The following is a 56,959-nucleotide window of genomic DNA, read 5'->3' as shown; positions in this document are numbered from 1 at the left end:
TGAACGCCACGACGTCGTGGAAAAGAATAGCTACACCGAATTCAAGGCCGAAGAACACCACACCGTCTACGAAGACCGCAAAGTCGAAGCCCGCGCCAACGACCACCTGACCGTGGGCGTGAACCAGCACATCAAGATCGGCACCGGGCAATTCATCGACGCCGGCCAGGAAATTCACCTGAGCAGCGGCATGAAGGTGGTGCTGGAAGCCGGGGCCGAACTGACGCTGGTCGGTGGCGGCAGCTTCATCAAGATCGATGGCGGCGGCGTGACCATGAGCGGGCCGGCGATCAACATCAACTCGGGTGGTGGACCGGGGAGCGGAACGGGTGCGGCGCCGTTGATGCCGGGGCCGTTGAAGCAGGCGGATACGGATAAGGCCGGGAAGTTGTTGGTGCCCGCGCAGCGGCAGGCGTTGATGCAGAAGAAACCGATTTGTGCGGTTTGTGAGGCTGCAAAAGTTGCGGCACAAAAGGGTGAACAGTAAATGAATAAACTACCGCCGCTTCCGAATGACTTGCCGTGGAAGACACCCGCCTATTTACTTCTGGACGGCGTGAGTGTGCCCAATCTGGCACAGCAGCTGTACCAATGGGACAACCAGGCATACAGCCTCTACCAATCGACACGCTGGCAAGAACTGTCCGACATCTCGCCTTACCTGATTGCTCTCAAAGGGCCCAGCGATCCGCTTTTGGCCTATTTTCTGGAAAGCTCGGACTTGGAGTGGGGCTATCTGTTGTTCAGTACTACCGATGCTCATGTGCTTTGGGGACATTGGCGTCACTTGCTTACGGTGGAGCATCCGAGCGGCATTGAGGTTATGCCGCGCATCGCCGACCCAGCAGTCATGCATCAGTTGTTCGGGTTGGCGGAGCAAGCCAGTAGTGCACGCTGGTTTGGTCCGGTCGAGTACATCTGCCTGCCAGACGGAGTCGAAACCTTATGGCATCAACACAAACGTCCCGAACCCGCCATTGCTGAACCGCAAACCTATCGCTTGACCGATAAGGAACTCACAGCGTTAGGTGAGGTAGAGTTTCGCAACTTTGTCTCGTCATTGAATGAGCACTTGGAAAAGTACTTTCCTGAATACATGGCGACTTTTCCTGAACAGGATCGTCGCCCCTATGCGCAGAAAATAGCGGATGAAGCCTACGAACAAGGTTTTGCGTCGGAGCAGGAAATCACCCTCTATGCGAACGTTTACGGTTATCTGGCAGGGGAACCGCTGACTGACCACCCTGATATCGTGCGACTGCTGACGCAGTCGACACCTGATGCGCCATTGAAGCGCGTGGAGCGCGCTGCCGAGCTTGCCGAAAGCCGTGCTGAGGATCGACAAGGAAGCCCATCATGACCGCTCAACAACCACCAAAAACCAGCGCCAACACTGCTGCCCTGGCTAAACCTGCCAAGGACACCCGTGTCCCAATGGGTGAATGCCAATTGATGAACAAGAAAGTTCAGTTGCTGCCTCTGCGCTATGGGCTCGTTCAGCACCTCGATCCCGCATCCGAACTCGCCATGCCGTTCAAGACAAAAAGCCAGCCACTGGGCATCCGGCTGTTGCGCGACGGCTACCTCTACATCATCAACGGCACCACCGGTTACCTACACGAGTACCGCATAGAGAAAGGCGAGATCACCAAACTATTGTGGAACAGCCAGGAAGTCTCCGGTGACACGCGCACCAGTTCGATCGGCGAACCTCATCTTGTCTTCACCCGAAAACACACTTTGTATGCCAGCTATTCCGAGCTTCAATGGACAGCCAATAAATGCTCGCAAGTGCTCAAGTCCAAAGAAGAACGGAAGCGTTTGATGCAACCGGTGGAGTTGGCAAGTGCCTGCCCTGAAAAGGGCGGCAAACATTTATTGAGCAAACAACAAGTGGAAAACTGGCTGGCAGAAGTGAAAGAGCAGCCTGAAAAAAGCGCCGATGCCGTCCTTGAAGGAGCAGACCCACAAGAAGGCAAGGCTTATCACTGGGAAGATCAACCGCTGTTCAAACCTATTGCGATTGAATCGCTGACCAGTAAGGTGCAGGGCGCCTACAAGAATGACTATTTGTTTCTGGTGTTGCGTGACGACATCGGCGTCATGCGCGATCTTGCCAGCGCTCAGTTGAAAGTGGCTGACTGGATTGATCGGTGGAGCAAGGACGATAAGCGTCAGGCGCAATACCTCACGGGTTCCTACGTACAGTCTCTTTATGATGTGAACGGTCCACGGCTGGAAGCGCTGGGTAAAACAGATCCTGAAGTTCAGGCACTGAAAGATGACACCGACGAAGAACAGCAATCGAAAATCTACGACTTCCTGAAGGTTCGCCGGGACCACAGAGACCCAGGCATCTACGGTGACGAAGCTCATTGGCGAAAGATGGCGGAGAAAGATCCTTACGCCCGCGCCTACATGGACATGACGGATTCTCTGGGAGATCCGCTTTATCGTAAACACCAGGACACTTTGAACAAACTCAGCCTGCAAAGCTGGTATGCGTTGCATGGCAAGGAATTAGGTCAGCGAGGTATCGACGATCTGGTCAACCGTCAGGAAATGGAAGCCTTTGTTCAGGAACAGCAAAACCTTCTAAAACATTGGCACGATCGTCTGCAAAACATCCGTGAAGATCGACTGAATATGTTCACCAGTGGCCGCTTTCACGGTGCAGCCTGGTATTACGACTTCAATCTCGACGCACAAATCAAGCACCGACTGGAAACCGAGTTTGTCTGCGTGGCAGCCATGTGCGCAGACCCAAAAGCGCTCGAAAAACTTGCCGCCTACATGGAGGCAAATCTGCAGACCCTGGTGCCAGGACTGGATACTCTGTCCCTCGTGGCACAGGTAGACATTGCAAAAAAACTGGCAGACTTGACCAGTTTCTCGATCAACGTGATCTCGGCCAAGGAAAACCTCGCTAACGTCAATGTGCTGACCAACCAGTTCCACAGCTTGATGACCGAGCGCCTGCCCAACTACGCCAAACTGAACACCCAGTTCATGGGCATGCAAAGCATGCTGGACGAGGCCTACAACCCGGCGCGGCAGCTGAAAATTGCCGATCAACTGGACAAGGCTCACGAGAGTTTCGCGCGCGCACAAACCGTTGATCCCAACGAGTACATCCGCAAGATTGGAGCACCCGCGCGCCTGCAGCTATTGCGCGAGTTCTCTCGACAGGGATTGACTCTGCGCGCGGCTACAGGGGCTGAAATTGCAGCCTTCAATCAGGCTCGCGACCAATCGCTGAACTTGCGTAGCCAATTGAAAGAAAGCTACAAACTTCGAAATCGGGAATTGATGCGCCAGTCCATCGGCTCTGCAACTCCGGGTAGTGAAGCACCGCATAACCAACGCATCGCTCAACTGAAAAATGCGCTGATTCCACTGGAAGAGAAACTCACCGATGCCTTGGCGGTCGGGGGTGATAGTGCAGCGAAAATTGGTACGGTGGTTGATGGGCTGGATCCGCAGTTGCGGATGGAGATGAGTAGAACAGTGCGCGATTTCAGGGCCACTGGGACTTTCAGCAAACCGCTATCTGGTGCCTTGAAATCGAAAGGTGATGGTATTGCATTTGCTCTGTTTGTCATTCAGGGACAGAAGTTTATTGATGGGTTGAATGCCTTTCTAAAAAAAGAGAATCGTTCCGCTACGGATGCTCTGGCTTTCACGGAGACGGTCATAGGCGTGACAGCTGCTGGTTTCGCAACCGTCCAAGGATTGTCGGTTACTATTTTTCAGGCACATATCGAACAGATGGAAAGTGCTGCTGGCAAACTAAATACAATGAGCCGCTTGGGACGCTGGAGCGGTATAGCAGGATTTTGGGCATTCGTAGCTGGAGGCCTGGCCGCGTCGCTCGATCTAGGAAAACACTCTTTGCAATGGGGTAAAGCTTTAGCTGAAGGTGACTACAAAGGATTGGCAGCAACGACGTTGCAAATAAGTGGCGACGCAACGTTGGTCGGAACCAATACATGGGCAGCCAAACACACAGGATCCATAGTCAAGAACATTATGAAGAATCCTACGGAGCTTCGTGCATTAGCATGGGCTGAAGCCAGCCCAAGGCTTTTGGCCATCGGTACACGCGCCAACCTGATTGGACTGATCGCCACAGCTCTGCAATTGGTGGGTGAAGGGCTCTTCAACTATTTCAATCTGGATGACTTGCAGAAGTGGATGGAGAGCTGTGCGTGGGGGAGAAAAACCAAGCAGCGGAATGCACAGGACGAATGGAGCGAGCTCGCGAAAGTTGTGCAGAAACCAACTTGCGAATTCATCAGAGATAACAAACTTACTTATCTAAAACTTCTACTACCTGGTGTAAGCACACAGGAAATGGATAGTCGGAAATTACAACTACAGGCATACCAGCAATATCGCGATCAACCTCGAACCAACGCCTATAGCCCTGGGCCATTTCCTTTGCGCTGGAAGGAGTGCACATCCGCCTGGGCTCCTCGTTTTATTGTCGCCAGTAAAGGCAAGGAAGCATTAATACTCCATTTGCCAATCAGTGACTCATTACAAACCACTGACTTTGCGTTGGCATTCAATATTGCTTACCAACTGGAAGCTGAACGCGACGTAATGCACCAAACCTGTTTTGTTCTGCGCAATCTGCACATCCTTAATGCCCATGGCGTACGAATCCCCACAAAAGGCACGTATAAAGTAGATTCTGTTGATACCTTACCGACCGGAACCGGTAAGACACCCTTCAGGTTATTCAAAAAAGAAGATTTGGCGACGGCAGATGCTTAGGAATTTATTTAGACGCAAAAAGAGCAATGAAAGGAAGGAATCAACCCCAGATATCAGAAACCAACGCCCACGCGCTGGAGAAATTCGTGTCAGCGGATTAAATGAGACACTATTTCTTTCGCCACTACCTGTTTACACCGGCCAGTCACAATCATCCCGTCGTAATTTTTCGGAGATGAACGAAACGTATCTGGAGCTAGGTGGTAGCAACTGGGGAATAGTTGAACAAGGAAAAATATTAGCCGCTGGAATTTGGCTGCCCATTTTCTTGGCGTTCATAATGCCAAGCCTTGTCATTATCTATGGAGTAATCGCTTATCCAGAAAACTTCAGCGATCCCTGGCAAGAACTCTTTATGTTTATGAAGGTTACGATTAGCGTTTCTCTCCTTTCCATACTGCCAATCGGCGCCTATGTCTACGGAATGTTTTCCAGCGTTTTCACCGCCGCAAAAACATACCCAGTGCGTTTCAACCGCCAGCGCCGCGAAGTCTGTTACGTCGACAGCAAAACCCATCGCGTGCTGATCGTGCCTTGGGAAAGCGTGGTTGCCTGGGTTGCAAACTCCCAAGGCGTCACCAGTTACGGCGCCACTCGCCAATACACCTTAGGCATGGGGCTGGAAGATGAAGAGCAGGACAAAGTGCAGTTTCTGCTGCTACCACAACCCAGCGATGCTCACTCCTTGGGCATGTGGGCATCCATTCGCAACTTCATGGAAGACGGTCAACTGGTCGATGTGCCGAACCCGATGCTCAAGGCACTCGGCCTGATCCCGACCGGGGATCGGCTCAAGCCCTATGAAGGACTGCACACCTTTGAAATCGAACGCGAAGATGCCCGTGCGATGGGGTCGCTGGACGAAGAAGGTGGCGAGGACCTGACTCCAGAACAACGGAGGGAATATGGATTCGCGGAGAAATCTCGGTGGCCATTGCGCCGCTGGTACATCGGGCGTGTGCTGACCTTCTGGAAAATGCCCTACATTCTCGCCGAATGGGCTCATCGCAAGGGCCGTCCCGTTCTGCCGGAACAGGTTCAAGCCTGGTCGCAGCCACTGCCGCCGGAGCAGTGGGCGAAACCCAGTGCGGCACTGATGAAAGCCAATCAATTGGTCAAAAGTGCCATGGACAAGAAAGGCGCGACCTTTGTCGAGGCTTGCAAGGCCGCAGGTTTGCACTGAAGAAAACCCGGCGAGCGGTGTTAGCCCCTCACCGGGGATTCATCAAGTCTTTCAGTTACACAACCGCCACCCTCACCTGCCTCTCCAACTCAACCTTCAACCCCGGCTCCAGCTTCAACTGCCGCGCCAGTTCATCCAGATAGCTCTTCTCCATGAAGTTCTCCTCATCCACCATCATCACGCTCGCCACGTACATCTCGGCGGCCATCTCCGGCGTGCTCGCCGCGCGGGCGACGTCGGTGGGGTCGAGGGGTTTGTTGAGTTCGGCGTGGAGCCAGTGCTTGAGTTCCTGATCGTTGTCGAGTTTGGTGAATTCGCCTTCGATCAGTTGGCGCTCACGGTCGTCGATGTGGCCGTCGGCCTTGGCGGCGGCGACCAGGGCTTTGAGGATGGCCTGGCTGTGTTGTTCGACTTGCGCCGGTGGCAGGCGATCGAGGGTTTGCGGTTCGCTTTGCGGGGCGGTGCCTTTCTGGGCGTTCCAGTTGCCGTAGGCTTTGTAGGCGATCACGCCCAGTGCGGCGAGGCCACCGTAGATGGCGACTTTACCGCCAACCTTGCGGGCCTTTTTACTGCCCAGCAACAGGCCCATGGCCCCGGCCGCCAGGGCACCGCCGCCTGCGCCTGACAGCAAACCGCCGAGTGCGCCATTACCGGAAGATCCGCCCAGCAAGCCGCCCAACCCACCGGCAGCCGGTTTGTTCTGCGCCCCGCCCGCCTTGTTCTGCAGCAGTTCCTGGCCGGATTTGAGGAGTTGATCGAGCAATCCACGGGTGTTCATGTTCCGTCTCCAAACAGGGGTTATCCGGATCAATAAGGCCCTCAGCCTAGTTCGAAAGTGCCCGTCACCTGGGTGCGAGTGTGCTTCCAGATGTTGCCTGGCCCACCGCAGCCCTTCGCGAAAATAGATATACACTCGAGGCAATCTATAAAAACCGCCCACCGGGTAATCCTTCCATGATGACCTTGCGTCAGATCCGCCATTTCATCGCCGTGGCCGAGACCGGCTCGATTTCTGCCGCCGCGCAAACCGCGTTCATTTCCCAATCGACCCTGACCCTGGCCATCCAGCAACTGGAGGAAGAAATCGGCGTCAGCCTGTTCAATCGCCACGCCAAGGGCATGACCCTTACCCATCAGGGGCACCAGTTCCTACGCCAGGCGCACCTGATTCTGGCGACAGTGGACAACGCCAAACGCAGTCTGCAACAAAGCACCGATCAGGTCGCCGGGCAGTTGATCGTCGGCGTGACCAGTCTGGTGGCCGGTTATTACCTGGCGGATTTGCTCACCCGATTCCAGCGCGCCTATCCCAACGTCGAGATCCGAGTGATGGAAGACGAGCGGCCATACATCGAGCATTTGCTGGTCAGCGGCGAGATCGATGTCGGTGTGCTGATCCTCTCCAACCTCGAAGACCGCCACGCCTTGCAGACCGAAGTGCTGACCCACTCGCCGCACCGTTTGTGGCTGCCGGCCCAGCATCCGTTGCTGGAGCACGACAGCATCAACCTCGCCGATGTCGCGCGGGAGCCGTTGATTCAACTGAACGTCGACGAGATGGATCGCAACGCCCAACGCCTGTGGCGCGGCGCCGGGCTGCAACCGAAGATCACCCTCAGAACCGCGTCCACGGAGGCGGTGCGAAGTCTGGTGGCGGCGGGATTGGGCGTTTCGATTCAACCGGACATGACCTACCGACCATGGTCACTGGAAGGCGACATCATCGAAGCGCGACCGATTGCGGACCTCAATCAGACCCTCGATGTCGGTCTGGCCTGGCGTCGTGGCACCGCCCGCCCCGCGCTGGTCGATCCGTTCCTGACCGTAGCTCGCGAACAGCCTCACGGCGGACGCAAGCCATCTATTTAATCGAATGCCACCTTCAGTATTTAGAATTTGTCGACCCCGGAGCCGCGCACTAGTCTTGCTGCATCTATAAGACGGTCGGCTCCCGGAACAGGGAGCAACATGGCCATACAAGAAAAGAGATCACGGAAAATGGCTGGCGCGCAGACCCACATGCACACCGCGTTGCTGATCGACGGCGAATTGGTCGCCGGCGAGGGTTTTGTCGAACCGATTCTCAACCCGGCCACCGGCGAAGTCCTGACCCAGATCGCCGAAGCCAGCACCGAGCAAGTCGAAGCCGCCATCCTCGCCGCCCACCGCGCCTTTGCCGAGTGGTCGCGCACCACCCCGCAACAACGCTCGAATTTCCTGCTGGAAATCGCCAACGCCGTCGAAAAACACGCCGACCACCTCGCCCGCCTCGAAGCCCTGAACTGCGGCAAGCCGCTGCATCTGGCGCGGCAGGACGATTTGACCGCCACCGTCGATGTGTTTCGCTTCTTCGCCGGCGCCGTGCGCTGCCAGACCGGCCAACTCAGCGGCGAATACGTGCCGGGCTACACCAGCATGGTGCGCCGCGACCCGATTGGCGTGGTCGCGTCGATTGCGCCGTGGAACTACCCGATCATGATGGCCGCGTGGAAGATCGCTCCGGCCCTCGCCGCCGGCAATACGCTGGTGTTCAAGCCGTCCGAACACACGCCGTTGTCGATTCTGGCTCTGGCACCAGCGCTGGCCGAAATCCTGCCACGCGGGGTGATCAATATTGTCTGCGGTGGCGGCGAAGGCGTCGGCAGCCACCTGGTTGGCCATCCGAAAGTGCGCATGGTGTCGCTGACCGGCGATATCGTCACCGGCCAGAAAATCCTCCAGGCCGCCGCCAAAACCCTGAAACGCACGCACCTCGAGCTCGGCGGCAAGGCCCCGGTGATCGTCTGCAACGATGCCGATCTCAAAGCCGTGGTCGAAGGCGTGCGCACTTATGGCTATTACAACGCAGGTCAGGACTGCACGGCGGCTTGTCGGATCTACGCCCAGGCCGGGATTCACGACAAATTGGTCGCCGAACTCGGCGCGGCGGTCAGCAGCCTGCGCTTCGCCGGCAAGCGTGATGCCGACAATGAAATCGGGCCGCTGATCAGCACCCGCCAGCGCGACCGGGTGGCCAGTTTTGTCGAGCGCGCCCTCGGTCAGCCGCACATCGAACGAGTGACCGGCGCAGCGGTGCATTCCGGCGCTGGCTTCTTCTATCAGCCGACGCTGCTGGCCGGTTGCAAGCAGAGCGATGAAATCGTCCAGCGCGAAGTGTTCGGCCCGGTAGTGACCGTGACCCGCTTCGACGAACTGGCGCAAGCGGTGGACTGGGCCAACGACTCGGAATACGGCCTCGCCTCGTCGGTGTGGACTCAGAACCTGGACAAGGCGATGCAGGTCGCCGCACGCCTGCAGTACGGCTGCACTTGGATCAACAGCCATTTCATGCTGGTCAGCGAAATGCCCCACGGCGGGCTGAAACGCTCCGGTTACGGCAAAGACTTATCCAGCGATTCGCTACAGGACTACAGCGTGGTGCGGCACATCATGGCCCGCCACGGCCAGCATCTCTGACTACGCTAATAACAAGCCGCTGACGGCATGCTCCACCGCGTTCACAACTGCCCCGACCATAATTTAAAGAAGAGGGTTCACCATGTTCGTGCACAAGACCGCACTGCTCAGTGCAATCACCACGGCCCTGCTGGCCAGCGCCAGCCTGCAGGCCGCCGAGCCGCTGAAAGCCGTCGGCGCCGGCGAAGGCCAGCTGGATATCGTCGCCTGGCCCGGCTATATCGAACGCGGTGAAAGCGACAAGGCCTACGACTGGGTGACCGGTTTCGAGAAGGAAACCGGCTGCAAGGTCAATGTGAAAACCGCCGCCACCTCCGACGAAATGGTCAGCCTGATGGCCAAGGGCGGTTACGACCTGGTGACCGCGTCGGGCGATGCCTCGCTGCGGTTGATCGTCGGCAAGCGTGTACAGCCGATCAACACCGCGTTGATCCCGAACTGGAAATCCCTCGACCCACGCCTGAAAGACGCGCCGTGGTACGTGGTCAACAAACAGACCTACGGCACCCCGTACCAGTGGGGCCCGAACGTGTTGATGTACAACACCAACGTGTTCAAGACCGCCCCGACCAGCTGGAACGTGGTGTTCGAGGAACAGAACCTGCCGGACGGCAAGCCGAACAAGGGTCGCGTGCAAGCCTACGACGGTCCGATCTACATCGCCGACGCGGCGCTCTATCTGAAATCCACCAAGCCTGAGCTGGGGATCAAGGATCCGTATCAACTCACCGAAGATCAGTACAAGGCTGTGCTGGAACTGTTGCGCGCCCAGCAGAAGCTGATCCACCGCTACTGGCACGACACCACGGTGCAGATGAGCGACTTCAAGAACGAAGGCGTGGTCGCATCCAGCGCCTGGCCGTATCAGGTCAACGGGCTGATCAACGACAAACAGCCGATCGCTTCGACCGTGCCGAAAGAAGGCGCCACCGGTTGGGCCGACACCACCATGCTGCACGCCGAGGCCAAGCACCCGAACTGCGCGTACAAGTGGATGGACTGGTCGCTGCAGCCGAAAGTCCAGGGTGATGTGGCGGCGTGGTTCGGTTCGTTGCCGGCGGTTCCGGCGGCGTGTCAGGGCAGTGAGTTGCTGGGTGCCGAGGGTTGCAAGACCAACGGATTTGATCAGTTCGACAAGATCGCTTTCTGGAAAACACCGCAGGCCGAGGGTGGGAAGTTTGTGCCGTATAGCCGGTGGACGCAGGACTACATTGCGATTATGGGCGGTCGCTGATCTCGGCTTCACCTCGGTCGAGCTCCCTTTCCCCTCTCCCCCTTGGGGGCGGTCCGACGTTTCGGGAGGGCTGGGCGGGCGGCGTGCCGATGAGGGGGTGATTTTTGACTTTGCTTTTGAAATTGGAGCAATGGCTGAAATAGCTGCCCTCACCCCCCGCCCTCTCCCGGAGGGAGAGGGAGCCTAAAGCGGACCGCGTCAGACCTACCCAAAAGTGGTGAGCCAACACGGGCATACACCGCCAAACGATCCAGTTTTTTCAGAAGTCCAGGCAGGGCCGCTGCGACGGCCCTCGTCTTTTCGGAGCACCGCACCATGACGCTTGCAGTCCAGTTCACCAACGTTTCCCGGCAGTTCGGCGAAGTGAAAGCCGTTGACCGGGTTTCCATCGATATCCAGGACGGCGAGTTCTTTTCCATGCTCGGCCCTTCCGGTTCGGGCAAGACCACGTGCCTGCGCCTGATCGCCGGGTTCGAACAACCGAGTGCTGGCTCGATCCGCATTCACGGCGCCGAAGCCGCCGGTCTGCCGCCCTATCAACGCGACGTCAACACGGTATTTCAGGATTACGCGCTGTTCCCGCACATGAACGTGCTGGACAACGTCGCCTACGGCCTGAAGGTGAAAGGCGTAAGCAAAACCGAGCGCCACAAACGCGCCGAAGAAGCGTTGGACATGGTCGCCCTCGGCGGCTACGGCGCCCGCAAACCGGTGCAGTTGTCCGGCGGTCAGCGCCAGCGTGTCGCCCTCGCCCGCGCCTTGGTCAATCGTCCGCGAGTGCTGTTGCTCGACGAGCCGTTGGGCGCCCTAGACCTGAAGCTGCGCGAACAGATGCAGAGCGAACTGAAGAAGCTGCAACGCCAGCTCGGCATCACCTTCATCTTCGTCACTCACGACCAGACTGAAGCGCTGTCGATGTCCGACCGCGTGGCCGTGTTCAACAAGGGTCGCATCGAGCAGGTCGACACGCCGCGCAATCTGTACATGAAACCCACCACCACCTTCGTCGCCGAATTCGTCGGCACTTCGAACGTGATTCGCGGTGATCTGGCGCGCCAGCTCAGCGGCCATCCGCAGCCGTTTTCGATCCGCCCGGAACACGTGCGTTTCGCCGAAGGCCCGCTGGCCAGCCATGAAATCGAAGTCAGCGGTCTGCTCCATGACATCCAGTATCAGGGCAGCGCCACACGCTACGAAATGAAGCTGGAAAACGGCCAGACCCTGAGTATCAGCCAGGCCAACAATCAGTGGATCGACAGCAGCGCGCAGCACCAGACCGGTCAGCGCATCAGTGCACGCTGGGCGCGGGAAGCGATGATTCCGCTGCACGACACCGTTGCGAGCGGGGTGTGACATGACCGCCCTCGCCCTCCCTCAATCGGCGCCGTTGCGCAGGTTTTCCAACCTGCTCTATCGCAAGCCGAACCTGTACCTGTCGATGCTGCTGGTGCCGCCGCTGCTGTGGTTCGGCGCGATCTATCTGGGCTCGCTGCTGGTGCTGTTGTGGCAAGGTTTCTACACCTTCGACGACTTCACCATGGCGGTCACGCCTGACCTGACTCTGGCCAATTTCGCCGCACTGTTTCAGCCGTCGAACTTCGACATCATTCTGCGCACCCTGAGCATGGCGGTCGTGGTGTCGATCGCCAGCGCCATCGTCGCGTTCCCGATTGCCTACTACATGGCGCGCTACACCACCGGCAAGACCAAGGCGTTTTTCTACATCGCGGTGATGATGCCGATGTGGGCCAGCTACATCGTCAAGGCCTACGCCTGGACGCTGCTGCTGGCCAAGGGCGGCGTGGCGCAGTGGTTCGTTCAGCACCTGGGGCTGGAGCCGGTTCTGCAGTTCATTCTGGGGATTCCCGGGGTCGGCGGCAGCACCTTGTCGACCTCGCATCTGGGGCGGTTCATGGTGTTCGTCTACATCTGGCTGCCGTTCATGATCCTGCCGATCCAGGCCTCGCTGGAACGCCTGCCGCCGTCGTTGCTGCAAGCCTCCGCCGACCTCGGGGCCAAGCCGCGCCAGACCTTCATGCAGGTGATTCTGCCGCTGTCGGTGCCGGGGATCGCGGCCGGTTCGATCTTCACGTTCTCGCTGACGTTGGGCGACTTCATCGTGCCGCAGCTGGTGGGCCCGCCGGGCTACTTCGTCGGCAGCATGGTCTACGCGCAGCAAGGCGCGATCGGCAACATGCCAATGGCTGCGGCGTTCACGCTGGTGCCGATTGTGTTGATCGCTATCTACCTGTCCATCGTCAAACGACTGGGGGCCTTCGATGCACTCTGAAAAAGCATCCATAGGGCTGAAAATCGCAGCCTGGGGCGGGTTGGTGTTCCTGCACTTCCCGATCCTGATCATCTTCCTCTACGCCTTCAACACCGAAGACGCGGCGTTCAGCTTTCCACCCAAAGGCTTCACGCTGCACTGGTTCAGCGTGGCGTTTTCCCGGCCGGACGTGCTGGAAGCGATCAAGCTGTCGTTGCAGATCGCGGCCATCGCCACGCTGATTGCGATGGTGCTCGGCACCCTTGCTTCAGCGGCGCTGTACCGCCGGGACTTCTTCGGCAAACAGGGCATTTCGCTGATGCTGATCCTGCCGATTGCACTGCCGGGGATCATCACCGGGATCGCGCTGCTGGCGACCTTCAAGACGCTGGGGATCGAGCCGGGGATGTTCACCATCATCGTCGGCCACGCGACCTTCTGTGTGGTGATCGTCTACAACAACGTCATCGCCCGTTTGCGCCGCACTTCGCACAGTCTGATCGAGGCGTCGATGGATCTCGGCGCCGACGGTTGGCAGACCTTCCGCTACATCATCCTGCCGAACCTCGGCTCGGCGTTGCTCGCCGGCGGCATGCTCGCGTTTGCGCTGTCGTTCGATGAAATCATCGTCACCACCTTCACCGCCGGCCATGAACGCACCTTGCCGTTGTGGTTGCTCAACCAGTTGAGCCGCCCACGGGACGTGCCGGTGACCAACGTCGTGGCGATGCTCGTGATGATGGTGACCATGCTGCCGATCCTCGGCGCCTACTACCTGACCCGGGGTGGCGAGAGCGTGGCCGGCAGCGGCGGCAAATGATTTCCCTGACCTTTCCCACCCTGAATTTGCAGTAGAAAGAGGACAACAACATGCAAACCAAACTCTTGATCAACGGACAACTGGTCAACGGCGAAGGCCCGGCGCAACCGGTGCTCAACCCGGCGCGCGGCGAAGTGCTGGTGGAAATCAACGAAGCCACTGAGGCACAGGTCGATGCCGCCGTGCGCGCCGCCGACAGTGCTTTCGCCGAATGGTCGCAGACCACGCCGAAAGACCGTTCGCTGCTGCTGCTCAAACTCGCCGACGCCATCGAAGCCCACGGCGAAGAACTGGCGAAACTGGAATCGGACAACTGCGGCAAACCTTACAGCGCCGCGTTGAATGACGAGATTCCGGCGATTGCCGACGTGTTCCGTTTCTTCGCCGGCGCCAGCCGTTGCATGAGCGGTTCGGCCGGCGGCGAATACCTGCCCGGCCACACCTCGATGATCCGCCGCGACCCGGTGGGCGTGATCGCGTCCATCGCGCCGTGGAACTACCCGCTGATGATGGTCGCCTGGAAAATCGCCCCGGCGCTTGCCGCCGGTAATACCGTGGTGCTCAAGCCGTCGGAGCAAACCCCGCTGACCGCGTTGCGTCTGGCCGAACTGGCGTCGGATATTTTCCCGGCCGGCGTACTCAATCTGGTGTTCGGGCGTGGGCCGAGCGTGGGCAGCCCGCTGGTGACCCATCCGAAAGTACGCATGGTGTCGCTGACCGGCTCCATCGCCACCGGTTCGAACATCATTTCCGGCACCGCCGAAAGCGTCAAACGCATGCACATGGAACTGGGCGGCAAGGCCCCGGTGATCATCTTCGACGACGCCGACATTGACGCAGCGGTCGAAGGCATTCGTACCTTCGGTTTCTACAACGCCGGCCAGGACTGCACTGCCGCGTGCCGGATCTACGCGCAGCAAGGCATCTACGACAAGTTCGTCGAGAAGCTCGGCGCGGCGGTCAGCAGCATCAAGTACGGCTTGCAGGATGATCCGTCTACCGAACTGGGGCCGCTGATCACCGCCCAGCATCGCGACCGCGTGGCCGGGTTTGTCGAGCGCGCTGTCGCGCAATCGCACATCCGCTTGATCACGGGTGGCAAGGCTGTCGAAGGCAACGGTTTCTTCTTCGAACCAACCGTTCTGGCCGACGCCCAGCAGGACGACGAAATCGTCCGTCGCGAAGTGTTCGGGCCGGTGGTGTCGGTGACCAAATTCACTGATGAAGCCCAGGCGCTGGAATGGGCCAACGATTCGGACTACGGCCTGGCGTCCTCGGTGTGGACAGCAGATGTAGGACGCGCCCATCGCCTGTCCGCACGGTTGCAGTACGGCTGCACCTGGGTGAATACGCACTTCATGCTCGTCAGCGAAATGCCCCACGGCGGTCAGAAACTGTCCGGCTACGGCAAGGACATGTCCATGTACGGACTGGAGGACTACACCACGGTTCGGCATGTGATGTTCAAGCACTAAAAGCATCCCCCCGGCTTCAAGGCAGAAACCGGTCATCCGCATCACCAGGCATTCAAAACAATAACTACCGATCCGGGCGGCGCTCACCAAGCCCCGCCACGGTTTCGGCCATCCGAAATCTGCCGATTTCACGGAGCAAACACACATGAGTGCATCACCCGATCTCTCAGCCGCCGTTGCCGACAGCGATGCCGAACAACTGCGCCAACTGGGCTACACCTCCAACTTCAACCGCAGCATGAGCCTGTGGGAAAACTTCGCGCTGGGCTTCACGTATCTGTCACCGGTCGTAGGGGTTTATACCCTGTTCGGCCTGTGCCTCGCCGCTGGCGGGCCACCGATGTTCTGGGCCTATTTGCTGGTGGGCTGCGGGCAACTGCTGGTGTGCCTGATCTTCGGCGAAGTGGTTTCGCAGTTCCCGATTTCCGGCGGCGTCTACCCTTGGGCACGGCGGTTGGTGGGCAAGAAATGGGCGTGGATGGTCGGCTGGATCTACTCCATCGCCCTGTGCGTGACCATCGCCGCCGTTGCGGTCGGCGCCGGCCCGTACCTCGCGGCCATGCTGGGCTTTGAGCCGAGCAACAACACCAACATCGTCATCGCCCTGGTGCTGACGCTGTTCGCCACACTGGTAAACCTCAGCGGCACCAAAGTGCTGGCGCGGATCGCCATGTTCGGCTTCCTTTGCGAACTGGTGGGCGCGGTGATCGTCGGCGTGTATCTGCTGATTTTCGAGCGTCATCAGCCGATCAGCGTGCTGTTCAACACTTTCGACATTAGCGTCGACGGCTCCTATCTGCCGGCATTCCTCACTGCGTCGCTGGCGGGGATGTTCCTCTACTACGGCTTCGAAGCCTGCGGCGACGTGGCCGAAGAAACCCCGAACCCGAGCAAGAAAATCCCGGTGGCCATGCGCATGACCATCTACATCGGCGGCATCGCAGCGATGTTCGCTTGCCTGGCGCTGATCCTCGCCGTGCCGGACATGCAAGCGGTGACCAACGGCACCGACAAGGACCCGGTCACCACCATCCTCAACAACGCCTTCGGTCCGGTCGGTTCGAAAGTGGTGATGGGCGTGGTGATGATTTCCTTCATCTCTTGCGTCATCAGCCTGCAAGCGGCGGCGAGTCGTCTGCTGTATTCCTACGCTCGCGATGAAATGGTCATCGGCAGCCGACTGCTGAAAAAGATTTCTCCTACGACCCAGGTGCCGGTTGCTGCGCTGTTCGTGTCCGGCGTCCTGCCCGGCCTGATCATCGCCCTCGGCTTCTTCCTGCAAGACGCCGTAGCCACCATCGTCAGCTTCGCCGCCATCGGCATCTACCTCGCGTTCCAGATGATCGTGCTGGCCGCCCTGTACGCCCGCAACAAAGGCTGGAAACCGAGCGGCAAATTCACCCTCGGCGCCTGGGGCTGGCCGGTGAACATCGGCGCGCTGGTCTACGGCGTCGGCGCAATCATCAACATGGCCTGGCCACGCACGCCGGATGCCGCGTGGTACATCAACTATGCGATGGTGCTGAGCACGGTGATCGTGATTGGTCTGGGGCTGGTTTATATGTGGATTGGCAAGCCGTATGACCATGGGAAGGCGCCGGCTGGGGATGCTTGGAAGGTGAGTCGCTAAGAAAAACAGCCCCGGACTTATCACAATTTCGGGGCTGATTTCTTTCAGCGTCAGTTGCTCGTTTCCTACGGACCGAACCCTCAGCATTCAGTCCCCTTTCCTACGAGTGGCGTCGGCAGAGTAGACTTGGCGCCGCTAGCGCCTGACCGATAGGCTTTATCCCGTCGCTGCCCAATCAGCGGCCCGGGGTCGAAGCCGGAAATCTGTCAAAACGGTGCTTGCGTGCCCCCATTGAACTGCGGCTGCTTTGCAACTTCAGTTCTGCGTTATGGCGGGCCTTGTGGCGCGGGCCTTCCGCCTTTTCCGTTTCGACAGGAAGTAACCCGACTTCGAACGCCACTCGGTTCGCCACCCAACTTTTCGAAGAGTTGGTGGCGACTTTCCTACTCGAAACGGAAGTCATCTCATGCCAGCAGCTACTCACAGTCCAAATACTGAATATTTCACTCCCACCGTCTTCACCCGCCACAACCGCTTCCTCCACGCTCTCTTGCTTGATCACCAGGCCTGGTTCTGCGCTCAGGATCTCGGCCGCATGATGGGCCATCCCTTGAACTCACGCGTCACGCTCAAACTCGACCCCGACCAACGCCGCATCGTCCGGCTGCACAAGTACGGCAAAGTTGTCGAAACGCCGATGGTCAGCGAATCCGGCATGTACGCGCTGCTGGTTCACCATTTCATCCCGGAAAACCGCAACCTGCGGCAATGGCTGAGCAATGAGGTGATTCCCATCCTGCGGGAAACCAGCTCAACAGCAGCGGAAAACTGCCCGAGCCTGAGCTCCGTGCATTGGGCTGGCGTCACCGTGCCGCTGCTGCACTGGCAACAACAGGCTTGGGTGAAATGGCGGGACATGCCTGAGTTGATGCTGGCACAGCGTCCCCGGTAAACCTCAAGAATGAAAAAGGGGCGGACTTCACAGTCCGCCCCTTTGGTTTCTCACTTCAAAACCGCGAAACACTCCTCATCGCATCCACCAGATACCGCATCGCAATCCGGTCGCTCTCCGACAACTCCCGGTAACGCTCCACCAGTTTCAGTTCATCCGGACTGAGCCGGCGTCTTCGCCGGACGTTGGCGAGGCAGGGAAAGATGCCCAACATTTCGGTGATGCCTTGTCCTTTTGCCATGGACGTTGTCCTTTTCCAGTACGTCAGAATTTTTCCAAAACCGCATCGCCCTGCTCCTTTAAGCAGCGATTTGAGCCCTGCCGGTCGGATGGGTCGTGACCGGCGATGCCCATAGAATAGAAATTAAATCGGCGCTGAAAAGCGGTTTTTAGAGTAATTAGTCGAAAAAAGCAGATATGCCCTGTAAATCAGAAAAGGCTGTGGGATAAGTAACCGTAACGTCTTGTTTCATTGAGACGCTGTCGCCGTGTAATCAAGGAATTTTGCAAAATCAGCGAACGGATTAAGCTAGCGCGCATCTGTTACTAGTCCGTAGCGTTTGGCCGAAGGCTTGTCCGAACCGTAATTTCTGATCCAGTACGTGCCAGGAACGGCGCGGGATTGTCCACGACAGGTTGTATCTATGCACCGCAGGAATTTGCTCAAAGCGTCCATGGCCATTGCGGCTTATACCGGCCTATCGGCCACGGGCCTGCTGGCCTCCCGCGCCTGGGCCGCCTCTGGCGGTGCCGCCGACGGTGAAGCCCAAGCCTTCGACTTCGAAACGCTGAAGCGCCAGGCCAAGCAACTGGCCGGCAGCGCCTATCAGGACACCAAACAGGTGCTGCCGCCGACCCTGGCAACCATGACCCCGCAGAACTTCAACGCGATCCGTTACGACGGCGAGCATTCGCTGTGGAAGGAGAACAAGGGTCAGCTCGATGTGCAGTTCTTCCACGTCGGCATGGGTTTCCGCCAGCCGGTGCGCATGTACAGCGTCGATCCGAAGACCCGTACGGCCCGCGAGGTGCATTTTCGCCCTCAGCTGTTCAACTATGAGAACACCTCGGTCGACACCCAGCAGCTCAAGGGCGACCTGGGTTTCGCCGGCTTCAAGCTGTTCAAGGCACCGGAACTGGATCGCCATGACGTGGTGTCGTTCCTCGGCGCCAGCTACTTCCGCGCGGTGGATGCCACTGGCCAATATGGCCTCTCCGCCCGTGGCCTGGCCGTCGACACCTACGCCAAGAAACGCGAAGAATTCCCGGACTTCACCAAGTTCTGGTTCGAGACCCCGGATCAGAACGCGACCCGCTTTGTGGTCTACGCCCTGCTCGACTCGCCAAGCGCGACCGGTGCTTATCGTTTCGACATCGACTGCCAGGCCGAACGTGTGGTGATGGAAGTCGACGCCCACATCAATGCCCGCACCGCTATCGAACAACTGGGTATCGCGCCAATGACCAGCATGTTCAGCTGCGGCACCCACGAGCGCCGGATGTGCGACACCATCCACCCGCAAATCCATGACTCGGATCGTCTGGCGATGTGGCGCGGCAACGGCGAGTGGATCTGCCGCCCGCTGAACAACCCGGCGACCCTGCAATTCAATGCCTTCGCCGACACCGATCCGAAAGGTTTCGGTCTGGTGCAGACCGACCACGAATTCGCCAACTATCAGGACACCGTCGACTGGTACAGCAAGCGCCCGAGCCTGTGGGTGGAACCTACAACCGCGTGGGGCGAAGGCTCCATCGATCTGCTGGAAATTCCTACAACCGGCGAGACCCTCGACAACATCGTCGCGTTCTGGACGCCGAAAAAACCAGTGGCTGCCGGCGACTCGCTGAACTACGGCTACAAGCTCTACTGGAGCGCCCTGCCGCCGGTCGGCACGCCGCTGGCGCGGGTGCATGCGACCCGTTCGGGCATGGGTGGATTCGTCGAAGGCTGGGCACCGGGCGAGCATTATCCGCCGGTCTGGGCACGTCGTTTCGCCGTGGACTTTACGGGTGGCGGCCTGGATCGCCTGCCGCAGGGCACCGGGATCGAACCGGTGGTGACTTGCTCCAACGGCAAGGTGCAGGACTTCAGCGTGCTGGTGCTGGATGACATCAAGGGTTACCGGATCCTGTTCGACTGGTACCCGACCAACGACAGCGTGGAGCCGGTGGAGCTGCGCCTGTTCATCCGCACCAACGACCGCACGTTGAGCGAGACCTGGCTGTACCAGTACTTCCCGCCGGCGCCGGACAAGCGCAAGTATCCTTGATGCGTTGAGCCGTCAGGCCATCGGGCAGTACAAGTGAATATCGTGGGGTTCCAGATCAAACAACTCGGGATCCGGTTGTGCCAGCAACCGGCAACCCTGGCGCTGGTAGAACTCCACGGTATTGCGCGATTCGGTCGCCGAGACGTACAACGCCTCGGCGCCGACCTCTCGGCCATGGGCGCAGGCCATCGCAAACAATCGCCCACCCAGTCCCTGCCCACGCCAGGCAAGGCTGATGTGCAGAAACTTCAACTGCCGCATCTTCAGGCCCTGATTGTGAATAACCCGGTTATCCACAACCACCGCCGCCACCAGTACATCTCCATCGAAAAGTCCGTGTAGCCACCCGCCGCTGCGCCAGCATTTTTCCAGTACGCGCGCATTCTCCTCCGCCTCACCTTCGGGCCATCCGCGCATGTCGAAACGCGCCGGATAAAGAATCAGCTCACCGTTTTCCACGCGATAGCACTCTTCGACCAACTCACTGCGGTCGATCAACGCAAGCAGCGGCAAGTCCGATTCAGTCAGCTCTCGTTCGATCAACATTGCGATCCATTCCTTCGCGATTCCAAACGACAGGCAAGAAAAAACCCGCCGGTTCAATGGCGGGTTTTATAGGCTTTGCGACCGGTCGGAATCAATCCCGCAAATCAGACTCGTGAATCGGCTGATCCCGGTGGGTCGCGCGTTGATATTGCGCCGGCCACACCGCTTTGCGTCCGCCCAGATCATCATCGGCGTGCAATGGCCAGTAAGGGTCACGCAGCAGCTCGCGGGCGAGGAAGATGATGTCGGCCTGACAGGTTCGCAGGATGTGCTCGGCCTGGGCCGGTTCGGTAATCATTCCCACTGTGCCGGTGGCGATACCTGACTCCTTGCGCACCCGTTCGGCGAAGCGCGTCTGATAACCCGGTCCCACGGGGATTTCGGCGTTGACCGCCGTGCCGCCCGATGACACATCGATCAGGTCAGCCCCCAAGGCTTTCAGGCGTCTCGCCAGCTCCACGGTTTCATCCGGATTCCAGCCGTCCTCGACCCAATCAGTGGCCGACAAACGAACAAACACCGGCAGTTCTTCCGGCCACACAGCGCGTACCGCCTCGGTCACTTGCAGCACCAGACGAATGCGGTTTTCGAACGAGCCGCCGTACTGGTCACGCCGCTGATTACTCAGCGGTGAAAGAAACTGGTGCAGCAGATAACCGTGCGCCGCATGCACCTCGACCACACTGAAACCGGCGGTCAGCGCGCGTCTGGCTGCTGCCACGAAGTCCTGAATGACTTGGGCGATCTGCCCTTCATCCAGCTGTTTCGGTTGGGTGTGTTGCGGGTCGAAGGCAATTGGCGAAGGCCCGACCGGCGTCCAGCCGCCGTCATCCGGCTTGACGCTGCCGTGCTTGCCGATCCACGGCCGATGGGTGCTGGCCTTGCGCCCGGCGTGGGCCAGTTGAATGCCGGCCACTGCGCCCTGCGCGTTGATGAATCGGGTGATGCGTTGCAGCGGTGCGATCTGTTCGTCGTTCCAAAGGCCCAGATCTTCGGCGGTGATCCGCCCGTCGGCCGTGATCGCCGTGGCTTCGGTAAATACCAGGCCCGCGCCCCCCACGGCCCGGCTGCCGAGGTGCACCAGATGCCAGTCGTTGGCCAGGCCATCGACGCTCGAGTACTGGCACATGGGCGACACGGCGATGCGGTTGGACAGGGTCAGTTGGCGAAGGGTAAAGGGTTCAAGCAGCAGACTCATGGGGCACCTCTCAAATCAGTGGGCAGGCTCCAGGGTTCTGTTTGAAAAGTCGACGAGTGACAGGAAAAAGGTGCAGCACCCGCCCCCGCGGGCAAAAAATTCGACAAGACGTCACAAGGCCAATCAAGCAGTGCTTAGAGCCTAGTCGACATCCGGGGATGAGGGAGGGTTCAGAGTGATTCAGTGTGTGAACGTCCCCCTTCGTCGGAACGCCGCCCGGAGCAAGCTCGCTCCCACAGGTACGGTGTTGTCCTGGTGGGAGCGAGCTTGCTCGCGAAGGGGTCAACGCGGTTCGATGTGGGCAATCATCAGCTGCACGGTTTCATTGCCACGAAACTCGTTGAGATCGAGCTTGTAGGCCAGTTCGACCCATTTGATCGTCGGGTTCGGCCAGATATCGCGATCGATCCCGAAGGCGATGCCATCCAGCTTCACCGAACCACATTCGGTTTTCAGCACAACTTTCAGGTGTCGCTCGCCGACCACCCGCTGCTCGACCAACTGGAACACGCCGTGAAACAGCGGCTCCGGGAAGTGCTGGCCCCACGGTCCGGCGTGACGCAGGGCGCGGGCCAGTTCCAGATGAAACTCCTCGACTGCCAGCGTGCCGTCCGACAGCAAACGCCCGGTCAGATCCTCTTCGCGAAGTTGCCTACGCACCTCGGCGTCAAATGCCTCGGCAAACAACGGAAAATTCTCCTGCGGCAAGGTCAGACCGGCCGCCATTGCGTGGCCGCCGTACTTGGCGATCAGATCCGGATGCTGCGCCGCGACCACGCTCAGCGCATCACGGATATGGAAACCCTGAACCGAGCGCCCAGAGCCCTTGAGCAAGCCGTCACCGGCATCGGCAAAAGCGATGGTCGGGCGGAAATACCGCTCTTTCATCCGCGAAGCCAGAATACCGATCACACCCTGGTGCCATTCCGGATCGAACAGGCACAACCCGAACGGCATCGACTCGACCGGCAAGTCCTTGAGCTGGGCCAGCGCTTCGCGCTGCATGCCCTGCTCGATGGATTTGCGATCCTGGTTCATGCCGTCCAGTTGCGCGGCCATTTCACGGGCCAGCGCAGCGTCGTGGGTCAGCAGGCATTCGATGCCGAGGCTCATGTCATCCAGACGCCCCGCCGCGTTCAAGCGCGGGCCGACGATGAAACCGAGGTCGGTAGACGTAATGCGCGAAGCTTCACGCTTGGCCACTTCAAGGATCGCCTTGATCCCCGGCCGCGCACGTCCGGCGCGAATTCGTTCCAGCCCCTGGTGCACCAGAATCCGGTTGTTGGCATCCAGCGGCACCACGTCGGCAACGCTGCCCAGCGCCACCAGATCCAGCAGCTCGCCGATATTCGGTTGTGGTTTGCTCTCGTACCAGCCGAGGCTGCGCAGGCGGGCGCGCAGGGCCATCAATACATAGAAAATCACCCCGACACCGGCCAGTGCCTTGCTCGGGAATTCGCAGCCAGGCTGGTTCGGGTTGACCAGGGCATCGGCTTGCGGCAGCTCATCGCCGGGCAAGTGGTGGTCGGTGATCAAGACCTTCAGGCCGTGACGTTTCGCGGCCGCCACACCTTCGACGCTGGAAATACCGTTGTCGACGGTGATCAACAGTTGCGGCTCGCGGGTCATCGCGACTTCGACGATTTCCGGGGTCAGGCCGTAGCCGTATTCGAAGCGGTTCGGCACCAGATAATCGACGTGCGCCGCGCCCAGCAGACGCAAACCGAGCACGCCCACGGTGCTGGCCGTCGCGCCGTCGGCGTCGAAGTCGCCAACGATCAGAATCCGTTGGCGCTGCTCCAGCGCCGTCACCAGCAGGTCCACCGCCGCATCGATCCCCTTGAGCTGCTGGAACGGAATCAACCGCGCCAGGCTCTTGTCCAGCTCCGCCTCGGACTGCACGCCCCGCGCCGCGTACAGGCGGGTCAGCAGGGGTGGCAGTTCACCAAGAAACGGCAGAGTGGCGGGCAACGGGCGAGGATCGATACGCATAGGGTGACAGAAGCTTCTCTTGAATACGTGGGATTTTTCGGGAGTAACGCGGACTTAGCCGCGCTCGCCTTGCAGCCAGGTGAGCTGGACTTCGTGCTGGCCGCGATCATCGGTGACGAAGATCGTGCCTTCGCTGATCATCACGTCCCACTTGATGACGCGGGGCATGTCCTGGGCCAGGGTTTCCAGCACTTCCTGCGGGACAGCAGCAATGTTGACGTTCTTCAGGTTCTTGATCGCCGGAATCACCTTGCCTTCCCAGACGCGCAGGCTGCCGTAGGCCAGCAGGCTGGTGCGCTCGGTGCGACGGGAGCACCAGGTCAGGCGATCAGCGTCCGGCTGGCCGACTTCGATCCAGTGCAGGACACGGTCATCCAGGCTTTTTTCCCACAGCGCAGGTTCATCCACGTCCGACAGACCACGACCGAACGACAGTTGCTCGTTGTACCAGAGCGCGTAGGCCAGCAGGCGCACGGTCATGCGCTCTTCGGTTTCCGAAGGGTGGCGGGCGATGGTCTGCTTCACGTTCTCGTAGACGCTGCGGTCAAGATCGGTGAGGTTCAGTTCGAATTTGTAGGTAGTGGACGGCTGGGCCATGAACGGGCTTCTTGATACGAGGAAAGTCGGCAAGTCTAACCGATGCTGTAGGCAATCCACGAATTGATGGCGATCAACCTTGCGCGACTGACAGCCGGCTATGTTAAAACGCTGTATCTGCTCAGCCTTGTCCTACAGGATTTCGCATGCCGTTCGCCAACAAACCGCTCAGCGGTCTGAAAGTCATTGAATTGGGTACCTTGATTGCCGGGCCGTTTGCCTCGCGCATCTGCGGCGAATTCGGCGCCGAAGTGATCAAGATCGAATCGCCGGACGGCGGTGATCCGCTGCGCAAGTGGCGCAAATTGTATGAAGGCACCTCGTTGTGGTGGTTCGTCCAGGCCCGCAACAAAAAGTCCCTGACCCTGAATCTCAAACACCCAGACGGCCTGGCGATCCTGAAAAAGCTGCTGGGTGAAGCCGACATCCTGATCGAGAACTTCCGCCCAGGCGTCCTGGAAAAACTTGGCCTGAGCTGGGAAACCCTGCACGCGCTGAACCCGAAACTGGTAATGGTGCGCCTCTCGGGCTTCGGCCAGACCGGGCCGATGAAGGATCAGCCAGGGTTCGGTGCGGTCGGCGAATCCATGGGCGGCCTGCGCTACATCACCGGTTTCGAAGACCGCCCGCCAGTACGCACCGGGATTTCCATTGGTGATTCGATTGCGGCCTTGTGGGGTGTGATCGGTGCGCTGATGGCTTTGCGTCACCGCGAGGTCAACGGTGGCCTCGGCCAGGTGGTCGATGTGGCGTTGTACGAAGCGATCTTCGCCATGATGGAAAGCATGGTGCCGGAGTTCGATGTGTTCGGCTTCATTCGCGAGCGTACCGGCAACATCATGCCAGGCATCACGCCTTCGTCGATCCACACCAGTGCCGACGGCAAACATGTCCAGATCGGCGCCAACGGCGATGCAATCTTCAAGCGTTTCATGCTGATCATCGGTCGTGAGGATCTGGCCAATGATCCGACACTGGCCAGCAATGACGGGCGCGACACCCGCCGCGACGAGTTGTACGGCGTGATCGATCGTTGGGTCAATTCGCTGCCGCTGCAAACCGTGCTGGATCTGTTGAACCAGGCTGAAGTCCCGGCCAGCCGGATCTTCAGCGCCGAAGACATGTTCAACGATCCGCAGTACCTGGCCCGGGAAATGTTCCTGCACGCCAAACTGCCGGACGGCAAACCTTTCAAGATGCCCGGCATCGTGCCGAAACTCTCTGAGACACCCGGCACGTCCGAATGGGTCGGACCGCAGCTCGGTGAACACAATGCGCAGGTACTCCACGATCTTGGCTACGACGAGAAGCAGATCGCCCGGCTGCGCGAAGACGGAGCCATCTGAGCTGAAACGCCGACAGGCCTCAGCCTCCAACCGCGCCCGCCACTGGTGGACGTGGCGGCTGTTCGGCCTGCTTTTTCTGCTGGTGCTGCCAGCCTGGGCCCAGGCCAAGCCAACGCTGATCTGGCTGCTGCGTGACCTGCCGCCGCTGACCATTCTCGAAGGCCCGAAAAAGGGCCAGGGCGTCATCGATCAACTGATGCCGATGCTGATAGCCGGCATGCCGCAATACGAACACACTCTGATGCGGGTCAACCGCGCCCGGGGCCTCCAGATGCTCCATGAACACCCGTTTGCCTGCGATCCGTCGTTGCTCTGGAACAGGGAGCGGGCACAGTGGATTGCATTCTCCATCCCTGCTTTCCGCGCAGTCAGCAATGGTCTGGTGGTTCGTCGCAAAGATCGCGAAATGCTGGAGCCTTTTCTGGTCGAGGAGCAAGTCGATCTGTCGGCGTACCTGTCCAACGGCGAGAGAAAAGTCGGGGTGGTGGCCGAGCGAAGTTATGGTGAATACGTCGACAATCTGCTGCGCCGCGCACCGAGTGGCTCGCTGACGCCGCACTATGGCAACGATGCTCTCAGCAGCCTGCTCTCAATGCAGCGACTTGATCGGCTGCAAGCGGTACTGGGTTACTGGCCGGAAATCCGTTATCAGGCGCGCCAGGTTCAGATCGCCGAGGATGAGCTGGAGTTTTTCCCCATTCACGGTGCGGACAAGTACATCTCGAGCCATGTCGGCTGCACCGATACCACCCAGGGTCGCCAGGCGATCCGCGAAATCGATCATTTGCTGCGCACCCTGCCCCACGAACACCTGAACCAGCTCTACGCCCAGTGGCTCGACCCTGAAATGCGCCCGGACTACCTGGAGCAGGCACGGATGTTCTTCCAGCAGCAGGCCACGCAGTAAATTCCGGACAAAAGAAACCCCGAGAAGTGGGGAGACGACTCGGGGTTAAACGTGGTCTGTATCAAAGACCCGTAGCAGCAAGCGACAAGCACCGGAGCACAATGCTTGATCCTGCTGTTATGGGGTCTGACTGACCTGGATGCAGGAAGGTTCCCACAAAAGTCCCATCAGTTTCAGAGCAGCGGGCGCTTGTCGCGGGCAACGTTGCGCAATGCAGCGATCACACAGGGTTCCAGCCGGCCTTCGGCGATCAGGATGTCGCGATGCAAGCCATCGACCACATCCGTCAGTTGGCGCTTGTCGCTCAACTGCGCCCGATTGAATTCACGTTCCACCACGATGGCGCCACTGCCGTTCTTCAGTGTCACCAGGCATTCACCCTGCAGACCGCGAGGGGTCAGCGTTACCTGATACGGGCTCAGAGCCTCACCGAGCAATAGACTGATACTTTCCATCTCGATCTCCACTCAATAGTCCGAAAACACAGTGCCTGGGGCGTGTCCACAATAAATGACCACCGGCCCGAGAAGAAAGTTCTGCATATCGGCGACCTCTCCGGGAGCGTCACCGACCTGTCGGAGCATGCATGGAGAAGATGACAGAAAAATAACCGATGACTTCAGGCGCTGACCGAACGTCGGGGCGACGACAGATAGCGGTCGAGCAGATTGCGCATCAGCACCGCCGAAACCGGCGTATACAGTCTGCCCAGGAGCTGTACCCCGCTCTCCTCCAATAAAGATTCCAGGTCGGTCAGTACGCTGGGAGCGACCACACCCAGCAGAATCAACGATCGAGCATCCTGTCGGGCAACCAGATGGTTGATCAGTGCCAGCCCCTCACCACTTTTGAGCTGCGGATTGCAAATGGCGATATCGACAGCCCCCCGACGATCCAGCGAGCGCTTTGCCGCTCCCAGCGAAGGCGCGGTCAATACATCGTAGATTCCCATGGCATTGAGCATCTGGTGCAACGCCATCAACTGAAACGGGTCGGGTTCGAGAAGCAGGATTTTGAGCGAGCGCATTGGACGACCTCTTGCACGACAATCGCGGTTTCTCGCCGCAGTGGCTTGTCACTCTAGGGCAGTCGTCCTAAGCCTCCCATCAGAAAAGTAGTCAGGTTTTATAGGACATTTCCTATCTTCAACGCAGACATCGACACCCGCTATCGCTCTGCCTCTGGATGATGTCCGTCCAGCCCCCCAACAATCCGCGCAGCGCCCCATCAGCCCCATAAAAAGGCACCGTCCACTGATAGACCTGTCGAGAACCGCCCTTGAACATCAGCTGCCGCCTGCTGAAGCGCGTCTTGCGGGTGCGCAACTGCACCATGAACTCATCATGAAGCATCAATGCCGTAGCTTGCGGAAGCACGCCGAGTTCACACAGCGTCCGCCCCTGCACCTGCTCAAAACGCACGCCGAGCGCTTCTTCATAACTGCGATTGCACATGATCAGGCGCCCCTGCAGGTCACGCACGAACACCGGGTCCGGCATGGCATCGATCAACGCATGCTGAAAAGCCAGTTGATCGCCCAAGTCTTTCTCCACCTCACGTCGCTGCTTTATCTCGACAGCGAGCCGACGGCTCCATAGCAGCAAAAACAGGCCGAACACCCCGAGCACACCCGTGCCCCAGCATCCCCACTCGAGCACTCGCGTCCCGAGCGAGGGCGTCGGAGCGGGAGAAATGCCGTCCAGCCATTTCAGGCGCATTGCACGCAATTCGGCTGCCGAGAAGGCCCCAAGGGCCTTGTTGAGAATACTCAGCAACTCAGGCAAGCCTTTGCGCACCGCCAGATGATCGGCCTCCCACTTGCCCTCTACCAGACCACCGACCTTGAGCAGGCCCGATGGAAACAACTGCGCACCGATCTCGTTTTCAATCGTGGCGTAAGCCTCGCCACTCTCCACCAGGGCCCGGGCCTCGGCGTAGGTCTTGACCGAGCGTATCTCGATCAGCGGATGGTCGCGTCGGATACTGTCCTCCAGTGCATGCCTGGCCGGCAGCACCAGAACCCGTTTATCCAGCTCTTCAAGCGACTGCACCGCTGGCTCACCTGCACGCCCGACGAACACCCAGCCTGCACCGCCGAAGGCATGACTGAAATCGAGAAACTGCTTGCGCTCCTCGTTCATTGCCAGCGTGGTACTGATGTCGGCGACGCCACTTTCGAGCCGCTCCAGCATGTGGTTGGTGGAGAACGACTCCTGATGCACGAACTGCAATCCGGTCATGGCGCTGATGTGGTTGAGCACATCGTTGTTCAGGCCGCTCCACTGACCGTGTTCGTCCTGAAACAGATACAAGGGATACTGCACCGAGGCGACTGTCACCGTGGGGTTTTCACGAATCCACTGTTGCTCTTGCGCGTCCAGCTCAATGGGCTGGATGTTCAACTCTGCCCCTTCTGAATGCATCGTCAGATGGGCCGCCTCCGCCAATTGCATCAGCCCCGGCAACCCCCAAAAAAACAACCAGCACAACGCCGGCTTCCAACCTGAATAAAACCGCATTGCCACATCCTTCGTCATCGACTCGCCCGTCCTTCGTGGGCGAAACACGCGCAGTGTGGCATGCAAAAACAAGAAAGCCCGTCAGGAGACGGGCTTCAAAATGTGACAGCTTTGCGGGCTTAGAGCGGCTTGCCGCGATTGCCATGCTGGCTGACAAAGGCTTGCACGGCTTTCAGCTCGTTTGCCAGAACGGTGCAGCGCTCTTCTCTCTCAAACAAATCAGAAAGATGTGCAGGTAGTTCGAGAGCTTTTCCTACACCGGCTTTCTCCACCGCGTCCGGGAACTTGACCGGATGCGCCGTACCCAGGATCACCATCGGGATATCCAGGCTGCGACGGCATTCGCGAGCAGCTTTCACGCCGATGGCGGTGTGAGGATCCAGCACTTCACCGGTCTGTTCGTAGACTTCGGCGATGGTTTCGCAGGTTTGCGCATCGTCCACGGCCAGCGAGTCGAACAGCTTGCGGGCTTCGGTCCAGCGTTCCTGCTCGACGCTGAAACCGCCGCCCTGCTTGAACGAGTCCATCAGCCCGGCAATCGCCGCGCCGTTGCGACCGTGCAGGTCGAACAGCAGGCGTTCGAAGTTCGACGAAACCATGATGTCCATCGACGGCGACAGCGTGGCGTGCAGGGTTTCCTTGACGTACTGGTTGCCGCTCATGAAGCGATGCAGGATGTCGTTGCGGTTGGTGGCGACGATCAGCTGATTGATCGGCAGGCCCATGTTGCGGGCCAGGTAGCCGGCGAAGATGTCGCCGAAGTTGCCGGTCGGCACCGAGAACGACACGGAGCGAGCCGGGCCGCCCAATTGCAGGGCTGCGTGGAAGTAGTAAACGATCTGGGCCATGATCCGCGCCCAGTTGATCGAGTTCACCGCCACCAGGCGCGTACCCTTGAGGAAGCTCTGGTCGGCGAAGCTGGCCTTGACCATTTCCTGGCAGTCATCGAAGTTGCCTTCGATGGCGATGTTGTGGATGTTCTCGCCGAGGATGGTGGTCATCTGCCGACGCTGCACTTCGGACACGCGGTTGTGCGGGTGCAGGATGAAAATGTCGACGTTTTCGCAGTGCTTGCAGCCTTCGATGGCGGCCGAACCGGTGTCACCGGAAGTGGCGCCGACGATCACCACGCGCTCGCCGCGCTTTTCCAGCACGTAGTCGAGCAAGCGACCGAGCAGTTGCAGGGCGAAGTCCTTGAACGCCAGGGTCGGGCCGTGGAACAGCTCCAGCACCCATTCGTTGCTGTTCAGCTGACGCAGTGGAGCAACGGCATTGTGAGCAAACACACCGTAGGTTTCTTCAAGGATCTTTTTGAAATCGGCGTCCGGAATGCTGCCGGTGACGAACGGGCGCATCACGCGAAATGCCAGCTCGTGATACGGCAGGCCGGCCCAGGAAGCGATTTCTTCCTGGGTGAAACGTGGCAGGTTTTCCGGGACGTACAGACCGCCGTCGGTGGCGAGACCGGCCAGCAGGACGTCTTCGAAATTCAGGGCCGGTGCCTGGCCGCGGGTACTGATGTAACGCATGACTGACTCCAATGGACAGTGTTCACGACACCGGGCCCGCAGACGGGCCCAATGAAGGAGATCGGCTTAGTTCAGGTGCTCGACACGGATCCGCACGACCGGACCGACCACGCCCGCCAGGGCTTCGAGGGCGGCGATCGCATCGTTGATGTGCTGCTCCAGCACGCGGTGGGTCAGCAGGATCATCGGCACCAGGCCGTCGTGTTCCTCGACTTCCTTCTGCATGATCGACTCGATGTTGATGCCGCGCTCCGAGAGGATGCTCGCCACCTGAGCGAGTACGCCCGGGTGGTCCTTGGCCTGGATGCGCAGGTAGTAGGCGCTTTCGCAGGCTTCGATCGGCAGGATCGGATGGGCCGACAGCGAGTCCGGCTGGAAGGCCAGGTGCGGCACGCGGTTTTCCGGGTCGGAGGTCATGGCGCGAACCACGTCCACCAGATCCGCGATCACCGACGATGCGGTCGGCTCCATGCCGGCGCCGGCGCCGTAGAACAGGGTCGAACCGGCAGCGTCACCGTTGACCATTACCGCGTTCATCACGCCGTTGACGTTGGCGATCAGGCGATCGGCCGGGATCAGCGTCGGGTGTACGCGCAGCTCGATGCCGGCGGCGGTGCTGCGTGCCACGCCCAGGTGCTTGATGCGGTAGCCCAGCGCTTCGGCGTAGTTCACGTCGGCGGTGGTCAGCTTGGTGATGCCTTCGGTGTAGGCCTTGTCGAACTGCAGCGGAACACCGAACGCGATGGACGCCAGGATCGTCAGCTTGTGCGCTGCGTCGATGCCTTCGACGTCGAAGGTCGGATCGGCTTCGGCGTAGCCCAGCGCCTGCGCTTCGGCCAGCACGTCTTCGAAGGTGCGACCCTTCTCGCGCATTTCGGTGAGGATGAAGTTGCCGGTGCCGTTGATGATCCCGGCCACCCAGTTGATACGGTTGGCGGACAGGCCCTCACGGATCGCCTTGATCACCGGAATGCCGCCGGCGACCGCCGCTTCGAACGCCACGATCACGCCTTTCTCGCGAGCCTTGGCGAAAATTTCATTACCGTGAACGGCAATCAGAGCCTTGTTCGCGGTGACCACATGCTTGCCATTCTCGATGGCCTTGAGTACCAGCTCGCGGGCAACGGTGTAGCCGCCCATCAGCTCTATGACGATGTCGATCTCAGGGTTCGTGGCCACTTCGAAGACATCGTTGGTAATCGCAATACCGGTCGTCTGGAACTGAGGCTTTGGCGTGCGCATGGCAATTTGTGCCACTTCGATTCCACGCCCGGCACGACGAGCGATTTCCTCGGCGTTGCGCTGAAGTACGTTGAAGGTACCGCCACCGACGGTCCCTAACCCACAGATGCCTACTTTGACCGGTTTCACTGTGAACTCCCCATAAAACGGCCGACGCGAGGCCGGCCGTGAAAACAACCGCGCAATCGCGGCTCTCTATTGATGGCCCGGCCGTGTTGCCGCCGGGCCACGCTCGTCACGCCTTGGCGCGACGATGCGAATTACTTCGCGCCCAGCGCCAGTTTGGCGACTTGTGGCGCAGGCTGGTAGCCCGGAATGACTTGTCCGTCAGCCAATACGATGGCCGGCGTGCCGTTCACGCCGATCGACTGACCGAGGGCGAACTGCTTGGAAACCGGGTTATCGCACTTGGCGGCCTTGATTTCCTTGCCATCGACCATTTTGTCCATGGCCGCTTTCTTGTCTTTCGAGCACCACACGGCTTGCAGCTGCTCGTCACCCGGCGAGCCCAGGCCCTGACGCGGGAACGCCACGTAGCGCACTTCGATGCCGCGCTTGTTCAGCTCCGGCACTTCGGCGTGCAGCTTGTGGCAGTACGGGCAAGTGGTGTCGGTGAACACGGTGATGTGCGACTTGGTCTCGCCCACGGCCGGGTAAACCACGGTCTCGGCGACCGGAATCCCGTTGATCAGTTTGGAAATGCCCAGGCGTTCGGTCTTCTCGGTCAGGTTGACCGGTTTGCCGTCCTTGAGCTGGAACATGTAGCCCTGAACGATGTACTGGCCGTCGGCGCTGGCGTAGAGCACGCGGCTGCCCTTGAGCTTGACTTCGTACAGGCCCGGCAGCGGGCTGGCGGTGATGGTGTCCACCGGAACGTCGAGCTGGAGGTTTTCCAGGCTCTGGCGGATGGCTTTGTCGGCCGCATCATCGGCGACGGCAAAGGTGCTGACCAACGCAATGGCTGCGGCGGCGAAAATCTGGGTCAGACGCATGTGAACTCCTGAAGGCGGACAAATGGAACAATCAGAACGCCCGTGCCGGAACACCGGGTCATAACCGTCCATCGTGCAAACCGGCAAAGCCTACCACATAAGGCTCCCGTGGCCGAATGCGCCTGTCGCAAGGCAGAACGCTCAGCCACGCGGGTGATGTCTGGCGTGCAGATCCTGCAACCGCGCCCGGGCGACGTGCGTGTAGATCTGTGTGGTGGACAGGTCGCTGTGGCCCAGCAGCATCTGCACCACGCGCAAGTCGGCGCCATGGTTGAGCAAGTGTGTGGCAAACGCGTGACGCAGAGTATGCGGCGACAGCGACTTGCCGATCCCGGCGACCTTGGCCTGATGCTTTATGCGGTGCCAGAAGGTCTGCCTGGTCATCTGTTCGCCGCGCTGACTGGGGAACAACACATCGCTGGGGCGCCCGCCCAGCAGTTCGCTGCGACCGTCGCGCAGGTAGCGCTCGACCCAGACAATCGCTTCCTCGCCCATCGGCACCAGCCGCTCCTTGCTGCCCTTGCCCATCACCCGCAACACGCCCTGACGCAGGTTGACCTGCTCCAGGGTCAGGCTGACCAGTTCGGTCACCCGCAGGCCACAAGCGTAAAGGACTTCGAGCATGGCACGGTCGCGCTGGCCGATGGCTTCGCTCAAATCCGGCGCCTTCAGCAGCGCTTCAACGTCGGCTTCCGACAGGGATTTGGGCAACGGCCGACCAAGTTGCGGCATGTCGACGCGCAAGGTCGGATCGACCGAGATCAGTTTTTCCCGCAGCAAATAGCGATAAAAGCCACGCACGCCCGAGAGAAATCTCGCGGTGGAACGGGGTTTGTAGTTCTGCTCCAGACGCCAGGCCAGGTGATCGAGGATCATCTCGCGACCGGCATTGATCAGCTCGAGGTTTTTCTCCTGCAGCCAGCCGTTGAACAGCGCGAGATCGCTGCGGTAGGCATCACGGGTGTTGTCGGACAGGCCTTTCTCCAGCCACAGGGCATCGAGGAATTGGTCAATCAGCGGATGGTCGATGGCGGGCATGGGCACTCTGGGCGAGCCGGCACTGGCACGGCGCGCAAATAAACAGTGAACGGTTGAAAGGCTCGCTAGTCTTTCATAGCCCGCTATTTCAAGGAACAGGGAGCTTCAATGAACGAGCAGCAAATTCTCTTGGCCTTCGGCGGTATCGGTGCTGCCGCTCTGGGCTGCCAATGGCTGGCGTGGCGGCTGAAGTTGCCGGCGATTCTGTTTCTGCTGTTGACCGGCATTCTCGCCGGCCCCGTGTCGGGCTGGCTCGACCCGCAGGAAATGTTCGGTCCGCTGCTGATGCCGCTGGTGTCACTGGCAGTGGCGCTGATCCTGTTCGAGGGCAGTCTGACCCTGCACCTGTCGGAGTGGCGCGAGATCGGCAGCGTCGTGCATCGGCTGGTGACCCTCGGCGCGCTCTCGACCTGGACAGTGATTGCGGTGGCGACCCACTGGCTGCTGGGCTTCGACTGGCTGCTCGCCATCCTGTTCGGCAGTCTGACCCTGGTTACCGGCCCGACCGTGATCGTGCCGATGCTGCGTGTGGTACGACCTAAGGCTTCGATCGCCAACATCCTGCGCTGGGAAGGGATTGTGATCGACCCGATCGGCGCGCTGCTCGCGGTGGTGGTCTACAGCTTCATCATTGCCCGGACCGAAGGCCATGGCCTGGAGCAGAGCCTGCTCACGTTCGGCGGGGTGATTGTCTGCGGCAGCGCGTTCGGCATCGCCGGTGGCTGGCTGCTCGGCACGATTATTCGACGCCAATGGCTACCGGAGTATTTGCACAATCTGGCATCGCTCGCCGCAGTGCTGGGGATATTCATCGCCGCCAACCAGACCATGCACGAATCCGGGCTGCTGGCGGTGACGCTGATGGGCATGTGGCTGGCGAACATGAAAGGCGTGGATGTGCGGCACATCCTGCACTTCAAGGAAAACCTCAGCGTGCTGCTGATTTCCGGGTTGTTCATTCTGCTGGCGGCGCGACTGGACCTGAACGCGCTGATCGGTCTTGGGCCACTGGTGCTGATTTTGTTGCTGGTGATCCAGCTGATCGCCCGACCGCTGAACGTAGTCTTGAGTACCGCCGGTTCGAGCCTGAGTTGGCGTGAGCGTGCATTGTTGTGCTGGATCGCCCCGCGCGGGATCGTCGCGGCAGCAGTCTCGGCGATCTTTGCGATTCGCCTGGATGAAGCAGGCCATGAAGGCGCACTGTTGCTGGTGCCGCTGACCTTCGCCGTGATAATCGGCACCGTCGTGCTGCAAAGTGCGACCGCCCGACCACTGGCGCGCCTGTTGAAGGTGGCGGAACCGGCACCCAGCGGCTTCCTCATTGTTGGTGCAAACGGTCCGGCGCGCCTGCTGGGCAAGTCGCTGCAACAACTGGGCAGCCGGGTGCTGCTCACGGATTCGAGTTGGGAAAATATCCGGGCGGCGCGCATGGATGGTTTGCCGACCTACTTCGGTAATCCGGCCTCGCAGCACGCGGATGCGCATCTGGATCTGGTGGGGCTGGGGCATTTGCTGGCGCTGTCACCGTCCGGCGAACTCAATACGCTGGCAGCCATGCGCTTTCGTCATGACTTTGGTCATCAACGCCTGTTCGGCCTGGCCAGTGGTCATGAAAGCCGTCGCAGCGACAAGCATCGCGCCAGCCTGGAACATCGCGGCAATCAACTGGGGAGCGAGGCGCTCACATACGCCAGGCTGGCCAGCCAGTTGGGCCAGGGCGCCGACCTGTACAGCACGACGCTGACGGACGGGTTTGGCTGGGACGATTACCGGGCGCTGCATGGCAACCGCGCGACATTGCTGTTCATGCGCGATGACAGTGGCTGGGTGCATGTGGTGACGCCGGAGACCGTGTTGAAGCCGGGGTCTGGGTGGACGTTGCTGGCGTTGATTCAGCCGGAAAGTGTCAGCGCCTGATAGATCAAATCGCGGGCAAGCCCGCTCCCACAGGGTTCGTGTCGAACACAACATCAGCGGACAACACAAAATCTGTGGGAGCGGGATTGCCCGCGAATGCCGCGGCTCGGTGCCGGGTCAGGCCGCGAAGCCCGGCAGCACGGGCACTGGTCGCTTGTCATCATCGATTGCGACAAAGCTGAACTGCCCGTGAATCGCCTTTTCGCGACCGTCGCAGCTCATGCTTTCAACGAACACTTCCACCTCGACCTTGAGGCTGGTGTTGCCGACCTTGATCACCCGCCCGACCAGCTCGACGATGGAACCCGCAGGGATCGCATGGTTGAAATCGATCCGGTCGGTGGAGACCGTCACCAGTGGCAGACGGCAGAAACGTGTGGCGGTGATGAAGGACACTTCATCCATCCAGGCCAGCGCGGTGCCGCCGAACAGGGTGTTGTGGTGGTTGGTGGTCGGCGGGAAGACCGCCTTGGTCACGCGGGTCACCGAGAGTTCGGTGCGGCGTTCGATTTCTTGCTCGCGAGATGTCATGGGTACGGCCTGAAACAATGATGCTGTGGATAAATTGCGGACAACAAAAAAGCAGCCCATAGGCTGCTTTTTTCTGCATCGGAAGCTGGACTTAAGCCAGTTTTTCCTTGATGCGAGCTGCTTTACCCGACAGGTCGCGCAGGTAGTACAGCTTGGCTTTACGTACGTCACCGCGACGTTTGACAGCCATGCTGTCGATCTGCGGGGAGTAGGTCTGGAAAGTACGTTCTACGCCAACACCGTTGGAGATTTTACGAACGGTGAACGCACTGTTCACGCCGCGGTTACGCTTGGCGATTACAACGCCTTCGAACGCTTGCAGACGGGAACGATCGCCTTCCTTCACTTTCACCTGAACGACAATGGTGTCGCCCGGGGCAAAGGCTGGGATCTCTTTGGTCATCTGCTCTGCTTCGAGTGCAAGGATGATTTTGTTGGTCATGCTGTGCTCCTAAGGTAAATCGTCGGATCTACCATCGATACGTTGTTAACTATCGTCCCGCTCGCGGATGTATTCCTCGAGCAGCTTCTTCTCTTCTCCAGAAAGCGAGCGGCTTTCCAGAAGATCGGCGCGTCGTTCATAGGTCCGACCAAGGGACTGCTGTAAACGCCAACGCCGGATGTGTGCGTGATTGCCACTTAGCAATACGTCGGGAACACGCTGATCCGCATACACCTCCGGTCGGGTGTAGTGCGGGCAATCCAGCAAACCATCCGTGAAGGAATCTTCCTCCGCGGAGTCCGCATGCCCTAAAGCTCCGGGCAGCAGTCGTGTAACCGCATCTATCAGGACCATCGCCGGCAGCTCGCCGCCAGACAGGACATAGTCCCCAATCGACCACTCTTCATCGACATGAGCATCAATAAAACGCTCGTCAATGCCTTCATAGCGACCGGCAATCAGGATCAATGCATCCGATTTCGCCAGTTCGCGTACCGCCGACTGAGTCAGTTGACGGCCTTGGGGGGACAGGTAAATCACCTTCGCCGCCTCCCCGGCTGCTGCCTTGGCCTGAACCAGAGCATCTTCCAGGGGCTTGATCTTCATCACCATGCCCGGACCACCGCCAAACGGGCGATCGTCCACAGTGTGATGCCGATCCGTCGTGTAATCCCGCGGATTCCAACAGGTCAGCTGCAAGAGCCCCTGTTTGACCGCTCGACTGGTGATGCCGTAGTCGCCGATGGCGGAAAACATCTCGGGAAACAAACTGATCACTTCTACGCGCAAGTTAGCCACGCTTAGAAGTCCGCGTCCCAATCCACCTTCATCTCGCCCGCTGCGAGGTCGACTGCCAACACGCATTGCTCCGTATAGGGCAACAGGCGTTCGCGATCATCCAGGCTGCCAGCGCAAGGCTTGACTACCATTACATCATTGGCGCCGGTTTCCAGAAGATGATCGATTTTCCCGAGCAGTTGCCCAAGTGTGTCGATGACCTTCAGACCTTCCAGCTGGTACCAGTAGTACTCGCCTTCGGTCAATTCAGCGAACAGGCTGCGCGGCACGCAGATCTCGTAACCGGCCAGAAGACGAGCTTCTTCACGATCATCAAGACCCTTGAGCTTTGCGACCAGGAACTTGTCGCTCCCGCGTCCACTGACCAGCTCGACCTGTTTGACATTGCCTTCGCGCTTGAGCGTCCAGGTTTTGTACTGCAACAGGTTTTCAGTCGGATCAGTAAAGGAATAAACCTTCACTTCGCCGCGAACGCCGTGAACAGAATAAATTTTGCCAATAACGATCAAATCATCGGCAACAGCAGGCGTCGCGTTCATATTGCTCAGGCCGCAGCCTTAGCCGATTCCTTCAGCAACTGAGCAACACGCTCAGAAGGCTGTGCACCAACGCTCAGCCAGTAGGCTACGCGCTCTTGGTTCACGGACAGACGAACTTCCTGACCACGGGCAACAGGGTTGAAGAAACCAACCTGCTCTTTGTGGGAACCGTCACGCGGGTTGCGGGAGTCGGTTACGGTCAGGTGGTAAAACGGGCGCTTTTTGGAGCCGCCAAGGGCAAGACGGATTGTTAGCATGTGAACATCGTTCCTGTAGTCGGTGCTGCAAATCTAAATGCACAGCGGGCATGGGTGCCCGAAAGGCCGCATATTCTAAGGAATATCCGGACTTTTGCAAATGACTTTTTCCGGCGCCTATGGCATGCCGTGCTGATTTGCGGTAGAGCCGTCAATGAAAACGGCCAGTCAGCTCCCGCCGAATGCGGGTTTGCTGTGAATCCCGCTTCCTTGCGGGACTGCGCCGGTGCGACGACCGGCGAGTTCTTTTACAGTTTTGGCATGCCGCCGCCGGGCAGCATTCCGCCCATGCCGCGCATCATTTTCGCCATTCCGCCCTTGGCGGAGAATTTCTTCATCATCTTCTGCATCTGCTTGTGCTGCTTGATCAAGCGACCGATGTCCTGCACCTGGGTGCCGGAACCCATGGCGATCCGACGCTTGCGCGAACCGCTGATCAGCTCGGGATCGCGGCGCTCGGCCGGGGTCATGGAATTGATGATGGCTTCCATCTGCTTGAACTGCTTCTCTGCCGCACTCTGGGCGTTGCCCATCTGCGACAGGTTGACGCCACCGATGCTCGGCAGCTTGTCCATGAGGCCGCCGAGGCCGCCCATGTTCTTCATCTGTTGCAACTGATCGCGGAAGTCTTCGAGGTCGAAGCCCTTGCCCTTCTTCAGCTTCTTGGCCAGTTTGTCGGCCTTGTCCTTGTCGAGGGTCGCTTCAGCCTGTTCGATCAGGCTGAGCACGTCACCCATGCCGAGGATCCGCGAGGCGATACGCTCAGGGTGGAACGGGTCGAGGGCTTCGGTCTTCTCGCCCATACCGATGAACTTGATCGGCTTGCCGGTGATGGCACGCACGGACAGCGCGGCACCGCCACGGGCGTCACCGTCGACCTTGGTCAGGATCACGCCGGTCAGCGGCAGTGCATCGCCGAAGGCCTTGGCCGTGTTGGCGGCGTCCTGACCGGTCATGGCGTCGACCACGAACAGGGTTTCTACCGGATTGATCGCGGCGTGCAGCGCCTTGATCTCGCCCATCATCTCTTCGTCGATGTGCAGACGACCGGCGGTATCGACGATGACCACGTCGATGAATTTCAGTTTTGCTTCTTTAATAGCCGCGTTGGCGATGCCGACCGGCGTCTGGCTCAGGTCGGACGGGAAGAACGTCACGCCGATGTCGTTGGCGAGGGTTTCCAGCTGTTTGATAGCGGCAGGACGATAGATGTCCGCCGACACGACCATGACCGACTTTTTCTTGCGCTCTTTAAGGAAGCGCGCCAGCTTGCCGGCGGTAGTGGTTTTACCGGCACCCTGCAGACCGGCCATCAGGATGACGGCAGGCGGCACGGCACTCAGGTTCAAGTCTTCGTTGGCCGCGCCCATCAGGCTTTCGAGTTCGGCCTGGACGATCTTCACGAACGCCTGGCCCGGCGTCAGACTGCGCGACACCTCGGTGCCGACTGCACGTTCCTTGACCGAATTGACGAAGTCCTTGACCACCGGCAGGGCAACGTCGGCTTCGAGCAACGCCATGCGCACTTCGCGCAGGGTGTCTTTGATGTTGTCTTCGGTCAGTTTCGCCTTGCCGGTGACATGGCGCAGCGTCTGCGAGAGACGTTCGGTTAAGTTTTCAAACATTGCGCGATCCTTTCAGGCCCTGTGTAGACCGGGATAATGGCGGCCCGGACCGGAATCAACATGTACTCGGCGAGCCTGCGGCGTGGGCAGGTCGCGGATTATAGCGAAGACTGCGTCTGGCGGACACCTCGCTGTCAGCTTGCCGGTCTTTCGTGCGATGGCCGTTCTATGCCAAACTCAGCGCCTTTCGGGCTTGCCTAACAGGATTTATGCTCCCCTTGTCACCGAGTTTGCTGACCACCCTCGCCGCCGCCCTTCTTTATGCCGCTGCGACCCTTTATCAGGGCACCCGCCTGGCCACTGGCGCCAAGGCCAACAAGCGCCTGCTGGTCACGCTTGGCGTGCTCGCCGTGCTGGCCCACAGTGCCAGCCTGCTGACTCACCTGCTGACACCGATCGGTCTGGGCCTGGACTTCTTCAGTGCTTCGAGCCTGATTGCCGCAGCGGTCATCGCCCTGACCCTGCTGGCCTGCTCGCGGATCCCGGTGGAAAACCTGCTGGTCCTGCTGTTCCCGCTGGGGGCGATCACCGTGTTGCTGGCGCAGTTCGCGCCAACCGGCACCGTGCAGATCATCGACGAGGAGCCGGGCATCCTCGCGCATATCCTGTTGTCGATCCTCGCCTACGGCATGTTCACCATCGCGGTGTTCCAGGCCTTGTTGCTGCTGGTGCAGGATCACCAGCTCAAGAACAAGCACCCGTCCGGGCTGATCAAGAACTTCCCGCCGCTGCAAACCATGGAAAGCCTGCTGTTCGGCTTCCTCTGGGCCGGTTGGACATTGCTGTCGCTGTCGCTGATTTCCGGCTGGCTGTTCGTCGAGAACCTGTTTGCCCAGCACCTGGTACACAAGACCCTGCTCGCTTGCCTGGCCTGGATCGTGTTCAGCGTGCTGTTGTGGGGCCGCAACCGCCTCGGCTGGCGCGGCCACAAAGCGATCCGCTGGACCCTCGCCGGTTTCTGTCTGCTGATGTTGGCGTATTTCGGCAGCAAACTGGTCCGTGAATACATCCTGCACATCTGACGGGCGGCATAAATGGACGGTTTGCCCATAGGGCCGATGCTCGCGGTATTTGTCCTGCTGATTCTCTGGTCGGGGCTGTTTACCGCCATCGAAGTGGCGCAACAGCATCTGCTGGCGCAACGCACCGCGTCGCGTGCCAGTGACAAGCCACTGGCAAAACTCAGCTTCCCGCTCGACAGCCTGATCCTGTGCAACACTCTGTGTCGCGCCCTCGCCGTGGTGCTTGCCACGCTGCTGGCGATTTTCCTCTGTGAAGAAAACGGTCCCTGGGCAGCCACTCTGGGTGCCGGCGCCGTATTGCTGGTGTTTGCCGACTATTTCCCGCGTACCCTCGCCCAGCGTTATCCGGATGCCGTGATGTCATTCGGCAACACGTTGCTGGCAGTGCCGCTGAAAGTGATCTATCCGCTCGCATGGCTGCTGAGCGGCATCAGTGGATTGCTGCTGCGTCCGCTGGTGCGCAAGCAGCAGGTCGTGCAACAGAGCGAAGACGACGTCCCCGCCGATCGTCATGACGACCCGGAACACCCATCACGCCCACACCCGGTTGCCGGCATCCATGCACTGGACAACATCACAGTCAACGACATCCTGGTGCCTCGCAGTGACGTCGACGGCATCAATCTCGACGATCCGATCGAAGAGATCATCGAGCAGTTGCGCCACAACAAGCGCACCCGCCTGCCGGTTTTCCACAGCGATATCAACCAGGTCGAGGCGGTCCTCAACACCCGGCAGGTCCGTCATTTGCTGGACAATCAAGCCCTGACCCGCGAAGCGCTGCTCGCCGCCAGCTACGAGCCGTATTTCGTCCCGGAAAGCACGCCGCTGCAACTGCAGCTGCTGAACTTCCACAAGCAGCAGCGTCGCCTGGGCATGGTGGTGGACGAATACGGCGAAGTGCTGGGGATCGTCACCCTGGAAGACATTCTCGAAGAAATCGTCGGCGAATTCGAAAGCGAGCACAGCCTCGACAACCCACACATCCATCCGCAGGCCGACGGGCGCATGGTGATCGACGGCGCCGCCTCGATCCGCGAGCTGAATAAATGCCTGGGCTGGCACCTGCCCAGCGACGGCCCGCGAACCCTGAATGGCCTGGTGACCGAAGCGCTGGAAACCATTCCGGAAAGCGCGGTGTGCCTGAAGATCGGGCGCTATCGCCTGGAGATCCTTGAAACCGAGGAAAACCGCGTGAGCAAAGTGCTCATCTGGCACACCAGCTCGGCACCGGCGCTCACACCCGTCCGCTAGCTCGCCCCTTGTTCAATCGTTAGCCACCTTCCTATAATCGCGGTGCTTACCCAAGCCCCGCCGAACCCCGTGCTTACCCCGCACCCGACAGGTTCCGGCCGGTTCATCGCCGCTTTCCGCATCACACCGACGACTGTTCCTACCTGAAACAGCGCTCGCGCCCTATCCCACATCCCCGGGTAGTCGACCATAATAATTCGCTCCAACGGAGCTCATGACTGTCAGGGATCACCGCATGACGACAAGTACCGCCTACAGCGACACCGCGCCGACCCAACCGGCCAATTCCGCCACCCGAGTGGCCACCGCGAGCTTCATCGGCACAGCCATCGAGTTCTACGATTTCTACGTCTATGCCACCGCCGCCGCACTGGTGATCGGGCCGGTATTCTTTCCGCAGACATCCGGCACCGCGCAGATGCTCTCTGCATTCCTCACCTTCGGTATCGCCTTCCTCGCCCGCCCGCTGGGTTCGGCGCTGTTCGGCCATTTCGGCGACCGGATCGGGCGCAAGTCCACGCTGGTGGCTTCGTTGCTGCTGATGGGTGTCTGCACCACGCTGATCGGCGTGCTGCCGGGTTACGACAGCATTGGAGCGTGGGCGCCGATCCTGTTGTGTGTGCTGCGCTTCGGTCAGGGTCTCGGACTGGGCGGAGAATGGGGTGGCGCGGCATTGTTGGCCACCGAAAACGCGCCAAAAGGAAAACGGGCATGGTTCGGCATGTTCCCGCAGCTTGGCCCTTCGATTGGCTTTCTGGCCGCCAATGGTCTGTTCCTGTCCTTGGCCATGACGCTCAATGACGAACAGTTCCGCAGCTGGGGCTGGCGGATTCCGTTCCTGCTCAGTGCGGTACTGGTGATGGTCGGGTTGTATGTGCGCCTCAAGCTGCACGAAACCCCGGTATTCGCCAACGCCATCGCCCGTCACGAGCGGGTGAAAGTGCCGCTGGTCGAGCTGTTCAGCCAATACTGGGCGCCAACGTTGCTGGGGGCCGCCGCCATGGTCGTCTGCTACGCGCTGTTCTATATCTCGACAGTGTTTTCCCTGAGCTATGGCGTGTCGACGCTGGGCTATAGCCGCGAGACATTTCTCGGGCTGCTGTGCTTCGCCGTGTTGTTCATGGCAGCCGCGACACCGCTGTCAGCCTGGGCAAGTGACCGTTACGGGCGCAAGCCGGTGCTGATTCTCGGCGGTGTGCTGGCGATTCTTTCCGGATTTCTGATGGAACCGTTGCTGACTCAGGGCTCGACCTGGGGCGTGGCACTGTTCCTGTGCATCGAGCTGTTCCTGATGGGCGTAACGTTCGCCCCGATGGGCGCGCTGCTGCCGGAACTGTTTCCGACACACGTGCGGTATACCGGCGCATCGGCGGCCTACAACCTCGGCGGCATCGTTGGAGCCTCGGCGGCGCCGTTCTTCGCGCAGAAACTGGTGGCGATGGGTGGTTTGAGTTATGTCGGCGGGTATGTGTCGGGGGCAGCGGTGCTCAGCCTGATCGCCGTGCTGTGCCTGAAGGAAACGCGCCATAACGACCTGAATCAGGTGTCGTAGGCGCAATGATCGCTCCCGCACGGGCAGGAGCGATCAGATAGCGGGATTACAGCTCTACAACGACCGCCTGAGAAGCACGGGTCGCCTTGGCACGAGCGGCCTCGATCGACTCGTCACGGGCCAGGGCAACGCCCATGCGGCGCTGGCCGTTGACTTCAGGCTTGCCGAACAGACGCAGCGCGGTATCCGGCTCGCTCAGTGCAGCGCCGAGGTTGGCGAATGCGGTCTGGGTCGACTGACCTTCCACCAGAATCACTGCGGACGCCGATGGGCCGAACTGACGGATCAGCGGCACCGGCAAACCAAGGATTGCCCGGGCGTGCAGGGCGAACTGCGACAGATCCTGGGAAATCAGGGTCACCAGACCGGTGTCGTGCGGACGCGGCGACACTTCGCTGAACCACACCTGATCGCCCTTGATGAACAGCTCGACGCCAAACAGGCCACGGCCACCCAACGCCTCGGTCACGGCCTTGGCAACGCGCTCGGACTCAGCCAGAGCAATCGGGCTCATGGCTTGCGGCTGCCAGGATTCCTGATAGTCGCCCTTTTCCTGACGGTGGCCGACCGGTGCACAGAACGTGGTGCCGCCGATATGACGCACGGTCAGCAGGGTGATTTCGTAGTCGAAATCGATGAAACCTTCGATGATCACGCGACCTTTACCGGCACGACCGCCTTCTTGTGCGTAATCCCAGGCTTTCTGCACGTCATCGACGCTGCGCAGCAGGCTCTGGCCCTTGCCCGACGAACTCATCACCGGTTTGACGACGCACGGGAAACCCAGGTCCTCAACGGCTTTGCTGTAATCCTCGAAGGTGTCGGCGAAGTGGTACGGCGAAGTCGGCAGATCCAGCTCTTCGGCGGCCAGACGACGGATACCTTCGCGGTTCATGGTCAGTTGCGCGGCGCGCGCGGTCGGGATCACGGTGAAGCCTTCGGCTTCCAGTTCGACCAGAGTGGCAGTGGCGATGGCTTCGATTTCCGGCACGATGAAGTGCGGTTTTTCGGCTTCGATCACCGCACGCAGGGCGGCGCCGTCGAGCATGTTGATCACGTGGCTGCGATGGGCAACCTGCATGGCCGGCGCATTGGCGTAACGGTCAACGGCGATCACTTCAACGCCCAGGCGCTGCAGCTCGATCACCACTTCCTTGCCCAACTCACCACAGCCACACAGCAATACGCGGGTCGCGGTCGGCGACAATGGAGTTCCGATACGGGTCATCTCAGGTCCTCAAAGAAGCGGATCATCGAGGAAAGCAACGCCAGACGCGCTTTCCATGGGGAGAAAGCGCGGCATTTTACATGAACCTGAGGGTTTGGCTTCAGCCGGCGACAGCCTGTTTGCGTTCGCGCCAGGCCATGATCAGCCAGACGGCGGTAACACCGGCGAACTTCGAGGCCAGGGCGGTGATGATCACCGGCGGCGTCAGCAGGTCGATCATGCCGAAAAAGATGAAGGTGTCGAGGGGAATGCTCAGCGCCGAACTGATCCACAGACGATCACGCAACGGACGCTTGGTGATGGTGAACACCAGCCAGTCGATGCACTCGGACACCGCAAACGCCGTGGCGCTGGCCAGCGCGATCGATGGATCGGAGGTGACATAGGACAGCACCAGCGCCGCCAGCATCGCCACAATCGCGCCATGGCCGAAACGGATCTGCACCATGTCGCGCAGCACGAACACCAGCCCGCCCCAGGCCGACCAGATGATGTCCAGGTGCGGCGCGGTGGAGAAAGCGAAGTTGATCAGCACGACGCTGCTGATGTAGGCGATGAGGAAAATCATGGGGAACGACCTGTCAGATTGGCGCACAGGTTACTTGAGGAGGAGAGTCCGGCCAAGTCGGAGAGCAAATTGTATACACCCGACACCAGGCAAGAATCAGCGCTTGGCAGGGATCATCCAAATCAATCCACTGGCCTTGGCCCGCTCATGACACAACCCGAGCACCACCCGCCGTTCGTCGTTGGTCATCCGGCTCCAGCGGGTGATTTCCTCGACCGTGCGCTGGCAACCGGTGCAAATATCATCCTCGTCCAGCGCGCAAATGCTCACGCACGGCGAGGCGACGGGTCTTTCCGGGGTCGTCATTCTTCCTGCTCGACCAGATCGCGCGCGTAGCGCTGGGAGTTATGCACATAGTGCGCGGCACTGGCTTCGAGCATCTTCTTCTGCTGCTCGGTCAGTTCGCGCACAACCTTGCCCGGCGAGCCCATCACCAGCGAACCATCGGGAATTTCCTTGCCTTCACCGATCAGAGAATTGGCGCCGATGATGCAGTTCTTGCCGATCTTCGCGCCGTTGAGGATGACGGCGTTGATGCCGATCAGGCTGTAATCGCCGACCGTGCAGCCGTGGAGCATGGCGTTGTGGCCGATGGTCACGCCGGTACCGATGGTCAGCGGATAGCCCATGTCGGTGTGCATCACCGTGCCATCCTGCACGTTGCTGTTCTTGCCGATCAGGATCAGTTCGTTGTCGCCGCGCAGCACGGCGTTGAACCAGACGTTGGCGCCCTCTTCCAGCTTGACCTTGCCCACCAGCACGGCATTGGGGGCGACCCAGCTCTGCGGATGGGTTTCGACGCGGGCGTCGCCCAGGCGGTATTTCATCTTGTTTTCCTCAGGGCTCACGATGGCTGACCATTCGAACGATGGCTTCAGGTATTGATAAAGCTTTTTGGCGGTCGATGCAGGCTGATTTTGGCGTCATAGAGCAGGTTGATCAACTCGACGATCATGATCGCCGTCAGCCCCCAGATCTTGTATTCGCCGTAACGATAGCTCGGCACATACCAACTGCGGCCCTGATAGTCGATGCGGTGGGTGTGTTCACGCGGATCCTTGCGGAAGAACTCCAGCGGCACACTGAACACCGCAGCGATCTCGGCATCATTGGCCTGGTATTCGACAAAATCAGGAATCACCCCGACATACGGCGTGACCTTGATGCCATGCAGGGAAATCAGCGGGCTGAGCGGACCGATCACTTCGACCAGTCCCGGCGGCAGGCCGATTTCCTCTTCGGCTTCACGCAGCGCGGTGAAGATCAGGTCCGGGTCTTCCGGATCCCGCCGTCCGCCCGGGAAGGCTACTTCGCCACCATGGGTCGAGAGCCCGCTGGCGCGCAGAGTGAGGACAAGCTCGGGTTCGTCACTGCGAGTAATCGGCACCAGGACGGCGGCCTCGGGGAAACGCGTGTCGGTCTCCAGCGTGCGCGGCGTGTGATTGCTTACCCGGTGCAGTAGCTCGTCCAGCATAAGTGTTCTCGATCTGTGCCTTGCCCTGCATCATGCACCAATCAATGCGACCGCCCAAGCCCTGAACAGGGGTCATGTCGCGAAACGACAACTTGCCGACTGCCACCGCTGCACGCCAAGATAGGCGCAGCATTCAGGAACCCCAGCATGAAATTTTGCAGCCAGTGCGGCAACCCGGTGACCCAGCGCATTCCCGAAGGCGACTCGCGGCTGCGATTTGTCTGCGACAGCTGTCAGACCATTCACTACCAGAACCCCAATATCGTGGCCGGCTGTGTAGCGACCTGGGGCAGCAAAGTCCTGCTCTGCCGCCGCGCCATCGAGCCGCGTCTCGGTTACTGGACGCTGCCCGCGGGCTTCATGGAGAACGGCGAGACCATCGAGCAGGCCGCCATCCGCGAAACCGCCGAAGAAGCCTGCGCCCGGGTACGCAACCTGAGCATCTACACCCTGATCGACGTGCCGCACATCAGTCAGGTGCACGTGTTCTTTCGCGCCGAGCTCGCAGACCTGGATTTTTCCGCCGGCCCCGAAAGCCTCGAAGTGCAACTGTTCGACGAAGCGCAGATTCCATGGGACGAGCTGGCTTTCCGCACGGTGGGCCGTACCTTAGAATGCTTCTTCGCTGACCGCCGCGCCGAGACTTACCCCGTGCGCTCGGAATCGATTCCGCCGCTCGCTCAGCCGGCCATCACTTGATTTCAGCGCCAGCCGGCCGATAACCCGCGTGCGCAGCCGCGACAGCGCCTGCATAAGATCTATAAATAAATTATCTGCATCACCTTCTGGGGAATCGTTTCAATGCGCTGGTTGCTTGCCCTGTTTTGCCTGTCGTTCGCCACCGTCTCCCAAGCGTCGTTCGTGACCACCGTGACGCCTTCGAACACCCCGCTCATCGAAAAAATACTGGTGCTCAAATCGGCTCATCAACTGCAGTTGATCGCCGACGGCAAACCGCTCAAGAGCTATCGCATTTCCCTGGGCAAGGGCGCGAAGAAAGGTCCGAAACTGATTGAAGGCGATAAACGCACACCGGAAGGTTTCTATTGGATCGACTGGCGCAAGACCAGCGACAAATTCAACCTGTCGATGCACATCTCCTACCCGAACATCAGCGACTCCGCCCGCGCCCGCCGCGAAGGCGTCGAGCCCGGCGGCATGATCATGATCCACGGCACGCCGGATTCCGCAGAGAACCCGGAAAACCTGTTCCACACCCTGGACTGGACCGACGGTTGCATCGCCATGCGCAACGTCGACATGCGCGAAGTCTGGAACCTGGTGCCGGACGGCACGATGATCGAAATCCGCCCCTGATTCTGTCACCAGGGCACCTGCTTTCTCCGGGCCGCGAAGCGGCCCTTTCCCCTCACCATTGGTCGCCCGCAAAAAAATAAATACAAAAGATCGCAGCCTGCGGCAACGCCTGAACGGTGATACCACTTTCACCCGCCGGAACTGCCGCAGACTGCGATCTTTTGCTTTCCCCCCCCCACCTCTAATACCACTTGAAACCACCCACCCTGAAACACCCAAATCCAAAGGACTACAGGCCTTTCCGACGCGTTGACATGGTATGCAAGTGGTATTAGTTTTCGCCGAAATACCGAGCGACAACAATCCTATATCAACGCCGGAAATGCCTTACATGAACGACCTCCACGCCCTACACCCAGATGACTCCCAGCCGACGCCGCTGTACCTGCAACTGGCGCGCAACCTGGAAGCGGCGATTCATGCCGGCCAGTGGAAAGCCGAACAGGCGATGCCGTCGGAGCGCAATCTCAGCGAAATGCTGGGGATTTCCCGGGTCACCGCGCGCAAGGCGCTGGAAGTCCTGCTCGATCAAGGTTTGATCCGCCGCCTGCAAGGCTCCGGCACCTTCATCACCCCACGCCTTGAACAACCGCTGTCGCGCCTGTCGGGTTTCAGCGAGATGCTGCGCCTCAAGGGCTTCGTGCCCAGCTCGCAATGGCTCGAGCGTGAAATCACCCTGCCCACCCACGAAGAATTGATCCGCCTCGGCCTGTCGCCGAACGACAAGGTTGCGCGCATGAAACGCCTGCGCAAAGCGGACGACACCGTGATGGCCATCGAGATGAGCACCCTGCCCGCCTCGATCATGCCCAAGCCGCAAGTGGTGGGCGATTCGCTCTACGAACACCTCGACAGCATCGGCAAACCCATCGTGCGCGCCTTGCAGCACATCCAGGCAGTCAACGCCTCGGACGAGTTCGCCGCACTGGTCGGCATCGCCCCCGGCACCGCAATGCTGCTGATGACCCGGGTCGGCTATCTGGAAGACAACACGCCGATCGAAGTCACCGACACCTATTGCCGCAACGACTACTACGACTTTGTTGCAGAGCTGCGCCGCTGACCGGCAGCCAGGCCAAACGAGAGAAGCGAAATGTCCGAAGACAACATCCTCACCGCTGACGGCTGGATTCGCGGCCGGCTGATCCACGAACACGGCAGAGTCGTGTCCATCGAAGGCGTGCCCTGCGATCCGGCGGACAACGACCTGCCTTATCTGCTGCCGGGTTTCATCGACCTGCACGTCCACGGCGGTGGCGGCAAGGACATCATGGAAGGCACCAGCGCCTTCGAGACCATCACCCGAACCCACGTACGCTTCGGCACCACCTCGCTGCTCGCTACCACGATGACCGCGCCGAGTGCCGAGATCGCCAGCGTGCTCAAGGATGTCGGCGAATTCTGCGAGCAGCGTCCGAAAGGTGCCGCCCGGGTCCTCGGCGTTCACCTCGAAGGCCCGTACATCAATCCCGGCAAACTCGGCGCGCAACCGAACTTCGCCCACACCGCGTTGATGGCCGAAGTCGAAGAGTATCTGGCACTGGCGCCGATCCGGGTGATCACCATCGCCCCGGAAATCGCCGGTCACGACGGTTTGATTCGTGAACTGAGCCGCCGTGGCATTCGCATGCAGATCGGCCACACCCTCGGCAGTTACGAGGAAGGTGTCGCCGCCCTCGAAGCCGGCGCTACCAGTTTCACCCATTTGTACAACGCCATGAGCCCGCTGCATCACCGCGAACCGGGCATCGTCGGCGCGGCACTGGCCCACGCCAAGTTCGCTGAACTGATCCCGGACTTGCTGCACGTGCACCCCGGCGCAATCCGCGTGGCCCTGCGCTCGATTCCGTGCCTGTATTGCGTCACCGATTCGACCGCCGCCGCCGGCATGCCCGACGGCGAGTACAAGCTCGGCAGCCACACCGTCACCAAATGCCTGGGCGGCGTGCGCCTGCCGGACGGCACGCTGGCCGGCAGCACCCTGACCATGGATCAGGCACTGCGCAATCTGGTGAAGATCGGTCTGCCGATCGCCGAGGCCTCGCAACGTCTTTCGCAATTCCCCGCCGACTACCTCGGCATCACCGAACGCGGGCGCCTGCAACCCGGCGCCTGGGCCGACTGCGTGCGGCTGGATCGCTCACTCACACTGACCGCCGTCATGGTCGAAGGAGAAGACATTGACTTCAAAAATGCTTGAGGAGGCGCTGTCCTCGTTCGAGGCCGTGCAAGCCCAATTGCAACAGCTCGATGGCTCGATGATCGAGATCGCCGGGCGCCTGCGTCGTCAGCCGCCGCAAGTGGCGATGACCGTCGCCCGTGGCAGCTCCGACCATGCAGCGAGCTACTTCGCCTACCTGACCATGCAGCAACTGGGGATTCCGGTGGCGTCGCTGCCGATGTCGGTGGTGACCATGCAGCAGGCGCCGTTGAAGGTCAGCGGTCAGGTCGCGTTCGCGTTTTCCCAGTCGGGGCAGAGCCCGGACCTGGTCAACAGCCTGCGTCTGCTGCGCAAGCGCGGTGCCCTGAGCGTGTCGATGGTCAACGCCTCTGATTCGCCGCTGGAGGCCGCGTGCGAATTCAGCCTGCCGCTGCTGGCCGGCACTGAAAGCAGCGTCGCCGCGACCAAAAGCTTTATCGCCACCCTCAGCGCCAGCGCCCGCCTGATCGCCCACTGGAAAGAAGACAGCGAGTTGCTGGAGGCACACAACGCCCTGCCCGAAGGCTTGCGCGACGCCGCGCAACAGGACTGGAACCCGGCCATCGACGCCCTGCGCGATTGCGAACGCCTGATGGTAATCGGCCGTGGCGCCGGTTTTGCCATCGCCCAGGAAGCCGCGCTGAAATTCAAGGAAACCTCGGCGATCCAGGCCGAAGCCTTCAGTAGCGCCGAAGTCCGTCACGGCCCGATGGCGCTGATCGACGAAAACTACCCTTTGCTGGTGTTCGCCCCGCGCGGTGCCGAGCAGGCCGGCCTGCTGAGTCTGGCGGCGGAAATGCGTCAGCGTGGTGCCCGTGTACTGCTGGCGGCGCCGGATGATGTGCTCGAACGCGACCTGACCCTGAGCCGTGCCGAACACCCGGCGCTCGATCCGATCCTGGCGATCCAGAGTTTCTACGTGATGGCCGCCAACCTGGCCGTGGCCCGAGGCATGGACCCGGATCAGCCGCGTCACCTGAGCAAAGTCACCCGTACGCACTGAGTCCGAACCGAACGTTTTCCTGATGAGACCGAGCCATGCACAACAACAATAAAGAGCTGACTTTAAGCGCCCCGCTCAGCGGCCCGGTGCTCACGCTCGCCAAAGTTCCGGACGCGGTGTTCGCCAGCGGCGCGATGGGCGACGGCATTGCCATCGATCCGCTGAACGACACCTTGTATTCGCCCTGCGCCGGGGTGGTGATCCACGTTGCCCGCACCGGCCATGCGCTGACCGTGCGTGCCGACAACGGCGCGGAAATCCTCCTGCACCTGGGGCTCGACACCGTCGAGTTGCAGGGCGAAGGTTTCTCGATGCTGGTCAAGGAAGGCACTCGGGTCAGCAGTGGCCAGCCATTGCTGCGCTATGACCTGGACAAGGTCGGCCGTCAGTGCAAAAGCCTGGTCAGCCTGTTGATCCTGACCAACAGCCAGGATTTCCAGGCGCGTCCCATCACTCTGAAAACGGTGAAGGTCGGCGAGCCGCTGTTGCACATCGTCGCCCGACACGGCACGGCGGCGAACGCGGAAGAATCCGGTGGCCCTGAAGTTCACGGTCATGTGCGGGTCGCTCATCGTGGCGGTCTGCATGCGCGTCCGGCGGCGTTGATCCGCCAGACTGCGCAAGGCTTCAAGAGCCAGTCGCAGCTGCATTTCGCCGGCAAATCGGCGCCGTGCAACAGCCTCATCGGTTTGATGGGCCTGGCGATTGGCGAACAGGACGAAGTGCAAGTCAGTTGCCAGGGTTCCGACGCGCAAGCGGCGCTGCAAGCCTTGCTCACTGCACTGGCCACCGCCCTGCCGGAGGATCATCACGCCGCTGCACCGGTTGCTGCCGCGCCGCGCAATCGCCCGGCCGAGGCCGGCGTGTTGCACGGCGTGTGCGCTGCACCGGGTCTGGTCGGCGGGCCGCTGTTTCGCCTGAACGCGATCAGCCTGCCGACGGACGCCGGCAATCATCAGCCCGAGCAACAATTACAGATCCTCGACACCGCGCTGAACCAGGTCCGCAGCGAAATCAACGGCACCCTCGCCCAAGCGAAAAAACACCGCAATGCCGACGAAGAAGCAATCTTCGCCGCGCACCTGGCGCTGCTGGAAGACCCGGCCCTGCTCGACGCTGCGCAGCAATCGATTGAAACCGGCACTGCGGCGACTCACGCCTGGAGCCAATCCATCGATACGCAATGCGAAGTGCTGCAAAACACCGGCAGCCCGTTGCTCGCCGAGCGCGCCAACGATCTGCGCGATTTGAAACAACGGGTGCTGCGCGCCCTGCTTGGTGAAGCCTGGCATTACGAAGTGCCGGCCGGTGCCATCGTCGCCGCTCACGAACTGACGCCGTCGGACCTGCTGCAACTGAGCGCGCAAGGTGTCGCCGGCTTGTGCATGGCCGAAGGCGGCGCGACTTCCCACGTGGCGATTCTGGCCCGGGGCAAAGGCTTGCCATGCATGGTCGCACTGGGCTCGGCGCTGCTTGATCAAACGCAAGGCCAATCGGTGGTGCTCGACGCCGATGGCGGGCGCCTCGAACTGGCGCCGAATGCCGAGCGTCTGGCCGAAGTCCAGCAAGCGCAAATCGACCGTCAGCAACGTCGCGATGCCCAGCAAGCCAAAGCCCATCTGCCGGCCGAAACCCGCAACGGCGTGGCCATCGAAGTGGTCGCCAACGTCGCCTCCAGCCATGAAGCGGCGGATGCGTTTGCCAACGGCGCCGATGGCGTCGGCCTGCTGCGCACCGAGTTCCTGTTCGTTGATCGCCACACCGCTCCGGACGTCGAAGAGCAGCGCGCCGCCTATCAAGCGGTGATCGATGCCATGGGCGACAAATCGGTGATCATCCGCACAATCGACGTCGGTGGCGACAAACAACTCGACTATCTGCCGCTGCCGGTCGAAGCCAACCCGGTGCTCGGTTTGCGCGGTATTCGCCTGGCCCAGGCCCGTCCGGAAATCCTCGATCAGCAACTGCGCGCCCTGCTGCAAGTCAGCCCGTTGCAGCGCTGCCGGATCCTGTTGCCGATGGTCACCGAAGTCGACGAACTGCTGCACATCCGCCAGCGGGTCGATGCGCTGTGCCTGGAACTGGGCATCAATCAACGTCCGGAAATCGGCGTGATGATCGAAGTCCCGGCCGCTGCATTGCAGGCCGAACAACTGGCCGAACACGCGGACTTCCTGTCCATCGGCACCAACGACCTGTCGCAATACACCCTGGCCATGGACCGCGACCACGCCGGCCTCGCCGCGCGGGTCGATGCCCTGCACCCGGCGCTACTGCGCTTGATCGCCATGACCTGTGAAGGCGCGGCGGTGCACAAGCGTTGGGTCGGCGTGTGCGGCGCCCTCGCCTCGGATCCGCTGGCAACCCCCGTACTGATCGGCCTGGGCGTGACCGAACTGTCGGTGAGCCCGGTACAGATCGGCGAAATCAAGGATCGTGTGCGCCAGCTGCACGAAGCCGAATGCCAACGCCTCGCCCGGGACCTGCTCAAGCTGAGCAGCGCCGCCGCGGTGCGTCATGCCTGTCATCAACATTGGCCTCTGCGCTAACAACAACAAAAAGGACGACCGCCATGTACCAACTCTTCATCGAAGGCCTGCAACGCCTGGGCCGCGCGCTGATGCTGCCGATCGCGATCCTGCCGATCGCCGGCCTGCTGCTGCGCCTGGGCGACACTGACCTCTTGAACATCGCGATCATCCACGATGCCGGTCAGGTGATCTTCGCCAACCTGGCAATGATCTTCGCCATCGGCATCGCGGTCGGGTTCGCCAAGGACAACAACGGCACCGCCGGCCTCGCCGGGGTGATCGGTTACCTGGTGATGATCTCCACGCTCAAGGTGCTCGACGCGAGCATCAACATGGGCATGCTCGCCGGGATCGTCAGCGGCCTGATGGCCGGCGCGCTGTACAACCGCTTCAAGGACATCAAGTTGCCGGAATATCTGGCGTTCTTCGGCGGTCGGCGTTTCGTACCGATTGTCACCGGTTTTGCAGCGGTGGGCCTGGGCGTGGTGTTCGGTTACATCTGGCCGCCGATCCAGCACGGCATAAACAGCTTCGGCAGCCTGATGATGGAAAGCGGCAGCTTCGGCGCCTTCGTCTTCGGCGTATTCAACCGCCTGCTGATCGTCACCGGCCTGCACCACATCCTCAACAACATGGCGTGGTTCGTGTTCGGCAACTTCACCGACCCAACCACGGGTGCGCTGGTGACAGGCGATCTGTCGCGCTACTTCGCCGGTGATCCGAAGGGCGGCCAGTTCATGACCGGCATGTTCCCGATGATGATCTTCGGCCTCCCCGCCGCGTGCCTGGCCATGTACCGCAACGCCCTGCCGGAACGCCGCAAGGTGATGGGCGGGATCTTCCTGTCGATGGCCCTGACCTCGTTCCTGACCGGCGTCACCGAGCCGATCGAATTCGCCTTCATGTTCCTCGCACCGCTGCTGTATCTGGTGCATGCGCTGCTGACCGGGCTGTCGATGGCGATCACCAACGCACTGAACATTCATCTGGGCTTTACCTTCTCCGGTGGTTTCATCGACATGGTGCTCGGCTGGGGCAAGTCCACCAATGGCTGGCTGATGGTACCGGTGGGCCTGGCTTATGCGGTCATTTATTACGCGGTGTTTGATTTCTGCATCCGCCGCTTCAACCTGAAAACGCCGGGACGTGAAGACGTCGCCACCGCCGATAAAGCGGTCCTGACGGAAAACGAACGCGCCAGCGCGTACATCAAGGCACTCGGCGGCGCGGAAAATCTGGTGACTGTCGGCGCGTGCACCACGCGGCTGCGACTGGAAATGGTCGACCGCAACAAGGCGTCGGATGCCGATTTGAAAGCACTGGGCGCGATGGCTGTTGTGCGCCCGGGCAAAGGTGGGAGTTTGCAAGTGGTCGTCGGGCCGATGGCCGACAGCATTGCCGATGAGATTCGACTGGCGATGCCCGCATTGGGCCGTGCCGTAGTGGCTACACCTGTTGCGGTCATCGAAACCAGCGAACCGATTGCAGTCGCCACACCGCTGGCACAGCAATGGCTGAGCGCTCTGGGTGGCAGCGACAACGTGCTGCAACTCGACTGCATCGCCATGAGCCGGATTCGCCTGCAACTGGCGGATAGCAAGGTGCTCTCGGAAAGCCGATTGAAAGAGCTTGGATGTTTGGGTGTGAGCGCGCTGGAAGATGGCGTGTGGCACTTGCTGGTGGGGGATCGGGCGCAGAGTTTGAGTGCGGCGCTGGAGGGGTTGGTCAATCGGAGTGAGGTGAGTGCGAAGGTATAGGGCGACCACTGAATCGCTGGGTGAGAGGTGATTTGACGCATCGTTGTACGAATTCAGAATCCCCCCTCACCCTAACCCTCTCCCGGAGGGAGAGGGGACTGACCGAGTTGTTTTGGAGAGGTACGCCGACGTGAAATACCGAGGTGAACTCGGGTTTTAGAACGCATGCAACTCGAGCTCTGCTGCTCCTGCTTGTGCTTTTGCTCTCCACCACTCAACACGATGAGCGTTAGCTCGAGTAAAGCTTTTGATCTTTTGGCCCCATCGGAAGGCTGAGTGGAGGGATTTATCCGGGGGTGGGAGCGCAGCGACCGTGCGGCGAAGCCGCATGCATCGAGAGGAGGTGCAGCGAAGCAAACCGTAGGCGATGCCCCCGGATGAATCCCGGAGCGAAGGAACGCCGAGCCACAGCGAGGCGCCGAACGCAGGGGCAAGCCTTTTTGGTTACTTTTGAGGCGTTTGTCAAAAGTGACCCGCCGTAAGGGCGGAACCATAAGCCGCAACACCCGAAGAAACGGATATTCACCCAACCCAAACCCCGAACAACAAAAAACCCGCTGAAATCACTCTCAGCGGGTTTCCCGTTTCAGCAGCCAAGGAAGATCAAAAATCCTCCAACCGCCAAACCTCATAAGCCGGCGTCTCGTAAGGATGGCTGGCCTTCAAAGCCCCCACCACCCCACGAATCAACTCATCGCCAACGACAAGCTCAACCTTCCACTCCTCGACCCGCTCAACCCGCCCCGCCTCACCAATGAACGGCTGACTGCCGTCCAGAGGTCGAAACTGGCCCAGACCAAGCACCTGCCACGCACAGTGGTCATAGTCACCGATCCGCCCACCACCCGCAGCGAACACAGCATCCTTGACCACATCGACATGACTGTCGGGAACAAAAAAAGCGAGCTTGTACACAGCGCTTAGTTCACCCACACACGAGCATTACGGAACATGCGCATCCACGGAGCGTCTTCGTTCCAGTCTTCCGAACGCCACGAGTTCTGCACGGCGCGGAACACACGCTCCG

Annotated in this window: 53 protein-coding genes (1 of these 53 cut by a window edge); 27 read left to right on the top strand and 26 right to left on the bottom strand. The window is 60.3% G+C overall.

Annotated features, from left to right (window positions below):
• The 4 genes from ACKLNA_RS18985 to ACKLNA_RS18970 form a co-directional block, all read left to right on the top strand.
• The coding region (locus ACKLNA_RS18985; RefSeq protein WP_408986727.1) for a bacteriophage T4 gp5 trimerisation domain-containing protein at positions 1–487 on the top strand (487 nt) is incomplete at its 5' end.
• Complete coding sequence (locus ACKLNA_RS18980) at positions 488–1,360, top strand: DUF4123 domain-containing protein (protein WP_408986726.1); 873 nt, start codon at positions 488–490, stop codon at positions 1,358–1,360. It abuts the gene before it with no gap.
• On the top strand, positions 1,357–4,779 hold the full coding sequence (locus ACKLNA_RS18975; RefSeq protein ID WP_408986725.1) for a toxin VasX: 3,423 nt from the start codon (positions 1,357–1,359) through the stop codon (positions 4,777–4,779). Before ACKLNA_RS18980 ends, ACKLNA_RS18975 begins: the two co-directional genes overlap by 4 nt.
• A 175-nt stretch (positions 4,780–4,954) precedes the next feature.
• Positions 4,955–5,962, top strand: a complete 1,008-nt coding sequence (locus ACKLNA_RS18970; protein ID WP_408986724.1) for a DUF6708 domain-containing protein — start codon at positions 4,955–4,957, stop codon at positions 5,960–5,962.
• Positions 5,963–6,017: 55 nt separating this feature from the next.
• On the opposite strand, the gene ACKLNA_RS18965 is transcribed toward ACKLNA_RS18970, so the two are convergent.
• On the bottom strand, positions 6,018–6,740 hold the full coding sequence (locus ACKLNA_RS18965) for a tellurite resistance TerB family protein (RefSeq protein ID WP_408986723.1): 723 nt from the start codon (positions 6,738–6,740) through the stop codon (positions 6,018–6,020).
• A gap of 176 nt (positions 6,741–6,916) precedes the next feature.
• Between ACKLNA_RS18965 and ACKLNA_RS18960 the strand changes: the two genes are divergently transcribed.
• The 9 genes from ACKLNA_RS18960 to ACKLNA_RS18920 all read left to right on the top strand — a co-directional run bounded on the left by ACKLNA_RS18960 (position 6,917) and on the right by ACKLNA_RS18920 (position 17,738).
• The gene (locus ACKLNA_RS18960; RefSeq protein ID WP_007954670.1) at positions 6,917–7,831 is read left to right on the top strand and encodes a LysR family transcriptional regulator; all 915 of its coding nucleotides are present in this window, start codon (positions 6,917–6,919) and stop codon (positions 7,829–7,831) included.
• A 99-nt stretch (positions 7,832–7,930) separates the two neighbouring features.
• Positions 7,931–9,418: a gamma-aminobutyraldehyde dehydrogenase gene (locus ACKLNA_RS18955; protein WP_408986722.1), complete on the top strand. Its 1,488-nt coding sequence runs from the start codon at positions 7,931–7,933 to the stop codon at positions 9,416–9,418.
• Positions 9,419–9,500: 82 nt separating this feature from the next.
• On the top strand, positions 9,501–10,652 hold the full coding sequence (gene ydcS, locus ACKLNA_RS18950) for a putative ABC transporter substrate-binding protein YdcS (protein ID WP_114881536.1): 1,152 nt from the start codon (positions 9,501–9,503) through the stop codon (positions 10,650–10,652).
• Between the two features lie 315 nt (positions 10,653–10,967).
• A complete protein-coding gene (locus tag ACKLNA_RS18945; RefSeq protein ID WP_408986721.1) occupies positions 10,968–12,005 on the top strand; it encodes an ABC transporter ATP-binding protein in 1,038 nt (345 codons plus the stop codon).
• 1 nt (position 12,006) lies between these two features.
• A complete protein-coding gene (locus ACKLNA_RS18940) occupies positions 12,007–12,942 on the top strand; it encodes an ABC transporter permease (RefSeq protein WP_007954664.1) in 936 nt (311 codons plus the stop codon).
• On the top strand, positions 12,932–13,741 hold the full coding sequence (locus ACKLNA_RS18935; protein WP_408986720.1) for an ABC transporter permease: 810 nt from the start codon (positions 12,932–12,934) through the stop codon (positions 13,739–13,741). Before ACKLNA_RS18940 ends, ACKLNA_RS18935 begins: the two co-directional genes overlap by 11 nt.
• Before the next feature lie 50 nt (positions 13,742–13,791).
• Positions 13,792–15,216, top strand: coding sequence for a gamma-aminobutyraldehyde dehydrogenase (locus ACKLNA_RS18930; protein ID WP_408986719.1), 1,425 nt, complete (start codon positions 13,792–13,794; stop codon positions 15,214–15,216).
• A 145-nt stretch (positions 15,217–15,361) separates the two neighbouring features.
• Positions 15,362–16,846 (top strand): APC family permease, encoded by a 1,485-nt coding sequence (locus ACKLNA_RS18925; RefSeq protein ID WP_408986718.1) that lies wholly within the window; start codon positions 15,362–15,364, stop codon positions 16,844–16,846.
• 406 nt (positions 16,847–17,252) lie between these two features.
• Positions 17,253–17,738: a Bro-N domain-containing protein gene (locus ACKLNA_RS18920; protein ID WP_408986717.1), complete on the top strand. Its 486-nt coding sequence runs from the start codon at positions 17,253–17,255 to the stop codon at positions 17,736–17,738.
• 55 nt (positions 17,739–17,793) lie between these two features.
• On the opposite strand, the gene ACKLNA_RS18915 is transcribed toward ACKLNA_RS18920, so the two are convergent.
• The gene (locus ACKLNA_RS18915; RefSeq protein ID WP_119429017.1) at positions 17,794–17,979 is read right to left on the bottom strand and encodes a hypothetical protein; all 186 of its coding nucleotides are present in this window, start codon (positions 17,977–17,979) and stop codon (positions 17,794–17,796) included.
• 403 nt (positions 17,980–18,382) lie between these two features.
• Here ACKLNA_RS18915 and ACKLNA_RS18910 point away from each other — a divergent pair, with 403 nt between their 5' ends.
• The gene (locus ACKLNA_RS18910; RefSeq protein WP_011332628.1) at positions 18,383–20,011 is read left to right on the top strand and encodes a glucan biosynthesis protein D; all 1,629 of its coding nucleotides are present in this window, start codon (positions 18,383–18,385) and stop codon (positions 20,009–20,011) included.
• A gap of 12 nt (positions 20,012–20,023) precedes the next feature.
• On the opposite strand, the gene ACKLNA_RS18905 is transcribed toward ACKLNA_RS18910, so the two are convergent.
• The 4 genes from ACKLNA_RS18905 to ACKLNA_RS18890 all read right to left on the bottom strand — a co-directional run bounded on the left by ACKLNA_RS18905 (position 20,024) and on the right by ACKLNA_RS18890 (position 24,344).
• Positions 20,024–20,557, bottom strand: coding sequence for a GNAT family N-acetyltransferase (locus ACKLNA_RS18905; protein ID WP_408986716.1), 534 nt, complete (start codon positions 20,555–20,557; stop codon positions 20,024–20,026).
• 91 nt (positions 20,558–20,648) lie between these two features.
• Positions 20,649–21,755, bottom strand: coding sequence for an NADH:flavin oxidoreductase/NADH oxidase (locus ACKLNA_RS18900; protein ID WP_408986715.1), 1,107 nt, complete (start codon positions 21,753–21,755; stop codon positions 20,649–20,651).
• Positions 21,756–22,037: 282 nt separating this feature from the next.
• Complete coding sequence (gene recJ / locus ACKLNA_RS18895; protein ID WP_007954648.1) at positions 22,038–23,747, bottom strand: single-stranded-DNA-specific exonuclease RecJ; 1,710 nt, start codon at positions 23,745–23,747, stop codon at positions 22,038–22,040.
• A gap of 54 nt (positions 23,748–23,801) precedes the next feature.
• A complete protein-coding gene (locus ACKLNA_RS18890; RefSeq protein ID WP_007954646.1) occupies positions 23,802–24,344 on the bottom strand; it encodes a YaeQ family protein in 543 nt (180 codons plus the stop codon).
• 146 nt (positions 24,345–24,490) lie between these two features.
• Between ACKLNA_RS18890 and ACKLNA_RS18885 the strand changes: the two genes are divergently transcribed.
• Positions 24,491–25,690 carry a CaiB/BaiF CoA-transferase family protein gene (locus ACKLNA_RS18885; RefSeq protein ID WP_248738214.1) on the top strand — a complete coding sequence of 400 codons (1,200 nt, stop codon included), beginning with the start codon at positions 24,491–24,493 and terminating at the stop codon, positions 25,688–25,690.
• Positions 25,617–26,597, top strand: a complete 981-nt coding sequence (locus tag ACKLNA_RS18880) for a TIGR02285 family protein (RefSeq protein ID WP_408986714.1) — start codon at positions 25,617–25,619, stop codon at positions 26,595–26,597. The genes ACKLNA_RS18885 and ACKLNA_RS18880 overlap by 74 nt, the downstream gene beginning before the upstream one ends.
• Positions 26,598–26,770: 173 nt before the next feature.
• Here ACKLNA_RS18880 and ACKLNA_RS18875 read toward each other — a convergent pair whose 3' ends face one another.
• The 7 genes from ACKLNA_RS18875 to xerD all read right to left on the bottom strand — a co-directional run bounded on the left by ACKLNA_RS18875 (position 26,771) and on the right by xerD (position 33,917).
• The gene (locus ACKLNA_RS18875) at positions 26,771–27,052 is read right to left on the bottom strand and encodes a DUF3509 domain-containing protein (protein ID WP_119429023.1); all 282 of its coding nucleotides are present in this window, start codon (positions 27,050–27,052) and stop codon (positions 26,771–26,773) included.
• A 164-nt stretch (positions 27,053–27,216) separates the two neighbouring features.
• The gene (locus ACKLNA_RS18870; RefSeq protein ID WP_408986713.1) at positions 27,217–27,624 is read right to left on the bottom strand and encodes a DNA-binding protein; all 408 of its coding nucleotides are present in this window, start codon (positions 27,622–27,624) and stop codon (positions 27,217–27,219) included.
• Between the two features lie 118 nt (positions 27,625–27,742).
• The gene (locus ACKLNA_RS18865) at positions 27,743–29,116 is read right to left on the bottom strand and encodes a transporter substrate-binding domain-containing protein (protein ID WP_408986733.1); all 1,374 of its coding nucleotides are present in this window, start codon (positions 29,114–29,116) and stop codon (positions 27,743–27,745) included.
• A 119-nt stretch (positions 29,117–29,235) separates the two neighbouring features.
• Positions 29,236–30,645, bottom strand: coding sequence for a threonine synthase (thrC, locus tag ACKLNA_RS18860; protein ID WP_408986712.1), 1,410 nt, complete (start codon positions 30,643–30,645; stop codon positions 29,236–29,238).
• 66 nt (positions 30,646–30,711) lie between these two features.
• A complete protein-coding gene (locus ACKLNA_RS18855) occupies positions 30,712–32,016 on the bottom strand; it encodes a homoserine dehydrogenase (RefSeq protein WP_011332618.1) in 1,305 nt (434 codons plus the stop codon).
• Positions 32,017–32,147: 131 nt separating this feature from the next.
• On the bottom strand, positions 32,148–32,879 hold the full coding sequence (gene dsbC / locus ACKLNA_RS18850; RefSeq protein WP_065259650.1) for a bifunctional protein-disulfide isomerase/oxidoreductase DsbC: 732 nt from the start codon (positions 32,877–32,879) through the stop codon (positions 32,148–32,150).
• Positions 32,880–33,020: 141 nt separating this feature from the next.
• A complete protein-coding gene (gene xerD / locus ACKLNA_RS18845) occupies positions 33,021–33,917 on the bottom strand; it encodes a site-specific tyrosine recombinase XerD (protein ID WP_408986711.1) in 897 nt (298 codons plus the stop codon).
• 108 nt (positions 33,918–34,025) lie between these two features.
• Here xerD and ACKLNA_RS18840 point away from each other — a divergent pair, with 108 nt between their 5' ends.
• Positions 34,026–35,834 (top strand): cation:proton antiporter, encoded by a 1,809-nt coding sequence (locus ACKLNA_RS18840; protein ID WP_408986710.1) that lies wholly within the window; start codon positions 34,026–34,028, stop codon positions 35,832–35,834.
• A gap of 117 nt (positions 35,835–35,951) precedes the next feature.
• Here ACKLNA_RS18840 and ACKLNA_RS18835 read toward each other — a convergent pair whose 3' ends face one another.
• The 6 genes from ACKLNA_RS18835 to ffh all read right to left on the bottom strand — a co-directional run bounded on the left by ACKLNA_RS18835 (position 35,952) and on the right by ffh (position 40,026).
• Positions 35,952–36,365: an acyl-CoA thioesterase gene (locus ACKLNA_RS18835; RefSeq protein ID WP_114881518.1), complete on the bottom strand. Its 414-nt coding sequence runs from the start codon at positions 36,363–36,365 to the stop codon at positions 35,952–35,954.
• 91 nt (positions 36,366–36,456) lie between these two features.
• Positions 36,457–36,807 (bottom strand): 50S ribosomal protein L19, encoded by a 351-nt coding sequence (rplS, locus tag ACKLNA_RS18830; RefSeq protein ID WP_009047143.1) that lies wholly within the window; start codon positions 36,805–36,807, stop codon positions 36,457–36,459.
• Between the two features lie 45 nt (positions 36,808–36,852).
• Positions 36,853–37,605, bottom strand: a complete 753-nt coding sequence (trmD, locus tag ACKLNA_RS18825; RefSeq protein WP_085711645.1) for a tRNA (guanosine(37)-N1)-methyltransferase TrmD — start codon at positions 37,603–37,605, stop codon at positions 36,853–36,855.
• A gap of 2 nt (positions 37,606–37,607) precedes the next feature.
• The gene (rimM, locus tag ACKLNA_RS18820; RefSeq protein ID WP_085711646.1) at positions 37,608–38,144 is read right to left on the bottom strand and encodes a ribosome maturation factor RimM; all 537 of its coding nucleotides are present in this window, start codon (positions 38,142–38,144) and stop codon (positions 37,608–37,610) included.
• Positions 38,145–38,149: 5 nt separating this feature from the next.
• Complete coding sequence (rpsP, locus tag ACKLNA_RS18815) at positions 38,150–38,401, bottom strand: 30S ribosomal protein S16 (protein WP_003198088.1); 252 nt, start codon at positions 38,399–38,401, stop codon at positions 38,150–38,152.
• 248 nt (positions 38,402–38,649) lie between these two features.
• Positions 38,650–40,026, bottom strand: a complete 1,377-nt coding sequence (ffh, locus tag ACKLNA_RS18810) for a signal recognition particle protein (RefSeq protein ID WP_408986709.1) — start codon at positions 40,024–40,026, stop codon at positions 38,650–38,652.
• A gap of 209 nt (positions 40,027–40,235) precedes the next feature.
• Between ffh and ACKLNA_RS18805 the strand changes: the two genes are divergently transcribed.
• The 3 genes from ACKLNA_RS18805 (at position 40,236) to ACKLNA_RS18795 (ending at position 43,854) form a co-directional block, all read left to right on the top strand.
• On the top strand, positions 40,236–41,048 hold the full coding sequence (locus tag ACKLNA_RS18805) for an inner membrane protein YpjD (RefSeq protein ID WP_085711648.1): 813 nt from the start codon (positions 40,236–40,238) through the stop codon (positions 41,046–41,048).
• A 12-nt stretch (positions 41,049–41,060) separates the two neighbouring features.
• Complete coding sequence (locus tag ACKLNA_RS18800) at positions 41,061–42,302, top strand: transporter associated domain-containing protein (protein WP_408986708.1); 1,242 nt, start codon at positions 41,061–41,063, stop codon at positions 42,300–42,302.
• A 235-nt stretch (positions 42,303–42,537) separates the two neighbouring features.
• Complete coding sequence (locus ACKLNA_RS18795) at positions 42,538–43,854, top strand: MFS transporter (protein WP_408986707.1); 1,317 nt, start codon at positions 42,538–42,540, stop codon at positions 43,852–43,854.
• A 46-nt stretch (positions 43,855–43,900) separates the two neighbouring features.
• On the opposite strand, the gene purT is transcribed toward ACKLNA_RS18795, so the two are convergent.
• The 5 genes from purT to ACKLNA_RS18770 all read right to left on the bottom strand — a co-directional run bounded on the left by purT (position 43,901) and on the right by ACKLNA_RS18770 (position 47,124).
• Complete coding sequence (gene purT / locus ACKLNA_RS18790; protein WP_102619525.1) at positions 43,901–45,082, bottom strand: formate-dependent phosphoribosylglycinamide formyltransferase; 1,182 nt, start codon at positions 45,080–45,082, stop codon at positions 43,901–43,903.
• Positions 45,083–45,182: 100 nt separating this feature from the next.
• Entirely contained in the window at positions 45,183–45,650 is a 468-nt protein-coding gene (locus ACKLNA_RS18785) for a preQ0 transporter (RefSeq protein WP_127797011.1), read from the bottom strand.
• Positions 45,651–45,746: 96 nt separating this feature from the next.
• Positions 45,747–45,956, bottom strand: a complete 210-nt coding sequence (locus ACKLNA_RS18780; protein ID WP_114881512.1) for a DUF1289 domain-containing protein — start codon at positions 45,954–45,956, stop codon at positions 45,747–45,749.
• Complete coding sequence (locus ACKLNA_RS18775; protein ID WP_007944857.1) at positions 45,953–46,477, bottom strand: gamma carbonic anhydrase family protein; 525 nt, start codon at positions 46,475–46,477, stop codon at positions 45,953–45,955. The genes ACKLNA_RS18780 and ACKLNA_RS18775 overlap by 4 nt, the downstream gene beginning before the upstream one ends.
• Positions 46,478–46,524: 47 nt before the next feature.
• Entirely contained in the window at positions 46,525–47,124 is a 600-nt protein-coding gene (locus ACKLNA_RS18770; protein ID WP_085711654.1) for a CoA pyrophosphatase, read from the bottom strand.
• A gap of 147 nt (positions 47,125–47,271) precedes the next feature.
• On the opposite strand from ACKLNA_RS18770, the gene ACKLNA_RS18765 reads away from it, so the two are divergent.
• The 7 genes from ACKLNA_RS18765 to nagE all read left to right on the top strand — a co-directional run bounded on the left by ACKLNA_RS18765 (position 47,272) and on the right by nagE (position 55,932).
• On the top strand, positions 47,272–47,823 hold the full coding sequence (locus ACKLNA_RS18765; protein ID WP_096819233.1) for an NUDIX hydrolase: 552 nt from the start codon (positions 47,272–47,274) through the stop codon (positions 47,821–47,823).
• Positions 47,824–47,925: 102 nt separating this feature from the next.
• Positions 47,926–48,441, top strand: a complete 516-nt coding sequence (locus ACKLNA_RS18760) for a murein L,D-transpeptidase family protein (RefSeq protein ID WP_248738224.1) — start codon at positions 47,926–47,928, stop codon at positions 48,439–48,441.
• A 331-nt stretch (positions 48,442–48,772) separates the two neighbouring features.
• Entirely contained in the window at positions 48,773–49,504 is a 732-nt protein-coding gene (locus tag ACKLNA_RS18755; protein ID WP_408986706.1) for a GntR family transcriptional regulator, read from the top strand.
• A 30-nt stretch (positions 49,505–49,534) separates the two neighbouring features.
• Positions 49,535–50,641 (top strand): N-acetylglucosamine-6-phosphate deacetylase, encoded by a 1,107-nt coding sequence (nagA, locus tag ACKLNA_RS18750; protein WP_248744456.1) that lies wholly within the window; start codon positions 49,535–49,537, stop codon positions 50,639–50,641.
• Positions 50,634–51,644, top strand: coding sequence for an SIS domain-containing protein (locus tag ACKLNA_RS18745; RefSeq protein WP_408986732.1), 1,011 nt, complete (start codon positions 50,634–50,636; stop codon positions 51,642–51,644). The genes nagA and ACKLNA_RS18745 overlap by 8 nt, the downstream gene beginning before the upstream one ends.
• 35 nt (positions 51,645–51,679) lie before the next feature.
• A complete protein-coding gene (gene ptsP, locus ACKLNA_RS18740) occupies positions 51,680–54,193 on the top strand; it encodes a phosphoenolpyruvate--protein phosphotransferase (protein WP_408986705.1) in 2,514 nt (837 codons plus the stop codon).
• A 23-nt stretch (positions 54,194–54,216) separates the two neighbouring features.
• Positions 54,217–55,932, top strand: a complete 1,716-nt coding sequence (gene nagE / locus ACKLNA_RS18735; RefSeq protein WP_408986704.1) for an N-acetylglucosamine-specific PTS transporter subunit IIBC — start codon at positions 54,217–54,219, stop codon at positions 55,930–55,932.
• Positions 55,933–56,535: 603 nt separating this feature from the next.
• Here the strand turns inward: nagE and ACKLNA_RS18730 are convergent.
• Positions 56,536–56,847 carry an NGG1p interacting factor NIF3 gene (locus ACKLNA_RS18730; protein WP_408986703.1) on the bottom strand — a complete coding sequence of 104 codons (312 nt, stop codon included), beginning with the start codon at positions 56,845–56,847 and terminating at the stop codon, positions 56,536–56,538.
• 5 nt (positions 56,848–56,852) lie between these two features.
• Positions 56,853–56,959: the 3' portion of a phosphoribosylformylglycinamidine synthase gene (gene purL / locus ACKLNA_RS18725; protein ID WP_305836761.1), read on the bottom strand. The gene runs 3,790 nt beyond the window's last position; the window shows 107 of its 3,897 coding nt (coding positions 3,791–3,897); its start codon lies beyond the right edge, outside the window; it ends in the stop codon at positions 56,853–56,855.

The sequence above is a fragment of the Pseudomonas sp. UV AK001 genome (assembly GCF_046097675.1).
In the GTDB taxonomy this organism is placed as follows: domain Bacteria; phylum Pseudomonadota; class Gammaproteobacteria; order Pseudomonadales; family Pseudomonadaceae; genus Aquipseudomonas; species Aquipseudomonas kribbensis.
Note: the sequence above shows the minus strand (reverse complement) of the source record. Positions and strands in the feature narration are given on the sequence as shown.

Excerpts from the sequence above, each read along its gene's own strand:
- ACKLNA_RS18980 (WP_408986726.1), top strand. The coding sequence starts at position 488 with ATGAATAAACTACCGCCGCTTCCGAATGACTTGCCGTGGAAGACACCC.
- ACKLNA_RS18975 (WP_408986725.1), top strand. The coding sequence starts at position 1,357 with ATGACCGCTCAACAACCACCAAAAACCAGCGCCAACACTGCTGCCCTG.
- ACKLNA_RS18970 (WP_408986724.1), top strand. The coding sequence starts at position 4,955 with ATGAACGAAACGTATCTGGAGCTAGGTGGTAGCAACTGGGGAATAGTT.
- ACKLNA_RS18965 (WP_408986723.1), bottom strand. The coding sequence starts at position 6,740 with ATGAACACCCGTGGATTGCTCGATCAACTCCTCAAATCCGGCCAGGAA.
- ACKLNA_RS18960 (WP_007954670.1), top strand. The coding sequence starts at position 6,917 with ATGATGACCTTGCGTCAGATCCGCCATTTCATCGCCGTGGCCGAGACC.
- ACKLNA_RS18955 (WP_408986722.1), top strand. The coding sequence starts at position 7,931 with ATGGCCATACAAGAAAAGAGATCACGGAAAATGGCTGGCGCGCAGACC.
- ydcS (WP_114881536.1), top strand. The coding sequence starts at position 9,501 with ATGTTCGTGCACAAGACCGCACTGCTCAGTGCAATCACCACGGCCCTG.
- ACKLNA_RS18945 (WP_408986721.1), top strand. The coding sequence starts at position 10,968 with ATGACGCTTGCAGTCCAGTTCACCAACGTTTCCCGGCAGTTCGGCGAA.
- ACKLNA_RS18940 (WP_007954664.1), top strand. The coding sequence starts at position 12,007 with ATGACCGCCCTCGCCCTCCCTCAATCGGCGCCGTTGCGCAGGTTTTCC.
- ACKLNA_RS18935 (WP_408986720.1), top strand. The coding sequence starts at position 12,932 with ATGCACTCTGAAAAAGCATCCATAGGGCTGAAAATCGCAGCCTGGGGC.
- ACKLNA_RS18930 (WP_408986719.1), top strand. The coding sequence starts at position 13,792 with ATGCAAACCAAACTCTTGATCAACGGACAACTGGTCAACGGCGAAGGC.
- ACKLNA_RS18925 (WP_408986718.1), top strand. The coding sequence starts at position 15,362 with ATGAGTGCATCACCCGATCTCTCAGCCGCCGTTGCCGACAGCGATGCC.
- ACKLNA_RS18920 (WP_408986717.1), top strand. The coding sequence starts at position 17,253 with ATGCCAGCAGCTACTCACAGTCCAAATACTGAATATTTCACTCCCACC.
- ACKLNA_RS18915 (WP_119429017.1), bottom strand. The coding sequence starts at position 17,979 with ATGGCAAAAGGACAAGGCATCACCGAAATGTTGGGCATCTTTCCCTGC.
- ACKLNA_RS18910 (WP_011332628.1), top strand. The coding sequence starts at position 18,383 with ATGCACCGCAGGAATTTGCTCAAAGCGTCCATGGCCATTGCGGCTTAT.
- ACKLNA_RS18905 (WP_408986716.1), bottom strand. The coding sequence starts at position 20,557 with ATGTTGATCGAACGAGAGCTGACTGAATCGGACTTGCCGCTGCTTGCG.
- ACKLNA_RS18900 (WP_408986715.1), bottom strand. The coding sequence starts at position 21,755 with ATGAGTCTGCTGCTTGAACCCTTTACCCTTCGCCAACTGACCCTGTCC.
- recJ (WP_007954648.1), bottom strand. The coding sequence starts at position 23,747 with ATGCGTATCGATCCTCGCCCGTTGCCCGCCACTCTGCCGTTTCTTGGT.
- ACKLNA_RS18890 (WP_007954646.1), bottom strand. The coding sequence starts at position 24,344 with ATGGCCCAGCCGTCCACTACCTACAAATTCGAACTGAACCTCACCGAT.
- ACKLNA_RS18885 (WP_248738214.1), top strand. The coding sequence starts at position 24,491 with ATGCCGTTCGCCAACAAACCGCTCAGCGGTCTGAAAGTCATTGAATTG.
- ACKLNA_RS18880 (WP_408986714.1), top strand. The coding sequence starts at position 25,617 with ATGCGCAGGTACTCCACGATCTTGGCTACGACGAGAAGCAGATCGCCC.
- ACKLNA_RS18875 (WP_119429023.1), bottom strand. The coding sequence starts at position 27,052 with ATGGAAAGTATCAGTCTATTGCTCGGTGAGGCTCTGAGCCCGTATCAG.
- ACKLNA_RS18870 (WP_408986713.1), bottom strand. The coding sequence starts at position 27,624 with ATGCGCTCGCTCAAAATCCTGCTTCTCGAACCCGACCCGTTTCAGTTG.
- ACKLNA_RS18865 (WP_408986733.1), bottom strand. The coding sequence starts at position 29,116 with ATGCGGTTTTATTCAGGTTGGAAGCCGGCGTTGTGCTGGTTGTTTTTT.
- thrC (WP_408986712.1), bottom strand. The coding sequence starts at position 30,645 with ATGCGTTACATCAGTACCCGCGGCCAGGCACCGGCCCTGAATTTCGAA.
- dsbC (WP_065259650.1), bottom strand. The coding sequence starts at position 32,879 with ATGCGTCTGACCCAGATTTTCGCCGCCGCAGCCATTGCGTTGGTCAGC.
- xerD (WP_408986711.1), bottom strand. The coding sequence starts at position 33,917 with ATGCCCGCCATCGACCATCCGCTGATTGACCAATTCCTCGATGCCCTG.
- ACKLNA_RS18840 (WP_408986710.1), top strand. The coding sequence starts at position 34,026 with ATGAACGAGCAGCAAATTCTCTTGGCCTTCGGCGGTATCGGTGCTGCC.
- ACKLNA_RS18835 (WP_114881518.1), bottom strand. The coding sequence starts at position 36,365 with ATGACATCTCGCGAGCAAGAAATCGAACGCCGCACCGAACTCTCGGTG.
- rplS (WP_009047143.1), bottom strand. The coding sequence starts at position 36,807 with ATGACCAACAAAATCATCCTTGCACTCGAAGCAGAGCAGATGACCAAA.
- rimM (WP_085711646.1), bottom strand. The coding sequence starts at position 38,144 with ATGAACGCGACGCCTGCTGTTGCCGATGATTTGATCGTTATTGGCAAA.
- rpsP (WP_003198088.1), bottom strand. The coding sequence starts at position 38,401 with ATGCTAACAATCCGTCTTGCCCTTGGCGGCTCCAAAAAGCGCCCGTTT.
- ffh (WP_408986709.1), bottom strand. The coding sequence starts at position 40,026 with ATGTTTGAAAACTTAACCGAACGTCTCTCGCAGACGCTGCGCCATGTC.
- ACKLNA_RS18805 (WP_085711648.1), top strand. The coding sequence starts at position 40,236 with ATGCTCCCCTTGTCACCGAGTTTGCTGACCACCCTCGCCGCCGCCCTT.
- ACKLNA_RS18800 (WP_408986708.1), top strand. The coding sequence starts at position 41,061 with ATGGACGGTTTGCCCATAGGGCCGATGCTCGCGGTATTTGTCCTGCTG.
- ACKLNA_RS18795 (WP_408986707.1), top strand. The coding sequence starts at position 42,538 with ATGACGACAAGTACCGCCTACAGCGACACCGCGCCGACCCAACCGGCC.
- purT (WP_102619525.1), bottom strand. The coding sequence starts at position 45,082 with ATGACCCGTATCGGAACTCCATTGTCGCCGACCGCGACCCGCGTATTG.
- ACKLNA_RS18785 (WP_127797011.1), bottom strand. The coding sequence starts at position 45,650 with ATGATTTTCCTCATCGCCTACATCAGCAGCGTCGTGCTGATCAACTTC.
- ACKLNA_RS18780 (WP_114881512.1), bottom strand. The coding sequence starts at position 45,956 with ATGACGACCCCGGAAAGACCCGTCGCCTCGCCGTGCGTGAGCATTTGC.
- ACKLNA_RS18775 (WP_007944857.1), bottom strand. The coding sequence starts at position 46,477 with ATGAAATACCGCCTGGGCGACGCCCGCGTCGAAACCCATCCGCAGAGC.
- ACKLNA_RS18770 (WP_085711654.1), bottom strand. The coding sequence starts at position 47,124 with ATGCTGGACGAGCTACTGCACCGGGTAAGCAATCACACGCCGCGCACG.
- ACKLNA_RS18765 (WP_096819233.1), top strand. The coding sequence starts at position 47,272 with ATGAAATTTTGCAGCCAGTGCGGCAACCCGGTGACCCAGCGCATTCCC.
- ACKLNA_RS18760 (WP_248738224.1), top strand. The coding sequence starts at position 47,926 with ATGCGCTGGTTGCTTGCCCTGTTTTGCCTGTCGTTCGCCACCGTCTCC.
- ACKLNA_RS18755 (WP_408986706.1), top strand. The coding sequence starts at position 48,773 with ATGAACGACCTCCACGCCCTACACCCAGATGACTCCCAGCCGACGCCG.
- nagA (WP_248744456.1), top strand. The coding sequence starts at position 49,535 with ATGTCCGAAGACAACATCCTCACCGCTGACGGCTGGATTCGCGGCCGG.
- ACKLNA_RS18745 (WP_408986732.1), top strand. The coding sequence starts at position 50,634 with ATGCTTGAGGAGGCGCTGTCCTCGTTCGAGGCCGTGCAAGCCCAATTG.
- ptsP (WP_408986705.1), top strand. The coding sequence starts at position 51,680 with ATGCACAACAACAATAAAGAGCTGACTTTAAGCGCCCCGCTCAGCGGC.
- nagE (WP_408986704.1), top strand. The coding sequence starts at position 54,217 with ATGTACCAACTCTTCATCGAAGGCCTGCAACGCCTGGGCCGCGCGCTG.